Origin of the sequence: Paenibacillus aceti (assembly GCF_003614185.1) — a bacterium.
Taxonomy (GTDB): domain Bacteria; phylum Bacillota; class Bacilli; order Paenibacillales; family Paenibacillaceae; genus Fontibacillus; species Fontibacillus aceti.
Window position 1 is genome coordinate 888,442 of sequence record NZ_KZ987724.1, and the last position, 57,671, is coordinate 946,112.

At 48.3% G+C, this 57,671-nt stretch carries 55 protein-coding genes and 2 pseudogenes (2 of these 57 only partly in view); 44 read left to right on the forward strand and 13 right to left on the reverse strand.

The window, feature by feature from the left end; genetic code table 11:
* The 3 genes from BFJ94_RS04020 to pduL form a co-directional block, all read left to right on the forward strand.
* Positions 1 to 1,014, forward strand: the 3' portion of a protein-coding gene (locus BFJ94_RS04020) for a 2-oxoacid:acceptor oxidoreductase subunit alpha (protein ID WP_120461437.1). The gene continues 762 nt to the left of window position 1, outside the view; only the last 1,014 of its 1,776 coding nucleotides appear in the window; its start codon lies off the left edge, out of view; its stop codon occupies positions 1,012 to 1,014.
* Complete coding sequence (locus tag BFJ94_RS04025; RefSeq protein ID WP_120461439.1) at positions 1,001 to 1,867, forward strand: 2-oxoacid:ferredoxin oxidoreductase subunit beta; 867 nt, start codon at positions 1,001 to 1,003, stop codon at positions 1,865 to 1,867. Before BFJ94_RS04020 ends, BFJ94_RS04025 begins: the two co-directional genes overlap by 14 nt.
* 125 nt (positions 1,868 to 1,992) lie before the next feature.
* The gene (gene pduL / locus BFJ94_RS04030; RefSeq protein WP_120461441.1) at positions 1,993 to 2,565 is read left to right on the forward strand and encodes a phosphate propanoyltransferase; all 573 of its coding nucleotides are present in this window, start codon (positions 1,993 to 1,995) and stop codon (positions 2,563 to 2,565) included.
* Positions 2,566 to 2,638: 73 nt separating this feature from the next.
* Here the strand turns inward: pduL and spoVAD are convergent, their stop codons facing one another.
* Genes spoVAD through BFJ94_RS04045 form a run of 3 tightly spaced genes read right to left on the reverse strand, consistent with a single transcriptional unit; the run spans position 2,639 to position 5,017 of the window.
* A complete protein-coding gene (spoVAD, locus tag BFJ94_RS04035) occupies positions 2,639 to 3,646 on the reverse strand; it encodes a stage V sporulation protein AD (protein ID WP_120461443.1) in 1,008 nt (335 codons plus the stop codon).
* Positions 3,647 to 3,648: 2 nt separating this feature from the next.
* Complete coding sequence (gene spoVAC / locus BFJ94_RS04040) at positions 3,649 to 4,137, reverse strand: stage V sporulation protein AC (protein WP_120461444.1); 489 nt, start codon at positions 4,135 to 4,137, stop codon at positions 3,649 to 3,651.
* 19 nt (positions 4,138 to 4,156) lie between these two features.
* Complete coding sequence (locus tag BFJ94_RS04045) at positions 4,157 to 5,017, reverse strand: DUF421 domain-containing protein (protein ID WP_120461446.1); 861 nt, start codon at positions 5,015 to 5,017, stop codon at positions 4,157 to 4,159.
* 174 nt (positions 5,018 to 5,191) lie between these two features.
* Here BFJ94_RS04045 and BFJ94_RS04050 point away from each other — a divergent pair, with 174 nt between their 5' ends.
* From BFJ94_RS04050 to BFJ94_RS04150, 21 genes are all read left to right on the forward strand, one after another.
* Positions 5,192 to 5,398: a DUF1657 domain-containing protein gene (locus BFJ94_RS04050; RefSeq protein ID WP_120461448.1), complete on the forward strand. Its 207-nt coding sequence runs from the start codon at positions 5,192 to 5,194 to the stop codon at positions 5,396 to 5,398.
* A gap of 217 nt (positions 5,399 to 5,615) precedes the next feature.
* On the forward strand, positions 5,616 to 7,169 hold the full coding sequence (miaB, locus tag BFJ94_RS04055) for a tRNA (N6-isopentenyl adenosine(37)-C2)-methylthiotransferase MiaB (RefSeq protein ID WP_120461450.1): 1,554 nt from the start codon (positions 5,616 to 5,618) through the stop codon (positions 7,167 to 7,169).
* A gap of 60 nt (positions 7,170 to 7,229) precedes the next feature.
* Positions 7,230 to 7,685, forward strand: coding sequence for a YlbF/YmcA family competence regulator (locus tag BFJ94_RS04060; protein ID WP_229716944.1), 456 nt, complete (start codon positions 7,230 to 7,232; stop codon positions 7,683 to 7,685).
* A 122-nt stretch (positions 7,686 to 7,807) separates the two neighbouring features.
* Positions 7,808 to 8,200, forward strand: a complete 393-nt coding sequence (locus tag BFJ94_RS04065; RefSeq protein WP_120461452.1) for a PaaI family thioesterase — start codon at positions 7,808 to 7,810, stop codon at positions 8,198 to 8,200.
* 86 nt (positions 8,201 to 8,286) lie between these two features.
* On the forward strand, positions 8,287 to 9,084 hold the full coding sequence (locus tag BFJ94_RS04070) for an NUDIX domain-containing protein (protein ID WP_120461454.1): 798 nt from the start codon (positions 8,287 to 8,289) through the stop codon (positions 9,082 to 9,084).
* Between the two features lie 145 nt (positions 9,085 to 9,229).
* On the forward strand, positions 9,230 to 10,693 hold the full coding sequence (locus tag BFJ94_RS04075; protein ID WP_120461456.1) for a nicotinate phosphoribosyltransferase: 1,464 nt from the start codon (positions 9,230 to 9,232) through the stop codon (positions 10,691 to 10,693).
* A 377-nt stretch (positions 10,694 to 11,070) separates the two neighbouring features.
* Positions 11,071 to 12,078: a 2-oxoacid:acceptor oxidoreductase family protein gene (locus BFJ94_RS04080; RefSeq protein ID WP_120461458.1), complete on the forward strand. Its 1,008-nt coding sequence runs from the start codon at positions 11,071 to 11,073 to the stop codon at positions 12,076 to 12,078.
* A gap of 27 nt (positions 12,079 to 12,105) precedes the next feature.
* Complete coding sequence (locus BFJ94_RS04085; protein ID WP_120461461.1) at positions 12,106 to 14,412, forward strand: thiamine pyrophosphate-dependent enzyme; 2,307 nt, start codon at positions 12,106 to 12,108, stop codon at positions 14,410 to 14,412.
* 188 nt (positions 14,413 to 14,600) lie between these two features.
* A complete protein-coding gene (locus tag BFJ94_RS04090; RefSeq protein ID WP_120461463.1) occupies positions 14,601 to 15,599 on the forward strand; it encodes an acrylyl-CoA reductase family protein in 999 nt (332 codons plus the stop codon).
* Between the two features lie 682 nt (positions 15,600 to 16,281).
* The gene (locus BFJ94_RS04095; RefSeq protein ID WP_120461465.1) at positions 16,282 to 17,283 is read left to right on the forward strand and encodes a Gfo/Idh/MocA family protein; all 1,002 of its coding nucleotides are present in this window, start codon (positions 16,282 to 16,284) and stop codon (positions 17,281 to 17,283) included.
* 18 nt (positions 17,284 to 17,301) lie between these two features.
* Positions 17,302 to 18,222: an AraC family transcriptional regulator gene (locus BFJ94_RS04100; RefSeq protein ID WP_240431892.1), complete on the forward strand. Its 921-nt coding sequence runs from the start codon at positions 17,302 to 17,304 to the stop codon at positions 18,220 to 18,222.
* A gap of 17 nt (positions 18,223 to 18,239) precedes the next feature.
* Positions 18,240 to 19,322 (forward strand): Gfo/Idh/MocA family protein, encoded by a 1,083-nt coding sequence (locus BFJ94_RS04105; RefSeq protein ID WP_120461467.1) that lies wholly within the window; start codon positions 18,240 to 18,242, stop codon positions 19,320 to 19,322.
* A gap of 946 nt (positions 19,323 to 20,268) precedes the next feature.
* Positions 20,269 to 20,823, forward strand: coding sequence for a hypothetical protein (locus tag BFJ94_RS04110; protein WP_120461468.1), 555 nt, complete (start codon positions 20,269 to 20,271; stop codon positions 20,821 to 20,823).
* A 17-nt stretch (positions 20,824 to 20,840) separates the two neighbouring features.
* Positions 20,841 to 21,575, forward strand: coding sequence for a GNAT family N-acetyltransferase (locus BFJ94_RS04115; protein WP_188831418.1), 735 nt, complete (start codon positions 20,841 to 20,843; stop codon positions 21,573 to 21,575).
* Positions 21,576 to 21,680: 105 nt separating this feature from the next.
* Positions 21,681 to 22,058, forward strand: coding sequence for a VOC family protein (locus BFJ94_RS04120; protein ID WP_120461470.1), 378 nt, complete (start codon positions 21,681 to 21,683; stop codon positions 22,056 to 22,058).
* Between the two features lie 132 nt (positions 22,059 to 22,190).
* Positions 22,191 to 22,775 carry a GNAT family N-acetyltransferase gene (locus tag BFJ94_RS04125; RefSeq protein ID WP_120465078.1) on the forward strand — a complete coding sequence of 195 codons (585 nt, stop codon included), beginning with the start codon at positions 22,191 to 22,193 and terminating at the stop codon, positions 22,773 to 22,775.
* Positions 22,776 to 22,777: 2 nt separating this feature from the next.
* On the forward strand, positions 22,778 to 23,341 hold the full coding sequence (locus BFJ94_RS04130) for a DUF4269 domain-containing protein (RefSeq protein ID WP_229716947.1): 564 nt from the start codon (positions 22,778 to 22,780) through the stop codon (positions 23,339 to 23,341).
* Positions 23,342 to 23,379: 38 nt separating this feature from the next.
* A complete protein-coding gene (locus BFJ94_RS04135; protein WP_120461472.1) occupies positions 23,380 to 23,952 on the forward strand; it encodes a histidine phosphatase family protein in 573 nt (190 codons plus the stop codon).
* Between the two features lie 175 nt (positions 23,953 to 24,127).
* Positions 24,128 to 24,445 (forward strand): LA_3659 family protein, encoded by a 318-nt coding sequence (locus tag BFJ94_RS04140; protein WP_120461474.1) that lies wholly within the window; start codon positions 24,128 to 24,130, stop codon positions 24,443 to 24,445.
* An 11-nt stretch (positions 24,446 to 24,456) separates the two neighbouring features.
* Positions 24,457 to 25,320 (forward strand): IS3 family transposase, encoded by an 864-nt coding sequence (locus BFJ94_RS04145; protein WP_240431932.1) that lies wholly within the window; start codon positions 24,457 to 24,459, stop codon positions 25,318 to 25,320.
* Positions 25,321 to 25,473: 153 nt separating this feature from the next.
* The gene (locus BFJ94_RS04150; protein ID WP_120461478.1) at positions 25,474 to 25,992 is read left to right on the forward strand and encodes a hypothetical protein; all 519 of its coding nucleotides are present in this window, start codon (positions 25,474 to 25,476) and stop codon (positions 25,990 to 25,992) included.
* A 65-nt stretch (positions 25,993 to 26,057) separates the two neighbouring features.
* On the opposite strand, the gene BFJ94_RS04155 is transcribed toward BFJ94_RS04150, so the two are convergent.
* Positions 26,058 to 26,573: a MogA/MoaB family molybdenum cofactor biosynthesis protein gene (locus BFJ94_RS04155; RefSeq protein ID WP_120461480.1), complete on the reverse strand. Its 516-nt coding sequence runs from the start codon at positions 26,571 to 26,573 to the stop codon at positions 26,058 to 26,060.
* 160 nt (positions 26,574 to 26,733) lie between these two features.
* On the opposite strand from BFJ94_RS04155, the gene BFJ94_RS04160 reads away from it, so the two are divergent.
* Positions 26,734 to 27,759 carry a CobW family GTP-binding protein gene (locus BFJ94_RS04160; RefSeq protein WP_120461482.1) on the forward strand — a complete coding sequence of 342 codons (1,026 nt, stop codon included), beginning with the start codon at positions 26,734 to 26,736 and terminating at the stop codon, positions 27,757 to 27,759.
* Positions 27,760 to 27,861: 102 nt separating this feature from the next.
* Positions 27,862 to 28,812, forward strand: coding sequence for a serine/threonine protein kinase (locus BFJ94_RS04165; RefSeq protein ID WP_229717171.1), 951 nt, complete (start codon positions 27,862 to 27,864; stop codon positions 28,810 to 28,812).
* On the opposite strand, the pseudogene BFJ94_RS04170 reads toward BFJ94_RS04165, so the two are convergent.
* Positions 28,772 to 29,024 (reverse strand): annotated as a pseudogene (locus tag BFJ94_RS04170) (VWA domain-containing protein); the annotation flags it as partial. The gene BFJ94_RS04165 and the pseudogene BFJ94_RS04170 overlap by 41 nt on opposite strands.
* 244 nt (positions 29,025 to 29,268) lie before the next feature.
* On the opposite strand from BFJ94_RS04170, the pseudogene BFJ94_RS04180 reads away from it, so the two are divergent.
* A pseudogene (locus tag BFJ94_RS04180) lies at positions 29,269 to 29,483 on the forward strand (hypothetical protein); the annotation flags it as partial.
* Positions 29,484 to 31,266: 1,783 nt separating this feature from the next.
* Here BFJ94_RS04180 and BFJ94_RS04190 read toward each other — a convergent pair.
* Complete coding sequence (locus BFJ94_RS04190; protein WP_120461486.1) at positions 31,267 to 31,491, reverse strand: helix-turn-helix domain-containing protein; 225 nt, start codon at positions 31,489 to 31,491, stop codon at positions 31,267 to 31,269.
* 231 nt (positions 31,492 to 31,722) lie between these two features.
* Here BFJ94_RS04190 and BFJ94_RS04195 point away from each other — a divergent pair, with 231 nt between their 5' ends.
* The 4 genes from BFJ94_RS04195 (at position 31,723) to BFJ94_RS04210 (ending at position 34,280) form a co-directional block, all read left to right on the forward strand.
* Positions 31,723 to 32,061, forward strand: a complete 339-nt coding sequence (locus tag BFJ94_RS04195) for a DUF6809 family protein (protein ID WP_120461488.1) — start codon at positions 31,723 to 31,725, stop codon at positions 32,059 to 32,061.
* Positions 32,062 to 32,206: 145 nt separating this feature from the next.
* Entirely contained in the window at positions 32,207 to 32,662 is a 456-nt protein-coding gene (locus BFJ94_RS04200) for a hypothetical protein (protein WP_229717172.1), read from the forward strand.
* Positions 32,663 to 32,714: 52 nt separating this feature from the next.
* Complete coding sequence (locus tag BFJ94_RS04205) at positions 32,715 to 33,626, forward strand: S-layer homology domain-containing protein (RefSeq protein ID WP_120461490.1); 912 nt, start codon at positions 32,715 to 32,717, stop codon at positions 33,624 to 33,626.
* Positions 33,627 to 33,950: 324 nt separating this feature from the next.
* Positions 33,951 to 34,280, forward strand: coding sequence for a hypothetical protein (locus tag BFJ94_RS04210; protein WP_162944156.1), 330 nt, complete (start codon positions 33,951 to 33,953; stop codon positions 34,278 to 34,280).
* A 105-nt stretch (positions 34,281 to 34,385) separates the two neighbouring features.
* On the opposite strand, the gene BFJ94_RS04215 is transcribed toward BFJ94_RS04210, so the two are convergent.
* Positions 34,386 to 36,464, reverse strand: coding sequence for an ABC transporter ATP-binding protein (locus BFJ94_RS04215; protein ID WP_120461494.1), 2,079 nt, complete (start codon positions 36,462 to 36,464; stop codon positions 34,386 to 34,388).
* A gap of 15 nt (positions 36,465 to 36,479) precedes the next feature.
* Positions 36,480 to 38,225 carry an ABC transporter ATP-binding protein gene (locus tag BFJ94_RS04220; protein ID WP_120461496.1) on the reverse strand — a complete coding sequence of 582 codons (1,746 nt, stop codon included), beginning with the start codon at positions 38,223 to 38,225 and terminating at the stop codon, positions 36,480 to 36,482.
* Between the two features lie 498 nt (positions 38,226 to 38,723).
* On the opposite strand from BFJ94_RS04220, the gene BFJ94_RS04225 reads away from it, so the two are divergent.
* On the forward strand, positions 38,724 to 39,026 hold the full coding sequence (locus BFJ94_RS04225; RefSeq protein ID WP_120461498.1) for a HesB/YadR/YfhF family protein: 303 nt from the start codon (positions 38,724 to 38,726) through the stop codon (positions 39,024 to 39,026).
* Between the two features lie 108 nt (positions 39,027 to 39,134).
* Here BFJ94_RS04225 and BFJ94_RS04230 read toward each other — a convergent pair whose 3' ends face one another.
* Positions 39,135 to 39,653, reverse strand: coding sequence for an ADP-heptose synthase (locus tag BFJ94_RS04230; RefSeq protein ID WP_120461500.1), 519 nt, complete (start codon positions 39,651 to 39,653; stop codon positions 39,135 to 39,137).
* 140 nt (positions 39,654 to 39,793) lie between these two features.
* On the opposite strand from BFJ94_RS04230, the gene BFJ94_RS04235 reads away from it, so the two are divergent.
* Positions 39,794 to 40,732: a phosphotransferase family protein gene (locus BFJ94_RS04235; RefSeq protein WP_162944157.1), complete on the forward strand. Its 939-nt coding sequence runs from the start codon at positions 39,794 to 39,796 to the stop codon at positions 40,730 to 40,732.
* A gap of 732 nt (positions 40,733 to 41,464) precedes the next feature.
* On the forward strand, positions 41,465 to 43,213 hold the full coding sequence (locus BFJ94_RS04240) for an ABC transporter ATP-binding protein (protein ID WP_120465082.1): 1,749 nt from the start codon (positions 41,465 to 41,467) through the stop codon (positions 43,211 to 43,213).
* Between the two features lie 74 nt (positions 43,214 to 43,287).
* On the opposite strand, the gene BFJ94_RS04245 is transcribed toward BFJ94_RS04240, so the two are convergent.
* Positions 43,288 to 43,740, reverse strand: coding sequence for a DUF441 domain-containing protein (locus tag BFJ94_RS04245; protein WP_188831508.1), 453 nt, complete (start codon positions 43,738 to 43,740; stop codon positions 43,288 to 43,290).
* 46 nt (positions 43,741 to 43,786) lie between these two features.
* Positions 43,787 to 44,773 carry a YpdA family putative bacillithiol disulfide reductase gene (locus tag BFJ94_RS04250; protein WP_120461504.1) on the reverse strand — a complete coding sequence of 329 codons (987 nt, stop codon included), beginning with the start codon at positions 44,771 to 44,773 and terminating at the stop codon, positions 43,787 to 43,789.
* A gap of 245 nt (positions 44,774 to 45,018) precedes the next feature.
* On the opposite strand from BFJ94_RS04250, the gene BFJ94_RS04255 reads away from it, so the two are divergent.
* Both BFJ94_RS04255 and BFJ94_RS04260 read left to right on the forward strand, forming a co-directional pair.
* Positions 45,019 to 45,495 (forward strand): DUF3939 domain-containing protein, encoded by a 477-nt coding sequence (locus BFJ94_RS04255; RefSeq protein WP_120461506.1) that lies wholly within the window; start codon positions 45,019 to 45,021, stop codon positions 45,493 to 45,495.
* Positions 45,496 to 45,865: 370 nt separating this feature from the next.
* Positions 45,866 to 46,564 carry an HAD family hydrolase gene (locus BFJ94_RS04260; protein ID WP_120461508.1) on the forward strand — a complete coding sequence of 233 codons (699 nt, stop codon included), beginning with the start codon at positions 45,866 to 45,868 and terminating at the stop codon, positions 46,562 to 46,564.
* 72 nt (positions 46,565 to 46,636) lie between these two features.
* Here the strand turns inward: BFJ94_RS04260 and BFJ94_RS04265 are convergent, their stop codons facing one another.
* Positions 46,637 to 46,876 (reverse strand): hypothetical protein, encoded by a 240-nt coding sequence (locus BFJ94_RS04265; protein ID WP_120461510.1) that lies wholly within the window; start codon positions 46,874 to 46,876, stop codon positions 46,637 to 46,639.
* A gap of 276 nt (positions 46,877 to 47,152) precedes the next feature.
* On the opposite strand from BFJ94_RS04265, the gene BFJ94_RS04270 reads away from it, so the two are divergent.
* Positions 47,153 to 47,995, forward strand: coding sequence for a hypothetical protein (locus BFJ94_RS04270; protein WP_120461513.1), 843 nt, complete (start codon positions 47,153 to 47,155; stop codon positions 47,993 to 47,995).
* A gap of 140 nt (positions 47,996 to 48,135) precedes the next feature.
* Here the strand turns inward: BFJ94_RS04270 and BFJ94_RS04275 are convergent, their stop codons facing one another.
* Positions 48,136 to 50,370, reverse strand: coding sequence for a helix-turn-helix domain-containing protein (locus BFJ94_RS04275; protein ID WP_120461515.1), 2,235 nt, complete (start codon positions 50,368 to 50,370; stop codon positions 48,136 to 48,138).
* Between the two features lie 344 nt (positions 50,371 to 50,714).
* On the opposite strand from BFJ94_RS04275, the gene BFJ94_RS04280 reads away from it, so the two are divergent.
* The 7 genes from BFJ94_RS04280 to BFJ94_RS04310 form a co-directional block, all read left to right on the forward strand.
* On the forward strand, positions 50,715 to 51,569 hold the full coding sequence (locus BFJ94_RS04280; RefSeq protein ID WP_229717173.1) for an ABC transporter permease: 855 nt from the start codon (positions 50,715 to 50,717) through the stop codon (positions 51,567 to 51,569).
* Between the two features lie 24 nt (positions 51,570 to 51,593).
* Positions 51,594 to 52,478, forward strand: coding sequence for a carbohydrate ABC transporter permease (locus BFJ94_RS04285; RefSeq protein ID WP_120461519.1), 885 nt, complete (start codon positions 51,594 to 51,596; stop codon positions 52,476 to 52,478).
* A 49-nt stretch (positions 52,479 to 52,527) separates the two neighbouring features.
* Positions 52,528 to 54,120, forward strand: a complete 1,593-nt coding sequence (locus tag BFJ94_RS04290) for an extracellular solute-binding protein (RefSeq protein ID WP_120461521.1) — start codon at positions 52,528 to 52,530, stop codon at positions 54,118 to 54,120.
* 27 nt (positions 54,121 to 54,147) lie between these two features.
* Positions 54,148 to 56,211, forward strand: a complete 2,064-nt coding sequence (locus BFJ94_RS04295) for a discoidin domain-containing protein (RefSeq protein WP_120461523.1) — start codon at positions 54,148 to 54,150, stop codon at positions 56,209 to 56,211.
* Positions 56,212 to 56,410: 199 nt separating this feature from the next.
* Positions 56,411 to 56,791 (forward strand): GntR family transcriptional regulator, encoded by a 381-nt coding sequence (locus tag BFJ94_RS04300; protein WP_120461524.1) that lies wholly within the window; start codon positions 56,411 to 56,413, stop codon positions 56,789 to 56,791.
* Positions 56,792 to 56,793: 2 nt separating this feature from the next.
* A complete protein-coding gene (locus BFJ94_RS04305) occupies positions 56,794 to 57,660 on the forward strand; it encodes an ABC transporter ATP-binding protein (protein ID WP_120461527.1) in 867 nt (288 codons plus the stop codon).
* A protein-coding gene (locus BFJ94_RS04310; RefSeq protein ID WP_120461529.1) for an ABC-2 transporter permease crosses the window boundary here: on the forward strand, positions 57,653 to 57,671 show its start. The gene runs 620 nt beyond the window's last position; the window shows 19 of its 639 coding nt (coding positions 1–19); the start codon lies at positions 57,653 to 57,655; its stop codon lies off the right edge, out of view. The genes BFJ94_RS04305 and BFJ94_RS04310 overlap by 8 nt, the downstream gene beginning before the upstream one ends.

The window sequence follows — 57,671 nt, forward strand, 5'->3', positions numbered from 1 at the left end:
ATTACGATGGCCATCGGTTCGAATTATGCAGGCGTGCGTTCCATGACTGCCTCGGCGGGCCCAGGCTTATCGCTCATGATGGAGGCGATCGGACTTGCTGGAATGACCGAGACACCGGTAGTTATCGTCGATACGCAGCGCGGTGGACCTAGTACCGGGCTTCCGACGAAGCAGGAGCAGAGCGATATCAATGCATTGATCTACGGGACTCATGGTGAAATTCCGAAGATCGTGATCTCGCCAAGCTCGATAGAAGAATGCTTCTACGATACGGTCGAGGCGTTCAACCTGGCTGAGAAGTACCAGGTACCTGTCATTGTAGCTACGGATTTGCAATTGTCCTTGGGCAAGCAGTCCTGTGAAATGCTCGATTATAACAAGATTCAAATTGAACGCGGATATATTGTTAAGGATATTCCGGATCGTGAAGATAAGAGCATGTTCAATCGCTATGCGATTACGGAGAATGGTATTTCACCTCGGGTACTGCCTGGGGAGAAGAATGGCATTCACCATGTGACTGGCGTAGAGCATGATGAATCCGGACGGCCGTCAGAATCTACGGTCAACCGGAAGAGGATGATGGATAAGCGTCTTCGCAAGCTGGATGATCTGAAGATCACCAATCCGATTCATCTTCATGCTCCGCATACCGAACCTGATCTGTTGATCGTCGGTATGGGTTCAACGGGCGGCACAATCGATCAAGCTCGTCTGCGTCTGAATGGCGAAGGAATTACGTCAAACCATATGACCGTTCGTCAGCTTCACCCGTTCCCGACTGAGCTGATTATGGCAGAGATCAAGAAGGCTAAGAAAGTGCTTGTGTTCGAGAATAATGCGACCGGCCAATTAGCTAACTTGATGAAGCTGCACTGTGGTAACCATGATAAGATTCTGAATGCTCTTAAATATGATGGCAGTCCGTTCTTGCCTTCCGAAGTATTCGAAGAATGCGCAAAGGCCGCCGGCTATAAACCGCACGAGGAGTTGGTACAAAATGGCAACCTTTAAGGAGTTCCGTAACAATATCAAACCTAACTGGTGTCCAGGTTGTGGAGATTTTTCAGTGCAGGCCGCGATTCAGCGCGCTGCTGCGAACGTAGGGCTTGAGCCGGAGAACCTGGCCGTCATTTCCGGGATCGGCTGCTCCGGACGGATCTCGGGTTATATCAATGCTTATGGATTACACGGGATTCATGGGCGGGCGCTTCCAATCGCTCAGGGCGTGAAGCTGGCCAACCGCGACTTGACTGTAATCGCCTCCGGCGGCGACGGTGACGGCTTCGCGATCGGGATCGGTCATACGATCCATGCGATCCGTAGAAATATTAATATCACGTATGTGGTGATGGATAACCAGATTTACGGATTGACGAAGGGGCAGACTTCACCGCGCAGCGGTGAGGGCTTCAAGACGAAGAGTACGCCAGAAGGCTCGATTGAATCGACGCTCTCCCCGCTTGAGCTAGCCATTTCAGCGGGTGCGACCTTTGTAGCCCAATCGTTCTCCAGTGATTTGAAGCAACTCACTTCCCTGATTGAGCAAGGTATACAGCATGAAGGCTTCTCGTTAATCAACGTGTTCAGCCCGTGCGTAACCTTTAACAAGGTGAACACATACGATTGGTTCAAAGAACATATTACAAATCTTGATACGATGCCGGATTATGATCCAAGCAACCGCACGTTGGCAATGACGACGTTGATGGATACAGGCAGCATGATCACTGGCCTAATCTATCAGAACAAGCAGAAGAAATGCTATGAGGATCTGATCCACGGCTTTAAGCCAGAGGCGCTTGTGAATCAATCGTTGGCGCTCAGTGAGACCGAGTTTGACAATCTTGTAGCAGAATTCAGATAATTCGCCCGAAAGATATCCCTTTGTGTGAGGGATATCTTTTTCTTTTTGTACGGAAAGGTGTATAATAAGGGGCGATGTAAAAACGTCACACCCGTGATAGAGAAAAAACGAGGAGTGTTTACAAAATGAGCAAGACAGTACCTGTCGGCGTATCAGCACGTCATATTCACTTAACTCAAGAACATATTGAAGCTTTGTTTGGACAAGGCTACCAGCTTACCGAGTTCAAGCCATTGTCCCAGCCTGGACAATTTGCATCTAACGAAACGGTAGCAGTCATTGGACCAAAAGGCCAATTCGACAAAGTTCGTATTCTGGGACCTGCTCGTCCAGCATCCCAATTGGAAATTTCCCGTACCGATTCCTTCGCAATCGGCGTTAAGGCTCCGGTTCGTGAATCGGGAAAAATAGACGGAACACCTGGCATTAAAGTGAAGGGTCCGGCTGGCGAAATCGAGCTTGAAGAAGGCGTTATCGTAGCTGCCCGCCATATTCACTTCCATACCTCCGATGCTGAGAAATGGGGCATCAAGGATAAGGATCTGCTGAAGGTTCGCTTCGGTGGCGAACGCGGTATGATCATGGAGAATGTTATCGCTCGTGTATCCGATAACTTCGCACTTGATATGCATATCGATACCGACGAAGCCAATGCTGCTGGCGCTAAGAATGGCGACACTGCAGAAATCGTAGAATAATTAATCTTTATAAAATAAAAAGGGTCTCCCGCGATCTTAGAAGATCGAAGGAGACCCTTTTTAAATGCTAACATTACTCGCTCTCAATCGCTACAGCGTGAGCGATACAGGGGATGCTCTCTCCTTGCTGGTAAGATAACGGGGAGAGCAGGGCGCCGGTGGCGACGACGAGCAGGCGCTTCAATTCTCCACGCTTCATCCGGTTCAGCAGATGACCATAGGTCACGACAGCAGAGCAGGCGCAGCCGCTCGCTCCGGCCTGCACATTCTGTTTATCATAGTTGTAGATCATCATGCCGCAGTCCTGGTACGTCGTCTGATCGATCGGGAAGTTATGGCGCTTGAACAGCTCGCCAGCGATTTCATAGCCGACCTTGGACAGATCGCCGGTCACGATCAGATCATAGTAGGAAGGCTCGATCTGCAGATCGCGGAAATGTGCCTGAATCGTATCGACGGCGGCTGGCGCCATAGCCGCCCCCATGTTGAACGGATCGGTGATGCCCATATCGATAACACGTCCGATCGTTGCCGCAGTTACTCTAGGACCGCTGCCTTCCAGGGCCAGAACAGCAGAACCTGAGCCAGTCACCGTATATTGCGCGGTAGACGGCTTCTGTGAGCCGTACTCGGTTGGGTATCTGAATTGCTTCTCGGCACTGGCGTTGTGGCTGCAGGTTCCAGCCAGCGCATGCCTGGCCCCATTATAGTTCACGACATAGGCGGCGAGTGCAAGGCTCTCCATCGAGGTGGAGCAGGCTCCGAAGACGCCCAAATAAGGGATACTAAGCGTCCGGGCCGCAAAGCTGCTGCTTATGATCTGGTTCATTAAGTCGCCGCCAAAATAGAACTGAATCTGGTCCTTGGTCAGCCCGGCTTTCTCAATCGCTTTGCTCGCTGATTCTTCGAGCAAGCTTTTCTCCGCTTTTTCCCAGCTGTCCTGCCCTATATACATATCGCCATGAACGATGTCAAAATCATTGACTAACGGGCCCTGCCCCTCGAAGGGGCCGACGACCGTGGCTGTGCTGATGATCGCTGGTCTGTTCTCGAATACCCAGCTCTGATGGCCTTTAAGCATAATCAGTGACCTCCTCCAGCAAAATCAGGAATGAAGACGGCATAGAATAAACCGATGATAAAAGCGGCAAAGGTGCCGAATACGATGACAGAGCCGGCAAGCTGGAACATGCCTGCGCCCACTCCAAGCACGATGCCTTCTGCCCGGTGCTCCAGGGCAGAGGAAGCCATCGAGTTGGCGAATCCGGTCACCGGTACGGCTGTACCCGCTCCGGCCCATTGGGCGATTTTGTCATAGACGCCAAGACAGGTCAGAATGACCGAGATCAGCACCAGCACAGCAACGGTCGGATTAGCGGCCGTTTTCTCGTCAAATCCTCCGAAGGCGATGAACGCCTGGCGGATACATTCGCCGATCAGACAGATCAGTCCTCCAGCGAGAAAGGCGCGTAGGCAATTTTTAAGTACCGGGCGCTTCGGCTCTTTCGATGAAGCGAGGCGCTGGTATTGCTGCTGTGTGGGTGTCAGCTTTTTATTTTTCTGCTTAGCCATGTTTCGCACTTCCTTATTGTTATTGTATCAACAGCTGCCGGATATCATTAATCACGCGCTGTAACTGCTCAGAACAGGTTGTGTATATTTGCTTGCTCGTCTCGTTCTCAGTCGAGAGGGCGAACAGCTCCAGATCAGCCTCGCATTTCTTGAGCGTAGCCAGCAGCATAGGCTTCTCCTGTGGCTGCGGGATCTGGATTTGATCATCATACAGGTCGATATAGAGCTGGCCGTAGCCGTCTACCTGTCCGACATAGACGTTGTCGAGAGATACGCCCTGCTTCTCCAGCTCGGTATTCAGCCATTGCCGGCTGAATCCGGCAGTCGCCAGCGGCTCGTCCATAATTTTGCCATCGAGGATCACAGCCTGCGGTTCGGATTCAGCCGGTATTTTGATGCCCAACTGAGCTGGCGTAATCGGTTGATATTCATCCTTCAGCAAGACGTTAACTTCTCCATCCGGCTCAATAACGGCGAATTGCACTTGGGACAGCTTGAAGATGCTCTTCTTGCGCAGCTGCTCCAAGAGTTCTTCATTGGTCAGCTTCTCTTTTTTCAGATTATCCTCAAGAATTTTGCCGTCTTTAATTAGAACGGTCCCCTTGCTGTCGATCCAGTCTCGCGATTTCTTGCTCTTCATCTGCAGGAACTCGATTCCAAAGGAGACGAGGAACCAGGTTGCCATGGCTACGAGGCCGATGTACCAGTCCTGCTCATGGTCAATGGACAGATACGCTGCTAAGTCCCCTATGGTGATCCCTGTAATATATTCGAAGAAGGTGAGCTGGGAGAGCTGCCTTTTCCCGAGCAGACGGGTCATGATGAAGAGCACTACAGCGGCGCTTAAGGTTCTGATGATTATTTCCAGCCATATGGGCATAGCAAGAGGCTCCTTTCACCACATTGAAATGGACAGTTGTGTTAACCCAATTATGTGCAGCTGGCGTTATTTTACTAACACAATATATGGCAGGGACATGTATGCATTATGAAGCTGGAATATGGCAAAATTAATGCTTGTTCAAACTGACAATCGATTAAGGTGGTGAACAAATTGACCGTCGCATCCCAAGTTAAGACAACTTTAGCTTCCTTAAAAAGCGCTCAGGCCAGCCTGGAAACATTCGCTCTGAGTACACAAAACCAGGAAGCCAAGCAAATGTTCACTAATGCTGCTGCGCAAACTCAGCAAATCGTGGACCAGGTGCAAACCCGAGTGCAGCAATTGGAGCAGGAGGAGCCGCAATATAAAGGTTTTTAATAGTTCAAGGATGCAGAGAGAAGCTTCGTTCTTACAGGAACGAGGTTTCTTTTTTTGTGGATTTGCGCAGATTTTCTGCGGTTTAGGCGGGGCTATTTTACCAGAATCCAGGTGGATAAGCACTATAAATCATGTTATAATTTAGTGTAATGCATTTTTACAAGGTTGCTGAACCGCTTGGGTACAAACATAGATTAAAAGGGAGTGAGCCGACACCGTGGCTAAAGAAACCAAGGATTACTCCAAGTATTTTGATTTTTCGGACGCAAAAGTCATCTCGGAGGACGAACGAGGGAAGAAGATCAGAATCCGCGGACGGGAGATCCAAATCTTGTCGGAACCGAATAGCCGGATTGAGAAGCAGCGTGGCAAGGAAGAAATCAAAGTATTGTATGACAATATGGTCCCAGAGGAGCTCCGGCAGATTGGACTTGGCAAACACTATATTGTATACACATTTGGCTGCCAAATGAATGAGCATGATAGTGAGACGATCAAGGGTCTTTTGGAGCAGATGGGTTACCAGCCTACGGAGGATCGCAAGGAAGCAGATATTATTCTGTACAACACCTGTGCGATTCGTGAGAATGCTGAGGATAAAGTGTTCGGTGAACTCGGACATATGAAGGTACTAAAGATGGAAAAGCCAGATTTGCTGCTCGGCGTCTGCGGCTGTATGTCGCAGGAAGAGAGCGTTGTGAAACGGATTTTGCAGAAGCACGGTTTTGTCGATATGATCTTCGGAACGCATAATGTCCACCGTCTGCCTTACCTGATTCAGGAGGCACTGTTCAGTAAAGAGATGGTGGTTGAGGTCTGGTCCAAGGAAGGCGACATCATAGAGAACCTGCCTAAGAAACGCGAAGGCATGCGGGCCTGGGTGAATATTATGTACGGCTGCGACAAATTCTGTACATATTGCATCGTACCTTTTACGCGCGGGAAGGAAAGAAGTCGCCGGCCGGAGGATGTTATCGCTGAAGTGAGAGAACTTGCGCGTCAAGGCTTCAAGGAGATTACTCTGCTTGGTCAGAATGTGAACGCTTATGGCAAGGATTTCACGGATATCGATTACAGATTCGGCGATCTAATGGATGATATCCATAAGATCGACATTCCGCGGATTCGCTTCACCACCTCGCATCCCCGCGACTTCGATGATCATCTGATCGAGGTGCTGGCGAAGGGCGGTAACCTGGTGGAGCATATCCATCTACCGGTGCAATCCGGCAGCAGTGCCGTGCTGAAGAAGATGAGCCGTAAGTATACGCGGGAGAGCTATCTGGAGCTTGTTAAGAAAATTAAGACGGCGATCCCTAACGTGGTGCTGACCACCGATATTATCGTCGGCTTCCCAGGGGAGACGGATGAGCAGTTCGAGGAGACGCTGTCTCTCGTGCGTGAAGTGGGCTATGACTCGGCCTATACATTCATTTATTCACCGCGTGAAGGAACACCGGCGGCCGTGATGGAAGACAACATTCCGATGGAAGTGAAGAAAGAGCGGCTGCAGCGTTTGAATGATGCGGTTAACGAATACAGCCGTCAGCGCAACGATGCCATGCGTGGCGAAATCGTGGAAGTGCTGGTCGAAGGAGAGAGCAAGAAGAACACGAATATTCTGTCCGGCCGCACAAGATCGAATAAACTCGTTCATTTTGAAGGAAGCACCGATTTGGTCGGCAAGTTCGTGATGGTGGAAATCACGGAGCCGATGACTTGGTACATCAAGGGGAAGGTCATACCGGAGAGCATCTCTTCCGTGTCTTGAATGAAGGCTGACCTAGACCGACAAGTAACGACCGAAGAAGATTGATGAGGAGGGGAAACCTTGACGCAGCAACAACAGCATACAGATTGCGGAATTCCGAAATTCGATACCCGTGATCTGATCATTCGCGATGATATTATGGCTAAGGCGAAGGAATTGGCCGAATTGATCGGTACCAGCGAGGAAGTTCAGCAGTTCAGGCAAGCTGAGCAGCAGATCCAGAAGCATGAGAAGGTACAGAGCCTGATTAGCACCATCAAGAAGAAGCAGAAGGAAGTTGTGGCTTTTGAGAGCTTTCAGAACAAGGCGATGGTGGACAAAATCGAAGCTGAAATTTCGGCATTGCAGGACGAATTAGACAATATTCCACTCGTTACGGATTTTCAACAAAGCCAAAGTGATATCAATTATTTGCTGCAGCTTGTCATCTCGGTTATTAGCGATACGGTATCACAGAAAGTGAATGTGGAGACGGGAAGTAACTCGCCGGCAACGACTTCCGGCTATGGTGATTAATGAGGTAAATAAGTCGGTGCGGGAGTGCGCTTCCGCACCTTTTTATTGAGCATGGAATCGGCACCTTGATGAGGAAGTATGAATTAAAGATTTAGGATTTAGGATTTAGGAGGTAACGATTCATGGAATGGTCGGAAATTATGCTGAAGGAGCAAATGAGCTTCTCAGGCAATCTGGGAATGAAATTCAATCGGATTGAGAAGGAATGCGTAGAGATTGAACTGGAAATAAAAGATACGCATTTGAACTATGTGGGTATCGTACATGGCGGCGTTCTATCCTCGCTGATGGACCAAGCGATGGGTACGCTGGTAGGCGCGATCAAGGGACGTCTTGGAGTTACTACGCATTTGAGTGTGAATTTCTTGCATGCAGCCAAAGTGGGAGCGATCAAGACTTATGCTTATCCTGTGCATGAGACCTACCGCACGATGACCTGTCGTGCCGAGATTCGTGACAGCAATGATGAGCTCTGCTGTGTGGCCACCGGAACCTTCCGATTGCCTCGGGAATAAGCAGCGGGTTGCTTTTTATGGCATAAATGTATTTCTTTTATTGTTATTATCTTGGGGTACACTGATATATTATAACTGATGTGGTGATGGTGATCGTGATGAGTAAAGAACATGAGCAAGAGCGTGCCAATGGGGTGATGGAGGTCAAGAAATATCGGACACCGGATGGAATTCCAGCCGATATCGTGATGTTCACGTTGACTCGCCAGGAGAGAAAGGCCGCAACGAAGTCTTTGCCAAGGTTTGATCTGAAGGTCATGCTGATTCGCAGAAGAAGCTGGCCTTATGCTGGTGCATGGGCACTGCCTGGGGGGTTCTGTCAGGAGAATGAATCCCTGTATGAGACGGCGCGAAGAGAATTGAAGGAAGAGACTGGCGTGGATGGCCACCATCTGGAATATCTCGGTGTGTACAGCAGGCCAGGCCGGGACCCGCGTGGATGGATTATCTCCCATGCCTTCTTCGCCTTGGTGGAGGAAGGTGTGATCGAGAAGCGGCAGGCTGCCGATGATGCCCAGGAGGTTGGACTGTTCCCGGTGCGGGAGGCGCTTGATGATTTGCAATTGGCATTTGACCATCGTGAAATTCTTGAGGATGCTTACTTAAGGATACAACAGCAGATGCTTCATACGACGATTGCTAAGCAGTTCCTGCCTCCGCATTTCACACTGGGGGAGCTGTATCAAGTCATTCAGACGGTTGTTCCTGATTTTGCCGAGCTTAATTTTATCCGCAAAATCACTTCCACGCGCAGCCGCCAAGGTATTCTGGAAGAGGTGCGCGATGAGAACGGCAAGCCGATGCTGTCTAATCAATATTCGCAGCGTCCGGCCCAACTATATCGATTTACTGACTTTACACCGCAGTTATCGATCTATACCTAAGTTTTAATGTGATTTTGACAACATATGACATATAGATGGTGCTCGACATTGCTGAACAGAAGGTATATTCTTAAATAAATCTAAGGGCAGAAGGAACCACCTGCTGCCTTTTTTTGTCATCAGGATTGTTAGGGGGACGAGGACCATGTATTGTACAGAGATGGCGTTACATACGGATAAATATCAAATCAATATGATCTATGCTCACTGGCTAAATGGGACCCATCTTAAGCAAACCGTATTCGAGGCTTATTTCCGCAAGCTGCCGTTCGGCAATGGGTATGCGGTATTCGCCGGGCTGGAACGGATTGTGAACTATATATCCAATTTGCAATTTACCGAAGAGGATCTCGATTATTTGGCGATGCAGGAAGAGAATTATAAGCCAGAATTTCTGGATCTGCTGCGTAATTTCCGCTTCGGTGGCAATGTCTATTCCTTCGAGGAAGGCGCTCTGTGCTTCCCGAATGAGCCGCTGATTCGCGTCGAGGGTACGATTATGGAGACGCAGCTCGTGGAGACTGCACTACTTAATTTCATGAACTTCCAGACCTTGATCGCGACCAAGGCGTCCCGGATCAAGAGCGTGGCTAAGGATGATGTGCTGATGGAATTCGGTACCCGGCGGGCGCAGGAAGCGGACGCCGCGATCTGGGGAGCGAGAGCTACATATATTTCCGGCTTTGATGCGACATCGAATCTGTTAGCTGGCAAAATATTCGGCATCCCGACCAAAGGGACACATGCGCACTCCTGGGTACAGATCTTCGACTCTGAAGACGAGGCCTTCGATATCTATGCCAGGGCGCTGCCTGATCAAGTGTCGCTCCTGGTCGATACCTTCGATACACTGGAGAGCGGAGTACCGAATGCGATCAAGACGGCACGTAAGCTTGAGGCGATGGGCAAGCGGCTCGGCAGTATCCGCATCGATAGCGGCGATCTCGCCTATCTGTCGATTAAGGCTCGCCAAATGCTAGACGATGCCGGGCTCCCTTATGTGAAGATCGTGGCCTCTAATGATTTGGATGAGAATACGATCTTCAACTTGAAGGCGCAAGGAGCCAGGATCGATTCCTGGGGCGTCGGTACCCAGCTCATTACGGCGGCTGATCAACCAGCGCTTGGCGGAGTGTACAAGCTGGTCGAGCGCGAGCATAATGGCGAGATGGAGCCGACGATCAAGATTTCCGGCAATCCGGAGAAGGTAACTTCTCCTGGCAAGAAGGATGTGCTGCGCATCGTCAGCAAGGAAAGCTGTAAATGCATAGCCGATTATGTCTGCTTCCCGCATGAGAAGCAGGCGCGAACCGGCGGGAATTTACGCCTCTTCGATCCCATGCATCCTTATATTAAGAAGACGGTCAAGGATTATGAAGCGATCCCGATGCTGCAGCCGATCTTTGAGCGGGGAGAGCTCGTCTATGATTTACCGGCATTGGAGGATATCAAAGCTTATCATACGCAGCAGCTGGATATGTTCTGGCCAGAATATCTGCGCAAGCTAAATCCTGAGATCTACAAGGTCAGACTTAGTCAAGAGGCTTGGGAGCTGCGGCAGCGGATGATTGAGGAACGGCTCAGCTTGCATGAGGAAGAGGGACGATAGGGCAGGTCATTCTTTGATTTCCCTCTATATATAGAAGATACTTATTATGAAAGACTGCTAGATAAGTGTGAATTCACTTGTTTGGCAGTCTTGTTGTTGTCAGCTGAGTAATTATTTCTCGGGAAAGCGCAAAAATCGATTTTTTTAGAGGTTTGAGCGCTCATTTCTATCCACAGATTGTTACGAGATTCGACAATACTTAAATTTTGTGACAATCCGGGTAAAAAGGTCAAAATGAGATTGTCCATATGACATTTGTTACATTCGTCACACTACTTCTATGATAAATTGAAAAATTAAGTAAGGTCTATTTATTTTAAAATAATTACTGATTTACGTCGTTATGATCTCGCATTTGCGAAGAAGGGAGCTATGACGTGGTACAGTTGCCAAAAAAGAACAAGCTTGGTTTTTTTGAGATTCGCTTGGAGTCCATTGGAGGGTTAGGTGCCAATCTGGCGGGCAAAATGCTCGCAGAGGCTGGCGTGGAAGGCGCGGGCTTCAACGGAGTTAGCTTCTCTTCCTATGGTTCGGAGAAGAAGGGCTCGCCGGTCAAGGCGCATATCCGCTTCTGTGATCTGGATACTCCGATCCGGGACACTTCACCGGTAGAACGCCCACATATCGTGGGGATATTCCAGGAGGCGCTGGCCAAGACCGTAAATGTGATTAGCGGTATCTATGAAGACAGCACCGTTCTAGTAAATTCACGGAAAACTCCTGAAGAGCTGCAAGAGAAGATGAAATTGCTCGGCGGTACGATCGCGGTGGTCGATGCAACAGGAATCGCACTTGAGGAGAAGAACCGTGTTAATATGGCCATGCTAGGCGCATTATTCAGACTATGTCCCTTCCTTGATCCGGATACGATGAAGGATGTTATTCGTAAGTCGCTAGAGAAGAAATATCCGCAGACCGTTGCCCCGGCGCTGGCTACCTTTGAACGCGGCTATCAAGGGGTGGTCTTCAAGACCTTTGATTTGCCGGAAGGAGCAAGTATGCCGGAATTTGTACGGATGGACACGCCAGTGCTTGGCTATGAAACTCAGCCCATCGGCGGTATTATCTCAAATCCGGGCAATAGCATTTTGAAAGATTTGAGCATTTCCCGCTCCGGGATGATGCCGCATTTCGAGGCTGCGTCTTGTATCCACTGTGCCCAGTGCGACAATGTGTGCCCTGATAACTGCTTCGTCTGGGAGGAACTCCCGGATAAGAAGGGCAGACCGCAGATGTTCCTGAAGGGCATCGATTATCAATACTGTAAAGGCTGCCTGAAATGTGTTCATGCTTGCCCGACGGATGCGCTCTCGAAAGAGCGTGAAGAAGAAGGCTATGCGGAGGAACATCGTGTTCCCCATTTATTCGATCTGGCCATTCAATAAATCAGAAATAGAAAGGCGGTAACATTGATGGCAATCAATTTGGAGAAGGAACAGAGACTGGCCAAGGTGGAAGAGCGGATTGTATATGAATCTGGCAATGAGATGGCAGCGTATGCCGCCCATCAAATTAATTATCATATTATGGGGTATTTCCCGATCTCTCCATCGACTGAAGTGGCTCAGTTCCTGGATTTGATGAAAGCGAATGGGCAGCATGATATCAAGCTGATTCCGTCGGACGGTGAGCATAGCTCGGCCGGGATCTGTTATGGTGCATCCACAGCCGGCGGCCGCGTCTTCAATGCGACCAGCGCGAACGGTTACATGTATATGCTGGAGCAGATGAATGTGCAATCCGGTACCCGCTTCCCGATGGTCATGAATCTGGTGTGCCGCTCGATATCGGGTCCGCTCGACATTCATGGCGACCACTCGGACTTGTATTTTGCCCTGAATACAGGCTGGCCGATTCTGATGTGTCGCGATCCGCAAGCCGTCTATGATATGAATATTATGGCGCTGAAGCTCGCTGAAGATCCAGAGGTAAGATTACCTGTGCTGGTGGCTTCGGACGGCTATTTCACGTCTCATCAGAAGCGCCGTGTGCGTACGTTCGCACATAGCGAGGATGTGCTTAAATTCGTGGGTGAGCGTCCACCGGCAGGCTTCCCGGATACACTGGATCGCAATCATCCGATTACAGTCGGACCTTATATGAATGAACCGGACTATATCAATAATAAATATCAGCAATCGGAAGCGATGTATAACGCCGAGAAGGTATTTGAGAGAATCGCAGACGAGTATGCACAGCTTACGGGCCGCGAATATCAAATGCTGGATCTGTACCGGATGGAGGATGCCGAGGTTGCGGTTTTCCTGATGAATTCGGCTTCTGAGATCATTAAGGATGTCGTTGACGAACTGCGTGCGCAAGGGATCAAGGCGGGCTCGATTGCCCCGAATATGATCCGTCCATTCCCGCAGAAGCAGATTGCCGAAGCGCTCAAGAACGTCAAGGCGATTACGGTTGGCGATCGCGCTGATTCGTTCGGTGCGCATGGCGGCAATATGGTTAATGAGATTAAGGCGGCTCTGTTCACCTACGGCAATCACTCAACGAAAGTGATCAGTCGTATCTATGGCCTTGGCGGCAAGGAATTCTATGCTGAGGATGGGCATAAGCTGTTCGAATTAGCCATTGAAGCGGCTGAGAAGGACAAGGTGGAGGTACCGTTCGATTATTATGGACATACGCCTGGGGATCAGGGCAAGGAACCACAGCGTGTGCTGAAGCCGATGAAGTTCGAGGATCTCAAGACCGGGCTGATTCAGGTGAAAATGAATGAAGAGACCGGCAAGCTCGGCGTACGGATTCCTCCGTTACGTGCCTTGACGAAGAAACCGAAGCGGATCGCTCCAGGGCATGGTGCATGTCCGGGTTGCGGTATTTTCTCCGGTCTGGAATTGTTCTTCAAGGGGATTGAAGGCGACATCGTTGCGTTGTTCCATACGGGCTGTGCCATGGTCGTGACGACGGGCTATCCTTATTCTTCACATAAGGCGACCTATATCCACAATCTGTTCCAGAACGGTGCGGCAACGCTCTCCGGTGTGGTTGAAATGTTCTGGGAACGCAAGCGCAGAGGCGAGCTGGATGAGCTGGGCTTGCAGGATGACTTCACCTTCGTCATGGTTACTGGCGATGGCGGGATGGATATCGGGATGGGCCCGGCCATCGGCGCTGCATTGCGCGGTCATCGGATGATTATCGTGGAATATGATAATGAAGGGTATATGAATACAGGTGCCCAACTGTCCTACTCGACACCGATCGGTCACCGTACATCTACCTCTAATATCGGCTCGGTGCAGAAGGGTAAAGTGTTCCATCATAAGGATACGGCGCAAATTATGGCGGCGACGAATATCCCTTATGTATTTACCGGCAGCGAGGCTTATCCGCAGGATTTGGTGAAGAAGGCGGCAAAGGCGCAATGGTATGCTCAGAATGAAGGCCTGGTCTACGGTAAAATTCTGATCGCTTGCCCGCTGAACTGGATCACTCCGGATGATGAGGGCACCAATATTGTGGATGCTGCCGTTAATTCCTGCTTCTTCCCACTATATGAGGTCGAGCATGGTCAAACGACGATTACGTATAATCCGGAGGATAAGAATAAACGGGTGCCGCTCGCGGATTGGCTGAAGACGATGGGTAAGACACGGCACTTGCTCAAGCCGGAGAATGCGGAGGCATTGGCTGGTTTTGAGCAGGAAGTCGAGCGTCGCTGGCAGATCCTGAAGGCGAAGCATGAGAATCCATTGTTATAAGTGATGGGTACGGAAAATGAAAATGGATGTTAATCCTATGAAGTAATACATGGAGCTGGAGACTGAAATATGCCACAATAAGAGGGCTGTATTTCAGACTCCAGCTTTATTTGTTGTAAGATAAGGATAGTAGAGGATAAAGCTGATGAATTCATTTGTTAATAAGCTTGAGTTGAGGAGGAGACTTGATGGAGCAAGGGTATAGAGCGTATCGGGTTCATCATGATGAGCAGGGCTTTCGCACGGGGATCGAGGAAATCCATCTGGCTGACCTGCCTGAAGGGGATGTAACGATTCGCGTTCACTATTCCAGCGTCAATTATAAGGATGGGCTAGCTAGTATCGCGGATGGAAAGATTGTGCGCAGTTATCCTATCACACCGGGGATTGATCTGGCCGGAGAGGTGATGGAATCCAGGGATAGCCGTTATCAGCCCGGCGATTTGGTGCTGTGTACAGGCTATGGATTGGGAGTGAGTCAGGACGGCGGGCTGGCGGATGTCGCCCGTGTGCCTGGGGACTGGCTGGTGCGCGTGCCGCAAGGGCTGAGTCTGTTAGAGACGATGGCGATCGGCACAGCCGGGTTCACGGCTGCCCTGTCGGTAGAGCGGCTGATTGGTAATGGGATCACACCGGACTCAGGCTCTGTGCTGGTGCTTGGGTCCTCCGGCGGTGTTGGCAGTTTGGCGGTAGCGATTCTGGGCAAGCTCGGCTATCATGTAATTGCCGTAACCGGGAAACCGCAGGCCCATGACAAACTGCGCGCTCTCGGTGCAGCTGAGGTGATAGGGCGTGGGGAAGCGATGAGTGGCGGCAAAGGGGTGCTGGCCAAGGAGCGCTGGGCAGCTGTTGTTGATCCCGTCGGCGGGGCAATCACGGCTGAAGTGCTGAAGCAGGTCAAATACGGCGGCTCGGTGGCGATTTCCGGCCTAACCGGCGGCAGCAAGATAGACACGACGGTATTCCCGTTCATTCTGCGCGGGGTCAATCTGCTAGGGATCGATTCGGTGTTCTGTCCGATGCCGCTGCGGCAGAAACTGTGGCAGCAGCTTGCCGGAGCGTGGAAGCCGGAGACGGCCCTGGCCGAGGGAGTTACCGAGCTTCCGCTGGAGCGGGTGCCCGAGGCGTTGTCGACGGTACTAGCTGGGCAAGCGGTGGGTAGACAGGTCATTAAGCTGATTAAGTAATAAGCAGAAGAAGATAGAGGGTAGACGGTAGACTTAGGCTAGGCGCAGGCGTTATATTTCGCGGCTGCGGTATAGTTTGCTGGATGATGTGCTGAACTGAACAGGCCAATGGGGCGTTTTGGTGACCCTGTTGGTCTGTTTTTCTATGTAAATAAGTGTGACTAGCTCGTAATGTGTTGGGTGATCGGCAAGGGGAGAGGCGGATGAGAGGCAGACGAGGGGAAAACTAGTGATAATCAGGTTGTTGTAATAGCGTTGGCAAGTCTTCTAGCGATATCCTGGAGCTCTAACGAAACACTATATCGTTATTTTGGAGAAATCCACATCAATTTAAATCTAACGAAACACCATATCGTTATTCGGGCGAAAATCCGCCATCTAGCCCCTTATTTGCCACAATAGCGATATCCAGTTTCGTTAGATTTTGAAGGGGCTCCTTTTGACGCAAATAGCGATACCCAGTATCGTTACAATTCAGGGCAGGCGTTTTGTAACCTGGAGGACGGTAGCAAGTCTCGTTACGGAGCTTGGGAATGACTGCTTTTCGTTATTTTCATGAAAGAAACATGTCGCAAAAACATATAAAATTGTCGTATACTTTGACTTAAAAACAACGATTTATTGTGATACCTTAGTAACTAGATGTCAGGAAATTATATATTAATGTAGGAGGCTGAACACAATGGCGATTCGAATAGGCAAGGCCAGTTACTGGCATGTTCATGCTTGGGATTATACCCATCAAGCCCAGGAGCATCCAGATACTGAAATTGTAGCGGTATGGGATGAGCAGGAGCAGCGCGGTCGCGAGGCGGCTGAGAAGCTTGGTGTTCCGTACTATGCCAAGCTGGATGAAATGCTGGCTCATCCTGAGCTGGATGCGGTTATCGTAGATGCCCCGACGGATCAGCATAGAGAAGTGATTACAGCTGCTGCGAAGGCAGGGAAGCATATTTTTACGGAAAAGGTACTAGCACCTAACTCGCAGGAAACTCAGGAAATCATGGAAGTGATCGAGCAGAACGGGGTCAAATTAACCGTATCACTCCCTCGCTTGAATGATGGCTACACCCTTGCGATTCAGGATATTCTGGGACAGGGGCTGCTCGGGCAGATCACTTATGTCCGGGTTCGTCTATCTCATAATGGGGCTATCGCAGGCTGGCTGCCGGAGCATTTCTACAGCTTGCAGCAATGTGGGGGCGGTGCCTTGATCGATCTGGGCTGTCATCCGATGTATTTGACGCGGTTGTTCCTGGATCAGGAGATTACCGGAGTGAGCGCCAATTTCGGCTATATTACCGGAAAAGAGGTTGAAGACAACGCCGTAGTCAGCCTGTTCACAGCATCTGGAGCGATCGGAGTGGTTGAGGCTGGATTCGTGAATAGTCATTCTCCTTTCTCCATCGAGGTTCATGGAACGGAAGGAACTCTGCTGTACGGCACGCCGGAAGAGCAGCTGCTGATTAGATCTAATCGGGGCGAGCTTGGGGAGGCTTGGCATCCATTACCGACCTTGAGCAACCGTGAGACCGCATTTGAGCAGTGGGTACGGCATATCCAGAAGGGTACCCGGGCAGATGAGAATATCGAGATCGCTCTAGAGCTGACCAGGCTGATGGAAGCGGCGAACCGCTCAGCCAAGGAAGGCCGTGTGATTCGTCCGGGATCACCGAGTCTGTAGATGATGGAGCGTAGAGCTGTGAGTTCTTTTCCCTATGAAGCCATGTTTGAGAAGCAGGATATGCTTGAGCGATTGGAGATCATCGTCTCTTGGGGACATTATGACATCCGCGTGCTGCGCTTCCATTTGACGAGCTTTGAGCCGGGCAAATATATCGACTTCCATAACCATGCGGAATTCGAATTCCACTTCATCCCTAGGGGTAAGGGGCGGGTCATTCTGGAGGATAGCCCCTTCTCCTTATCGGAGGGGATGTTCTATCTGACAGGGCCGGGCGTGATGCATTATCAGGAGGCATCGGCCGATGAAGCGATGGATGAACTATGTCTGCATGTCGATATCGTCCAGAAACGCCGGGAAGATGTAGATCCATGGGAAGCTGCGGAAGCGGAGGAATGCATGGAGAAGCTGCGCCACTGGCCGCTGAAGCCGACCCTGGACACCCATCACGCGATGCATTGCTTCCTGGAGGCCTATGAGGCAGCTGATAAGAAATATCGGGGCTTCTACACTTCGATTAAGCAAGCTGTGATCAGTATTTTGCTGAAGGCGGCCAGAGCCTGGGATTCAGGGGATACCGCAGCAGAAGCGCCGGTCCGCGATATGGTGGAGCATCGCTATCAGTACGCTATTCAATACATCGAAGCGAATTATAATAATAATCTGACGCTGGAGAATGTGGCCGAGCAGTTGAATATTAGTGCAAGGCAGCTGCAGCGGGTATTTAGAAGCATGAATGAGAGTAGGCCGTTTAGCAAAATTGTCGAGGATATCCGCTTGAGTGCTGTCTGTCGTAAGCTGGAGGAGAGTAGTCTGCCGATCGAGCAGGTGGCACAGTCGGAAGGCTTCTCGAATGCGACCTATCTGCATTCTGTGTTCCGCAGGCGCTTCGGGATGACACCGGCTTCTTATCGTAAGCTGAAGCAAACTATTAATTGAGAATAGGGTGAGTATAGATGAGTAAAGTATATCGAATCGGAATCGTAGGTTGTGGCGGGATTGCCAATGGCAAGCATATGCCAAGTCTGAGCAAGCTGGACAGTGTGGAAATGGTCGCATTCTGCGACATTATTCTGGAGCGCGCTGAGAAGGCGGCGGCTCAATACGGTACGCCAGAAGCGAAGGTCTATGCGGATTACAAGGAAATGCTGGCTACTGAGCAGCTGGATATTGTGCATGTATTGACACCGAATGATGCTCATGCGGAAATTTCGATTGCGGCGCTGGAGGCGGGACATCATGTAATGTGCGAGAAGCCGATGGCGAAGACCGCTGCCGATGCCAGAAGAATGGTGGATGCGGCGCAGCGGACCGGCAAGAAGCTGACGATCGGCTATAACAATCGATTTCGTGAGGACAGCTTGTATATGAAGAGACTGTGTGAGCAAGGAGAATTGGGAGATATTTATTTCGCCAAGGCTCATGCGATCCGCAGAAGAGCGGTACCTACTTGGGGCGTCTTCCTCGATGAAGAGAAGCAAGGCGGCGGCCCGCTGATCGATATCGGCACCCATGCGCTCGATTTGACGCTATGGATGATGGATAATTATAAGCCGAAGGTCGTGCTCGGTACGAAGTATCATGAGCTGGCGAAGCGCGAGAATGCGGCGAATGCTTGGGGACCTTGGGACCCTGAGAAATTTACGGTCGAGGATTCGGCATTCGGGATGATCGTGATGGAGAACGGAGCTACAGTGATGCTCGAGTCCAGCTGGGCACTCAACACACTCGAGGTGGATGAGGCAAAATGCAGTCTCAGCGGAACAGAAGCCGGTGCGGACATGAAGGATGGCTTGCGCATTAACGGTGAGCAATTCAGCCGTCTGTATACGAAGGACATTGAGCTTGGCAGCGGCGGGGTAGCCTTCTATGATGGCAAGGCTGAGAATGCCGCTGACGTGGAAATGAGAAAGTGGATTGAAGCGATCGATCAGGATCTGGAGCCGGTCGTTACACCGGAGCAGGCCTGCGTCGTCTCGGAAATTCTGGAGGCGATTTACGAATCGGCGCGTACGGGTAAGGCTGTATATATGAATTAATACGATGAAGCTAGAGTATTGAAACTGGGAGGGGCTGTCCAATCAGCCTCTAAAATAAAAAGTTGGGCGGAAAAACGTCATGTTTTCCGTCCAACTTTTTTGTGGGCCAAAGCCACAATCTCAAACTCATTATTTAATCGCGTCGGCTTCGATCCTTGTACCATCTATTAAGCTTACGTGGCGCAAGAAACACGGACGGTCAGGACTCTCCACGGATCTAGCGGTCAAAAATGTCCGTTAGAGCATGAAAACAACAACTACGCTCCTCTAACGGACACTTTTGACCCTTAGAAGCGAAAAGCGCCATTTTTCGCGGCTATTTCCCTTGTAATGGACATCATTGTCCGTTACAAGAGTGGGGTGCCACAGAATCAACGCTAACGGACAATGATGTCCGTGTCCGAGTGATCCGGCCAGAATAGGGGGCTGTTCACATTTTTGGGCACGCAAAAGAGGCGTCCCAAGTCGGAAAATCGATTTTTGAGACAGCCCCCTTTGCAATTATCATTCTGATGAGCTGGCTGGTGACGGTAATCGTGTATAGGCGTTCGCTACGTACAAAGGTAAACCGATAGATCGAGGTGTTGAGAGGACATATCACTGAGAGGTGGTGTGTTTTTTTTGAGTGAACGTCATTGAAGAGGGCTAGTGGCTTAACGGAAAGGGCAGATGATCTCAGGGAAATATGGTACAATATTGAAAATCCGTTGGAGTACCAACCATATTTTGAAGAAAAGAGGGACATGATGTGGATACTTCTGTATCTTTTTTGGGAGGGTTCTCGCTTTTATTCTTTGTGTTTTATTTGTTGATTGCCGTGTTAGGTGTCTATTGCCTCATTCTATTCATCAAGCTGGCGCACCGTGGAATCAAGGCCCTCGACTTTTATATCGCTGAGAAGACTAGGAGAGATCTGTAGCTTAAGCATTGAGGAGTGTTGAATAAGATGGGGAAGAGCGTTCTCCGCTTGTTAATTGCGCTGATTCTTGCAGGTATGGTTCTCTCAGGGTGCAGAGGTGGGGAGAACTCGCTGGCAAGCACTGTGAAGCGCGAGAGTCCTGCGAATACTTCACATGAACAACAGGATCATCCTGATATGAACGAAGCTAGTTTTACAGTCGAAATGAATATTCCGCCAGGGATCAAAGTGAATGAACCGTTCGTGGTTGAAGGTTTGTTGTGCAATAACAGTGATAGAGCGGTAGAGATCATGCATGGAGCAGCGATGTTCACGTACAAGGTCTATCATAGCGACGGAATCGAGGTACCGATCGAGCATGGAACATATACGGTAAATGACATCGGGATTGGGACTCTCCTGGAACCGGGCAGTAGGTACAGCTATGACGGAGGCGGACATATTAGCACGAAGCTAAATGAGATAGTGGTGGAGAAGCCCGGCAATTATTCGATTGTAGCTCAAGCCGAATTCTCTATCAGAGGCAGCGAGGAAGGTAGCAAGGTCATTGAATCTGAACCTTATGAGATTGAGTTAAAGTGAGTGCGGGTGATGTTATTTTGATAGATTTGAAAACATATAATAATTTGGGTGAAGTGAAGTTATTATTGGCCGAATGTATGTGGCCCGATGATGAACGGATAGCGCGTGAGTTGGATCAGTATTTAACGAATGATAGCAGAGGGCTCTTTGGCATAATGATTGACAATGAGCTGGCGGGATTAATAGGCATAATTCCCTACTCTGAGGATGCGGTGGAGCTAAAGCATATTGCGATGAAGGCTCCATATCGGGGGCGCGGAATAGGTAAGAAATTAATAGCTGAATATATGCGAGACTATCAACCTTCTACAATCATCGCTGAGACGGATCAGGATGCTGTAGGCTTTTACCGAAAAGTCGGCTTTGAGATTCACAGCCTGGGAGAGAAGTATCCCGGTGTCGAGCGATTTCAGTGTATTCAATTCTATCAATTGGTTGACGATTCCAGACAGGAATACGGGTATACCGATGCGGACGGAATCATCTATGGTATGGATCAATTTATCGGTGAAACGGACTACTGGAATAGGGGCATCGGTAAACAGCTCATCAGCTCGATGCAAGATTATTTAATCCATCAGTGTCAGGCGGATAAAGTGGTCATGGACCCGCAAACCTGGAATGCCAGGGCTCTTGCTTGTTATGAACAATGCGGATTCGTCAAGAAGAAGCTGCTTAAGGAGCATGAGCTGCATGAGGGGCAGTTCAGAGATTGCTGGTTGATTGAATTTTCCGTGGAGGTTGCCCGCTAGCTCCCCATTCTTAAGGAGGGTGCTGTGAAGAAGCTGTTCAGGGAGAAGCATTACATATTGAGACGATCGACGAGGGAATGAGACAACATATATTGAGGAGGACATATGAAGCAAGGATTATCGCATTGTCTGCAGATATTTCCGGTTCCTGATCTGGAACGGACGACTCATTTCTATGAGCGGATCGGGTTCGGAGCGGTCAATTATCTTGAAGCGGCGGAGCCGCATGTATGCCTTTACAGAGATTCTGTTGAGATTATTCTAACGAAATCTAATTTGGAGAAGATTACGCCGAACAGAGTTAGTCATGGGTACGGTTATGATGCTTATTTTGTTGCCTATGATCAGAAGGGGCTGGAGGAAGAGCTGAAGCAATTAGGGATCAAGATCGTAAGGTCCTTGACGACGACGGATTATAACAACCGCGAGTTCGTGTTCGAGGATGTTGATGGGCGCTGGATTGCAGTCGGCAATAAACTCTAGGAACTCATACTTGCTATATATCGGCCGGAAAGTCGATCCTGCTATGCATCAGCAGTAAATATTAATTATAGGTAATTTTTCGCTTGTATTGTCTCGGAGTCATGGATACGGTCTAATCGGAGGTGCTTTATGGTGAAAGTTTCTATTAGTTTGACGGATCGAGATACGAAATTTATTATCAATAATCTGTATCCGCTATATTTGCATGATCTATCGGAGATTTGGGGCTGGAAGCCTAACATATATGGTGTTTTTGAGTCGGATGACACGTTGACGCTTCAGGAGCAGAATAAGGTGTTTGATATCTGGTGGGAGAAGCCATCCGTTCTGTTCCCTTATCTGGTGCTGGTGAATGATATTCCCGCAGGTTTTGCGCTTGTGGCAACGCCGCCTCATACATCGCCTGGAATCGAGTTCTATATGAATGAGTTCTTCATTCTGCGCTCCTTCCGTGGTCAGGGGATTGCTGAGGCAGCAGCCATACAGGTATTTAATCTTCATGCTGGCACTTGGGAGCTGCAGACGAATCCGGGGGAGGGCAACAAGAGGGCGCAGGCGTTCTGGCGGAAGACGGTAGGAAGGTATGCGCCGGATACGTATCGAGAGGAACTGATTGAGACCGAGGATAACGGCAAGATGATGGCTTTTCGATTTGAAAATAAGCTGAGCACGTCGATCACAAATAGAAATGTTCATGCTACGGAAAGGAATTCATAAATTTGATCCATAATTGGACAGATTTACGATATTTGCTAGCAGGCAACCCCGCGCAGCGCGAGGTCTATCACCTGCTGAACAAATACAAGCTTATGCAGCTGCTGGAACTCTATCAGCCAACTCTAGTCGGGACGCTTCCCATCGGGATTCATGTTGAGAATAGTGACCTGGATATCATTTGTGAGGTGCGTGATTTTGTCCGATTTGAGGCGCTGGCTGAGGTGAATTTCCAGAGGTATCCGGGTTTTGAACGGGCAAGACGTCAGGTTGCTGGCATCTGGAGAGTGAAAGTGAATTTTCAGCTGGAGGATTGGCCTGTGGAGATCTTCGGGCAGCAGAGGGCTGTGGTTGAACAGAACGGATATCGGCATATGGTGCTCGAGGATCGGTTGCTCCGCTTGTACGGAGAGGAATTCCGGCAACAAATCATCGCTTTGAAGCGCGAGGGTCTGAAGACGGAGCCGGCTTTTGCCAAGCTGATGCAGCTTGAGGGAGATCCTTACAACAGATTGCTGGAGCTTGAGACATGGGATGACGAGCAGCTTCGCACATTATGGGTGGGTTAGAAGGATAGAACAGATGATCCTGATGGAAGGAGTCAGCTATGTTAACGACGATATATATGGTGCGGCATGCGGAGTCCCCTTATAAGGCGGGTGAAGAGAGGACAAGAGGATTAAGTGCGGAGGGAGAACTGAAGTCCCGGCAGGTGACTGAGCTGCTGAAGGAGGAAGGTATCGATGTGATCGTCTCCAGCCCGTATGCGAGGGCGGTACGAACCGTGGAAGGGCTAGCCAGAAAACTGAATTTGCCGATAAAAACGTATGAAGACCTCAGGGAGAGGCAGTTTGCCGGTGACAGTTACATCATTAGAGATGAGCAATTTATGACGCAAGTGCAGAATATGTTCTCCGATCCGGAGTATGCTCTGCCTGGGGGCGAATCGAGCAGGGCCTGTCAACAACGGGCGGTTCCGATTCTTAGCGAATTACTCGAACAGTATAAAGGGAAGAAAATCGCTATCGGTACCCATGGCAATGTCATGACGCTGATGATGAGCTATTTTGATCCGGGTTATGACTGGGATTTCTTCATCGAGACAAAGAAACCGGATATTTATAAGCTGGAATTCGCAGGAACTAAGTTAATTCAGGTTACGAGGCTGTGGAAAGGATGAATGATGAGACCTTCGAACAGGAGTAGGTGGTCTGCTGCCGCAATCTAACGAAACGTGGTATCGCTATTCCCGCCAAAAACGGCCTTTGAAAATTCTAACGAAACAGGTGCTGCTAGAATAAAAAGTGGACACCAGTTAACAGACTGGAGATAATGAGACCAACGGAGGTGTCCACATGGGAGAACAGAGACAACGTTATAACGAAGAGTTCAAGAAACAAACGGTAAGGTTCATTCAAGAACAAACCAAAACGGTAGCCGATCTGGCGGAGGAATTGAATATTCCTCGAAGTACCTTACACCAATGGATGAGCCAGTATCGGGAATTAAAGAACGAACCGGCAGCCCGTGTAGATCGGGTACGAGAGTTGGAAGCCCAATTAAATGAAATGAGCCGTCAACTCCAGGAAAAAGAGCAAAAGATTGCAGATGTCGAAGAAGAACTAGCCATCGTAAAAAAAGCAGTGCACATCTTCAGCAAACCAAAGAACTAAGATTTCAATTTATTGAAGAACATCGCTCCGAGTTCTCTTTGGTGAAGATGTGCAAAGTCCTTCAGGTTTCCCGGAGCGGTTATTACAAATGGAGAATCAAGAAACCCAGCGAGCAGGCGCTTCGGAAGAAGGCTGTGATGGATCGTATTCAGTACCATTTCCATGACCATGAAAAGCGTTATGGCAGCCCTAAAATCACCCATCTTCTGCATCAGGAAGGGCACCCCATTGCGGAACGAACGGTGAGTGTGTATATGCGTGAAATGAAGTTACGCTCCGTGGTATCTAGGAAGTTTCGCGTGCGAACTACAGATTCTGACCATGACCATCCGATTGAACCTAATCATCTGAATCAGCAATTTAACGTATCCCAACCCAACACGGTTTGGGTAACCGATATCACGTATATTCCTTGCCGGGAGGGGCGATTATATCTTGCGAGTGTTATGGATCTATGCACTCGAGAGATTGTAGGATGGCGTTTAGACAACCACATGGAAACGAGTCTGGTGCTGGGAGCCTTACAGGACGCTTATAAAGCCAAACGTCCTAAGAAGGGCTTGATTCATCACTCTGACCGCGGGACTCAGTATACCTCCCATGAATACCGAAAAGAGTTGAAAAAGTACCAGATGCTATCCAGTATGAGTCGAAAAGGAAATTGCTATGACAATGCGTGCATCGAGTCCTGGCATAGTGTTTTGAAAAAAGAACTCATTTATTGCAATGCTCGCTTCAAAACGAAGAAACAAGCTTACCAGGCTTTGTTTCAATATATTGAGTTTTATTACAATCGCAAACGAATCCATGGGGCCTTAGGCTATCTTTCCCCCGTTCGCTTTGCTGCACAGTTTAACAGAAAATCTGCTTCATAACTGTCCACTTTTTTGACAGAAGTCCATTCTATAAGTAGCAGAGGGATAGAGCCTTGCCGGGCCAAGGGAAAAACTGGTATAAAGTGGACGGAGTTAAGCCATGCTAACATCATCAACAGACGACTAGCTATGAATGAGGAAGGGGTTACTCCGATGAGATGTCTAGCATTAGGCTTGAGTATAGCGTTGGCACTGCTGCTGCAAAGCGGGTGCGGCGCAGGGTCGCAGCAAATGGTGAAGCAAGAGATGAACCGTTACAATATGAAGAGCTATCAAGAGGGCAATGAGCGCCAACTAATTCATGGAACGACGCTTAACTCTTCGCTCTTGAAGACCCTGCGGGCAGAGTGTGCGGATCGCGGTATCAAGCTTACTCACGAGACTTATGCAGAGGCGTTGGACGGCGGGATCAGCTACAATTATTATATCAATGGAGATGCCAGGCACTTCCTGATTCTAAATGTGTATCCCAGTGAACAAGATCGGATAAGTGAAATCGCGGAGATCTATGGAGAGGGCGCAGCGAAGAATGAAGCGAATGTGATCGCGACTAGGGGGAAGGTAGCCCTGATCTATGCTTCAAGTGGGCAGAAGAAGAATCAGTACACCGCAGATCTTGAAGATGTATTCCAGCAGGTACTGCAGCAAATAACAGATGACTCTGTAAAATAAAACAAATCCCCTTCTCGGCCAAGGCTAACTTTGCCGAGAGGGGGATTCTTTGTATTTTGCATAGATTATCTCTTGTGAATTTCATTCAAAATATGCGGCAGCTCAGGGATAATGATCTTCTCCATCGCCAGCTTGACAGCAGCCTGGGAGCCTGGCATAGAGAAGACGGCCATGCTGCTGATTGTACCGGCGATCGCCCGGCTGAGAATCGCGGCAGACCCGATATCCTCTGTATAGCTGAGATGGCGGAAAAGCTCACCAAAGCCCGGCATTTCCTTATTGAGCAGACTGCGAACCGCCTCATAGGTCATATCCTTCGGAGCGATGCCTGTGCCGCCGCTCAGCAGAACGACATCCACCTTACGATGTGCCGCCGCTTGACGCAGCAGCTGACGGATACCGTCGTAATCGTCCTTGACGATGGTATAATCCACGATCTTATATCCTTCAGCTGTGAGCAGATTTTGAATATTCTGTCCGCTGAAATCATTGCTCTTATCTCTCGTATCCGACACAGTAATAATCATGCAATTCTTATGGATGGGTGCTTCACTTCGATGTTCATCGACTGATCTTGTCATAGCAATTTTCCTCTCTTACGTGATGTTATCTTTTTATTTTATCATATTCCGGGGTCTACTTATTAAGTATTGATCACTGAAAGTTGCACGTTTCTGGAGCATGGTGTAAACTCGCAATCATGGAAAAGAGTCGTCGTTAGAGAAAGTGAGGAATTTAAATATGGATAGAGCTACGCCCATTTACATATTGTCAGGATTTCTAGGCAGTGGGAAGACTACTTTGCTGCAGCGATTGATCACGGAGTGGAAGAGGGAAGGGCTTCGCCCGGCTGTCATTATGAATGAGATCGGTGAGGTTAATCTGGACGGGCTGATGATCGGTCCGGAAATTCCGATGGCGGAGATGCTCGGGGGCTGTATCTGCTGCACGATCCGCAGTGATTTGAGCACACAGCTCTATGAGCTGATTCAGGAGGAGAAGCCCGATGTCGTTGTGATTGAAGCGACCGGAGCGGCGAATCCGATGGAAATCTTCGATGCGGTCTCGGAATCCTCGCTGCTGCTTAAGCTGGACATTCGTCCGATGATTACGGTGGTAGATGCAGCGCATTTGGCAGCCTTATATGAGGCTCAGCAGGGGAAGACCTATCGATTGATGATCGAACAGATCCGCTGTGGCTCGTGGTTGATTCTGAACAAGATCGATCTTGTGACGGCGGAGCAGTTAAGCGGGCTACTGGACTTATTGCAGCGGTTGAATCCCTATGCGAAGATTGTTACGGCAGAGAGATGTCAGGTGGATATTGAGCCTTTGCTGAGCAAAAACAGTACAGATAGCGGAAGCAACGAGGAGTGGCTGATGTCGGAGCATGATCATCACCACGATCACGACCAACCCCATCATCAACATAAGCATCATGCAGAGCATTCAGATGGACATGCCGCTCATCACTCTCATGAGCATGTTACGGTCTATACGCATTATTTTGCAGGTCCCGTGAATAGTGTTGATTTCGAGAAGTTCATTAAAGAGCTGCCCAGGGAAGTGTATCGCGGAAAAGGGGTTTTGCATTTCTCCGATACGGCGAGCCGATTTATGTTTCAATACGCCTACCGGGAAGCAGATTATCTGAAGATAACTCCGCAAGGAAATATCCCGGATGTGGCTGTCTTCATCGGAGAGCATTTCGATAAGACGGCGCTTGCCGCCGAGCTTGAAAGATTGGAGCGCCAAGCGGGAGAATAGAAGGTATAAACTCATGATTATGCATGGTCAACTTGCTGGGAAATTGGTAAGATGAGGATATCCTACATAGGTTATTCTTGAAAATGTTCGTGGAGGTTGACAGTGAGTAAAGCATTCATGGGGAACGAGGGGAGTGGACTGCGCCGCAATTCGAAATTGTATAGCAGGGAATCTGGAGCGACCCTGACTTACCGGGTTCGCAGTAAGATTTCCGCAAGTGAGCTGGCGATGGTATACGCAGTCAGATGCGAAGAGAAGGATATGAAGTGCGTGATCAAGGAATTCTTCCCTAAATCATTAGTGCGTAGAGGGAAGGATGGCAGCACCGTACACCGTTTATCGGGAGTGCCCGATGAGAAGTATGATGCGTTAAGGAAGGCATTTATGAATGAAGGGGAGCTTCTGAAGGCCTGTGAGCATCCCGGCGTTGTTCGCTTTATAGATCAATTTGAACAAAATGACACCGTCTATCTTGTGATGGAGTTTGTTGAAGGGGTTACGCTGGCTGAAATGATTGGAGGACGTCCGGACATAGTTGAGCCCGACTTCCTGTACAAGACGATGCTTCCTTTGATTGAGACGCTAGAGCATCTGCATAAGCAAGGAATCATTCATCGTGATTTGAAGCCGGGCAATATTATTATTGATCAGCAGGGACACGCGAAGCTGCTCGATTTCGGCTCAGCCATTCGCTTTGGCGGCAGCGGAGATCAACCGATTCTGACAACTGCCGGGTATTCGCCACTCGAGCTCTACTCCGAGCAATCCCGCCAAGGGCCAGTTAGCGATATCTACAGCTTGGCTGCATTGCTGTACTATTGCTGCCGCGGGACAGCACCTACGGATGTCCGCAAGCGATTGTTCGATGATCGGTTGGAGCCGATGGGCATGGGTTTGAAGCGCAGCTGGCCTTTTCTGTCCCGGGCCATCCAGCGCGGCTTGATCGTTGCGCCGGACAAGCGCTGCGCCTCTCTTAAATGGTTCAAGGCTGCGATTACGATGGAATATATGCTCAGCCCGTCTGTCCGCTGGAGGAGTCGCCGCTCCGGATAAAAATATTAGTAGCCGGCTTAATAGCCTTATAACGCAGCTCGATTTCGGTGATCCCGTCCTCGAATGTAATGTACAGCTTGTCATTATATTCGAGGATTTCTTTTTTATTCTTCGGCAGCGGCGTGCGGTTGCAAAACAAGGGAACAGCGTGATGTATTCTTAACGATCAGCTTGCCATCCTTGCCTGGCGTGAAGATAATCTGTTCGGCTTCTTGAGTGAAGTGAAAGAAAGTACAGCTATAAGCCATGTGAGAGAACTTGCTCAAAAATATTCATCGGGTTCTAAAGTACAAATAGCCCTTTTAATCCGAATGCTCTAAAAGGTGGGCGACTTAAAGGTGAATTGATACTGGAAATACCAGTTCAAAACAAACCAATTCCGCAGTTAGTTCTTGATGAGGCAACGAAAAACAAAATTACTATTAGGGATATTAACGGGAAGGAGTATAATTGATTATGCAAATGTATTATTGTGACGAATGGTCAGATATCAAAAAGAAGCGATGGAATATTTTGGATGAACATACTGCTTACCTGCATCATCAAGAAAAACAACCATATACGGCAATATTAGCCGAGGATGAAAAGCCTGGGTCTCTGTGGGTTTTTATGATGAACTGACTCGTAAGTATCTAAATTATGATTTTGAAGAAATAAATAAATCGCATCTTTTAGGATAGATACCGCCACTATTAAGAGTAGGGCGGCTAAAACGAAGGTTTTTTTCATATCGTCCGCAACTTAATTGAACCTTTCAGTGATTGTTACAGCGCAAGGGAGAAATCTGCTGACGAGCAGTTGACATGGAACAGATAAGGATACGTGCTAGGCTAGCCACCTCCCCTACTCCATAGTCGCCCAGCGTTGGCATAACAGCACAAGAAGGAAGGTATAGCATATGAAAACGAAGTACAACGACTTCTGGTTAACTAAGAAGCAAGCCTTAATATGTGTCATGAGCAGGCTTGTAAACATCATCTAAAGTATGATGAAGGACAAGACAGAATATCGGGCGCAACCCTAAAGGAGCGTCAGGCAAGATGATATACAAGTTGATATAAGGGCAGTAATTTAATCCCATTTAGGAAAATATTGTATTATCACTTACTGACAGATGGAATATATATAATATAATATAATTCCTCTAGTCCCGTTATCATCTTTACCTTATGATCCAGATTGGTGCTATCAAGATCCAAGGTTGGTTGATTTATCTTAAATTATTCTGCTACTAGTGAAGATTCAACTCATCATTCAACCAGCAACACAAATTTCCTTATTGAACCAATAACTATATGTGAGTTACACAACTCCATGTGGTTATTTTTTAAAATTGAAGGCAAACCTTTACAGGGTCTCGAGAGCGTTTCAAATATATCATAGGGGTAACCGTCTGAGGGTTTTATTTGGGCTTCACTGTAGTAGTTTCCCAAATTGCGGAGCTAATCTATACATGTATGTTCTCTTGAAATGGATTTAACGTCTGCAGGGTGCTTTAGCAAAATCATCGACGGTATTCTTTTATGACTTTCAATATAAGTACATATATAAAGAGAGCTACGAATACTGAAAATGATAAATACAGGGGTTGCATTAGGTTCCCAATAGGCATTTTGGTGAGAATAAAAATCAAATAATTAATAGCATAAATCCCCAAAAAGAGGCCTGCGTTCACCAATAAAAAGGTAAATAACATGTTTATATTTTTCCTGGAAAGTATATGAACCAAAAGAAAAGCTGTTAAAAACATTCCGAAAAATATTAACTCAGCTGCATTTGCATATGATCCAAGTTTAAGAATTGAATTAATTTCTTCCAATGTTAATTTACCTTTTGATAACATCGAATCACCTTTAGATAGATGATATCGCTCTATAAAAACGTAAGCATAGTACACAACAGTCATTAAAGTAATATAAACAGTTATTAGATGGTTGTTTTTTTCAATATTTAAAGGAATAGGTTTTATGACGCTTCACTCCTTAAACCAAAATATACTATATATTCTAGCATGCGGAAGATTAATTTTGCATTAGGAAGGATATGCACTAAATAAATCAGTGTAATTACAATAATCCAGAGTCTCGGTTAGCCAACCAATAGAATGTGTTATTTCCATTTTGTAACTTGCACTGAAAGTAGCTTTGAAACCAGAGTAAGGACTGGATGTAGATGTATTACGGGGGATGTTTCTGAATCACTGAGATGAAATAGTCTCAATTAACAATATCCATTGGAGGAATGAACATGGCCAAATGCATAAGTTGCAATCAAAATACCTACGGTATCTCCACAAAATATTTTATTTAAGACCTATCCTAATTAAAAAATAGAGGTAAAGAGCATTACATTCAGTTAAATAGCTTATGGTTGAGATTCGTAGTTGCTGGCAACAAACGAGAGAATTACCTGAATATGCGGCGAGTTGCAACAGTAGAGCGCAGCTAAACTCCTCTAATAAGTAGAATCACTCGACCGTCCTACAAGGTAATCTAGGCTTACGTCAAAATAATCGGCCAAGGCGTAAGCAATATCTAGACTAGGAATCCGCGTCCCTCTTTCCCAATGACTTACGATAGATCTGTCAACTCCTAAAGAAGAAGCAATGTCTTGTTGTGAGATTGACCTTTCAAGGCGTAAGTTTTTAAAACGCTCCGCAAAAATTTCTCGATTAAACATAAATAGCTCCTTGACTGTGACTATAGGTCACGATATAATCAAAGCATGGAATGTGACTTTTAGTCACGAATGAAATAATGAACTTAATCATGAAAAACGAAGCGGCGCATTCCTGGTAAAGAACTCGCCCCTTTCTCCTTGGATCTGCCTGTAGAGCAGACTGCACATTAAATCTATCATTTGTGAGTCTTTCTTTCAAGGAGCCGCAATTCAATTGAAGGGAAGAGGAGAATGAGAAGTATTTTAGAAGCGCTATATTATGGTGATATCCATCCGGAAGAGAAGATCGTTCCTAGAGATCCTGAATACCGTAGAATAAACAGAAGGGTATCTGAGGGGATGGGATTATGGAAAGAGAAATTGTCTTCCGAAGATTTCAACCAGCTTGAGGCGTTGCTCGATTTACGCAGTCAGTCGGAGTCAATCTATGCTACAACTACTTTCATAAACGGGTTTAAGCTTGGGGCATTAATGATGGTGGAGATAAATGCGGCTAAGGAGGATCTTTTGCCTGATTCAAAGTACATACCAGTGCCGGAATATATTGTTCCAATCGCGTTGCTGTGTTAACGTATACGTGTGAGACATTTCTTGATTTCCTTGCGTAGAGTGGTCGTGATACTTCTATTTTACACAGAGGCAAAGATGTCTTTTTCTACATTTCACTACAGTGAATTTTGGCAGTTAATAACGGGAAATGTATGGGGGACGGGCGATGATGATGGATAAATTTGAGCCTGGTGATGAGAATTCCAAGGAATTATTCACTTTTTACGGACTGGCCGTATACTATTCGCAGGCTTTGGAGCAGCAGTTGGCCAATTTGATAATGGTGATGAAGCTGTCGCAGGGCGATTTGCAAAGCGAAGAGCAGTTTAATGAGAATTTTCGCAAGAAGCTGGGCAGCTCGCTCGGTCAATTGGTGAATGAGATACAGCATCATTTTTCTTTTACAGATGAGGAATCAGCGCAGCTGAAGGCGATTTGGAAACAGCGTAATTACATTGTGCACGATTATTTTAAGCTGAGAATTCATGAGGCCTTTATCAAGGAAGGCAGAGAGAAGATGATCGCAGAGCTGCGTACATTCTGTGATGAGGCGCGGGCGATGGAAATGAGATTGCAGCAATACACGGAGCGCATGCTTAAACAGCTCGATATGGAAAAATAGTGCAACCTTTGGCGGGCATTCACGTCTATTTCAGCAGAGGTGATCGATTGTGATGAGAAGAAAGTTGAACTTAATCGCGGCGCTGCTGCTTACGTCTTCAATCTTGTTGGTTCCGGTGGCGTCGGCTTTTCGCGATGTGCAAGGAGAAGATGCGCAGATCGTGGAGTCGCTGCAGGACAGAGGGATTATTCAGGGGGTGACACAGGATCGATTCGCTCCGCTTGGCAAGGTGACCGGCGCTCAAGGTGTCCACATGATTGTACAGGCACTAGGTTTGAAGGCTAATGACGGCACTCCAGACAGTCCGAAGTTGCCTGGGAAGCAAGGCCATTGGTATGATGACTCGCTAGCGATAGCCGCTGAACATGGGATCAAGCTGCCGAAGGGCTTCGCGGTCAACAAAGAGCTGACCCGGGAGCAATTCGCCTATTTGCTGGAGCAAGGTATTCAGGCGACCGGGACTTATCCGCTGATTGCTATGCTGATTGAGGTTGCGGATGCGGACGAGGTGACGCAGGATTATTTTAACAGTATTCAAGCTTTGCTGCTGATGAAGATCACGGATCTGGACAAGGCTGGGAAGTTCCACCCCGCTCAGACTCTCACACGCATGGAAGCGGCCAGATGGATCTACAATGCGCGGGAATACATCGATAATTATGGAAATGTGGAGGCTCCGATGGAGGACGAAGTAGTCTATAGTGTGGAAAAAGTAAATGACCAGATCAACAAGGTGATTCTGCAGCGTGAGAATCAGCCTAATCCTGGATTCGGCATTACCGTGACCAAGGTGGAATTCGGCAAGGATCAGGTTGCAACCGTCTATTATGAGCTGCTCTCGCCGAAGCCGGGACAAATGTATCCGCAGGTCATCACGACGACGAAGACGGAGACTTATGTGGCTGCTAACTATAAGGTTAAGATCGTTCAGGAGAAAACGGTGGGGATCAAGAGGCTGAAATAAGACTTGGTACGGGATCGCTGCATAGCTGGAGGGGAAAAAGCCTGCGATTATGCAGGAATTTTGCCGATCTCCCACCCGGTTAACGTAAATTCCTGCAAAAGTGCAGGTTTATCGGAGCGAAAAGCCCGGTTTGGGCCCAAAATAAGAAAATACCTGCATTATTGCAGGTATTTTCTTGAAATCGCGGTTTACGCCACTGAAAGCCTGCATTATTGCAGGCTTTTTGTAATTTTCACCAAATATAGCCCGTTCGATGCCCCGATCCGCCGATGATCCCTATTTATATAAATAACCCGTAAGCATGTTCGCCAGCTCGGTTTTCAGTTGATCGGCATAAGCAGTGTTGGATCAGCAGGCGGGATCGAAGAGGAAGCGTTGACTGCGCAGATTATAAAAGGGTTAGAGGCGGCGGCAGCCCAGCTTGATCTCCAGCAGCAACGAGCATTTACAGCAGTGCGAGAGGGGCAGGTGGAGGAAGTGAAGCTGCTGCTTGCTAAGGCGGGGGACGAGTTGAAGCGAGCTTCTGAGTATAGCTTCAATCAGACATTTAATTATGCCAGTCTGATGGTACTGCCTGGAATTCTCTTTGGTTTGATGAGCGATAAGCGCCGAGGGAGGAAGAAGGTGAACACTTCAGCGGAATATTCAGCTTGAGATGATGTACACGCAAAAAGAGCAAGTATCGAAGGTGCTCTAATTGAACTAGTTCAATTAGACACTCGATACTTGCTCTTCATATTACAGGCCTGCGCTCTCTGCTTATGCAGGCGAAGGCGTCGATGAGGCAGCGCTGGCAGGAATAGCTGACGCTGGTGTCTTCGCGTCGGAGGTTCCGTGCTGCAGCTGGTACATCTGATAGTAACGTCCGCCTCTGGCCAGCAGCTCATCATGCGAGCCGTGTTCAACGATTTCACCGCGATGCAGCACCAGGATCTGATCGGCGCTGCGAATGGTCGACAGGCGATGCGCGATGATAAAGGTGGTACGTCCGCGCTTGAGCACTTCCAGCGCGGATTGAATGAGCGCTTCGGTCTCGGTATCGATGTTGGCCGTCGCCTCATCGAGAATCAGGATCGCCGGATCGTAGGCGAGCGCCCGCGCGAACGAGATCAATTGCCGCTCGCCAGCGGACAAGGTGCTGCCCCTCTCTACGACAGGCTCATCCAGCCCTTTCGGGAGATGGGCGAGGATGCGCGTTGCCCCGACATCCTCCAGCGCCTTCTCGATCCGCTCGCGGGAGATGCGCTCATCGCCCAGGCTGACATTGGAGGCGATCGTACCAGTGAACAGGTACGGGTCCTGCAGCACGATACCCATATGCTGGCGTATCCATTGCTTCGGCAGATCCTTGATCGGTTGTCCGTCGATCGTGATCACGCCTTTCTGCGGATCATAGAAGCGGAACAGCAGATTGATGATCGAGCTCTTGCCAGAGCCGGTATGGCCAACGAGAGCGATCGTCTGTCCTTGCTTGGCCTCGAAGGAAATATGCTTCAGCACGTATTCTTGCTTGTAAGCGAAGGATACATCCTTAAATTCCACATTCCCCTTATAGCGCGGCATAGATCCGTCGGTGACCGCTTCGCCGGGTTCATCCATAAGCGTGAATACTCTGCCTGCAGATACCATAGAGGAATCGAGCGCTGCCAGCTGGTTGACCATGCCGGTAATCGGCTGGAACAGCCGACCGAGAACGTCCACGAAAGCGTAGAGGACGCCGAGCGAGATAATACCGACTCCACTCAGCTGCTCCGAGCCGAAGAACCACAGCACCACGGCGAAGGCCAAACTACGGATGACATTCACCAGGTTATGGGAAGTTAATGCGTTGAGATTGAGCATTTTATTCTGATGCTTCATATAATCATCGTTCAGATCCTCGAATTCCTTCCTCGTCTGCTCTTCACGGCGGAAGATCCGGATGATCGACATGCCCTGGATCGACTCATTAATGATCGCGTTGATCTCACTCAGTCGAGAACGGATGATCGTATTATATTTAGTCGCAAATTTCCGGTACAGCACCACCCAGGCCCAGATGATCGGCACCACGAACAGACAGACTAGCCCGAGGCGGAAATCAAGCAGGAACAGGGCGACATAGACGCCGAGCATATTGATGATTCCGGAGAAAAAATTGGACAGTACAGCGATGAATAAGTCCTTGACCGCTTCGGTATCATTCGTCACTCTGGATACTACTTTACCGGCCGGGAGATTATCGAAGAAATGCACTGGCAGGGGCTGAATATGGGCGTATACATCCATGCGGAGTTTCTGGATAACCTTGTTCGCTGAGGACTGTAGCCAGTAGGTTTTACCGAACTCCATGATGATGGAGATGACCAGAAATACAAGGTATAAGCCGAACAGCTTCATAATTCCCGGAATTTCCGGTTTGTAAAAGGAAAACAGCTCGGAAGAGCTTAACTTCTTACCAGGATACTGTGTGATCTGGCCATTCTGGTCCAGAGTGAGAATCCCGTCTTGGAAGCTGCGAGTCCCGGATATATCGGCAACGGGTTGTTCGATCAAGATGAAGGAGGTGCCTGCCTGCAGCAGGCGAACCTCGTCACCTTTGGCCTCGCCTTCCGCGAAGCGATCCCCGCGTTTGAAATACCGTCCATTGAAGTCTACGGTCTCAGAGCCGCCGGGGCTCTTGGTTTCGAAGAAAGGCTGTTCGATCGCCAGCATATGATCATCGATCATCGCCCGGGCGATGAACGGACCGGCTAGCTGGGCAGCAACGCCGATCGCCAGCATGATGAGTGCTAGAATAAACGTATTTTTTGCGGTTAAAGCATATTTGAAAAGTGATTTAGCAACATTGTTATGCAAATCTTTGGATACCTCCTAGTCATCCAGGCTTGATTCTACCTGCTGACGTTCATATTGTTCAAGGTACCAGCCGCCAGCTTGCAGCAGCGTCTCATGCGTACCTTGCTCAACGATGCGTCCTTTCTCCAGTACGATGATCCAATCGGCATGTTCAATCGCTGACAGACGGTGAGTGGAGATGAGCGTCGTCTTGCCGGAGCGCTTGCTCCGTATGTTATGGATGATGCGCGCCTCAGTGCGGGCGTCTACTGCTGATAAAGCATCGTCCAGAATGAGAATTTCCGGTTCGGCGATGAAGGCCCTGGCCAAGGACACGCGCTGCTTCTGACCGCCGGAGAGGGCGACGCCCTTCTCGCCGACGAGTGTATCCAGCCCATCGGATAAGGTCTCTAAATCCTGATCGAAGGCAGCTGTCCGAATGGCCTCCATAATCTGTTCATCGGAGGCACCTGGCAGACCATACTGGATATTCTGCCGTACCGTCTTGGAGAACAGGATCTGCTCCTGTGGGACATAGCCGATCCAGCTATGCAGCTGGTTCAGGGCGATATTCTGAAGTGGAGTCCCCGAGATGGTGATCTCTCCGTCACCAAGCGGGTACTCATGCAGAATCTGCTTCAGCAGCGTCGATTTGCCGCTGCCTGTTCTGCCGACGATCCCCAGCGTCTGGCCGCGGCGAATCGTGAGTTCAATCTGCTGCAGATTATTCACCGTCGATGTCGGATAACGGAAGGTTACATTTTTAAATTGTATACTCTCCGGCGACTCTACATGCACTGGATTAGCAACATCCTGTACGTCGGGTTTGACTCTCAACGTCTCATTTACCCGGTCCAGCGAGGCGCTGCCGCGCTGCATGACATTGATCAGTTCGCCGATGGCGAACATCGGCCAGATCATCATGCCAAGGTACATATTGAAGGAGACGAGATCGCCCAGCGTCAACTGGTTCTGAAACACAAGATAGATTCCATAGGTAAGGCTGATGGCATAGCTAAGTCCGATGAACAACCGAATCGTCGGCTCAAAATAAGCATCAACCTTGGCTACGGCCAGATTTTTCTTATAGACATCATTCGTAATCTCTTCGAATCTTTTCTCGTCATTCCGTTCCTGAACATAGGCACGGATGACGCGGACCCCGGCGACAGATTCCAGTACCTGGTCATTCATATCGCCGAATGCATCCTGAGCCAGAGTATAGCGCTCATGGATAATGCGGCCGTATATTTTCATCGCCAGGGCGATGAAGGGAAGCGGAAGAATAGCTGCAAATGTCAGCTTCCAGCTGATCAGCGTCCCCATTGCGACGAAGACGACGGTCAAATAAGCCGTAGAGTCGGTCAAGGTCAGCATGCCGAAGCCAGCGGTCTGCGCCACTGAACGCAGGTCATTGGTGGCCCGCGCCATCAGGTCGCCGGTCCGGTTGCGTTCGAAGAACGGCGGCGTCATACGCAGCAGATGGTCCATGAAGCGGGAGCGCAGCAGGCGCTCGACCAGATTGGAGCCACCGAATAATTTATGCATCCATACGTAGGTCATTAAGTAGATGACGACTAGAATGCCAAGAATCAGCAATATATATTGAGTCAATGAATTCCACGATATCGTACCGGTAACGATTTCATCAATAGCGTGGCCAAGCAAGCGCGGTGGGGCGAGTTCAATAATCCCCAGCACAATCAGGAAGCTTACCCCGATCAGATAGCGCTTTTTCTCCAGACGGAAGAACCAGCCCAGATTTTTAAGTACAGAGAACATTCAGGTTCCCTCCTTAATCTTCAATTCTCGTAGTTTACACACATTGAAACCTCTGCAGTTCAAGGGGAAATCCATGCAAAAAGGCATACCGTCGTTAGACGATATGCCTCATAGATTCCGCACATATATCGCTAGCGTTGCTTAATGAACAAAGCAACCGCCGCGGTATATTCGAATTTGATAAATATCCGTATATCCGTTGTTGAAGACACTGGACCAGTTAATCGATTCGAGTCTGCAGGGCTACTTCGGTATTCAATTGATGATGTTCCGTATTTAGAAATACGGGAGTCGCAAAAATCATTAGCACCGAGATTCACCCTTTCTGATTTGGTAATAAATGCTACTGTAAATCATTTACTCTGACGATTTTATCATTGTAGTTACAAAAATGCAATTACTTTTTTGTTTGTGCGAAATATAGGGGGTGGAGCCGTTTTTTGTTTGGCTTTCTTTGCATATTCATCTACAATAAACTTGATAGGAGGGAAAAAAGATATGATAAATATTACGAATGAAGCCGCAGATTGGTTTAAACAGGAACTTGACTTGCAGGAGGGGCAAGCGATTCGATTTTTCCCCCGTTATAGTTCAGGCGGAGGGGTACACCCAGGCTTCTCCTTGGGGATTGAAGTTAACGCTCCAACGGACGCAGGATTATTGACCGAGGCCGGGGGAATTCGCTTCTACATGGAAGAGCGGGATTTATGGTATTTGGAAGGGTATCATTTCAATGTAACGTATAACGCCAATGCTGGCGATATCGAGTATGAATATGAGGCGATCACTCCCGAGCAATAAAGTTGCTGCTGCTGATAAGTTCCAGGCTGATGTAGTTACCAGAAATAAGAAAGGCCCGCTACGGCGGGCCTTGTTTAGCTGGATGAAGCTAGTGGCTGAACTCTCTTCTTATAGATGTTTGTTAGAAAATATATCTTCCTCCATCGCATACTCGAAATCTCCGATATCAAACACCTGTACCGGAATCTCTGCTTCTATGATACGGCGGATTAATTCTAGCTGATCAGACAGGATCGGTGCCTGTTCCCGTTCGGCGGTCAGGATGATCTCGGTTTCGATCGGATCGAGGAATTCGCCATAGCGTTCGTTATCGACGGCATTAACGATAGTCCAGGCAATATTGTCGTTGAACAGGATGAATGGGCTTTTGGACCAGGGAATGCTCAGAGCACGCTCGATTTTTTTGCGATTAAGGGGCATTTCAAGGTAAGCGATAAGCTCATTAATTTTATGTTTGACATGCATATCGTCAACAGGATCATGCATTAAGGCTTCGGGACTGTTCTGAAATTCATAGAGCTCCATAACGGTACTATAGGGTACGATAAACTCTACAGGTGCGGATGGTACTAATAATTCACCGTAAATCGCCACCATCACGGCTTCAATGACAAATCTACGTGACATGATTCTCCTCCTAGTGCGGCACTCTTGCCTTCGTATGCTGCAAGCATGAAGACAATATCTTGATAATAATTAGGAGTATAACACTATTGCCCAGGCAAATACAGTCTTCCCCTAAAAAACACATGAGCGGAGGGATAGAGTTGGTTTTGAATGAAAACGGAAGTGGACAGCCTCTGTCACAGGCAACGCTGGACTGGCTGAAGCGGCAAGCAGGAACAGGTTCCAGAATCAAGCGGGTAATTCCTCTGAAGGGGGGAGTATCTTCGGCGGTATATCTGATCCAGGGAGCGAGGAACGGAGAATTATGCGAGTATGTGCTAAGGCAATTTACCGATCGAGAATGGCTCGATCAGGAGCCGGATCTGGCCGAGCATGAGGCTGCGGCCCTATCAAACGCTTATCATGCCGGACTTCCTGCGCCAAAATGGATTGCGGCGGATTATACCGGCGAGGTGTGCGGCCACCCTTCCGTGTTGATGACGCGTTTGAGTGGCGAGGTGATCCTGAAGCCGCGGGAAATGAGCATTTGGCTAGAGGGGCTAGCCGGTGTGTTGGCGGAACTGCATCATGCCGATACGGCTGCAATGAAATGGAATTATTTTGCATATAACGATATAGTGGGCTTGGAGGTGCCGGACTGGACGGAGTCACCTCAGGCCTGGAAAAAAATCATAGAGCGTGTCCAGGAGGGGCCACCTACTTACACACCACGCTTGATCCACCGTGACTATCATCCGGCCAATTTGCTATGGGAGAACGGGAAGGTAAGTGGCATTGTAGATTGGGTGAATTCCTGCTATGGCCCAGCTGGCGTGGATACAGGGCATTGCCGGGTGAACCTAGTGCAGCTTTATGGTGTTGAGGTGGCCGATGCTTTTCTCGCGGCTTATTTGCGGACTCCGGGAAGTGCGGTAGAGGTTGAGGATGGCTATTGGGATATGCTCAGCTTGACCGATTTCCTATGTGGACCGCCAGAGGTGTATCAGGGCTGGATTGACCTCGGCTTTACCGGGTTGACCCCGCAGATCATCAAGGAACGGATCGATGCCTACGCAGTGAGTCTGGTTGCGAGATTGTAGCAGGGCTAGCGCCGGGAGGTAGGTTAGTTAGTTTTAGTGTGCCTAGGTACCTAAGTATCTAAGTGCCTAAGTCTGTGTAGCACGGCAGTCCAAAAGCCTGCAAAAATGCAGGATTTATCACCCAAAACTAACTTTTATTAGGGAATTCCTGCAAATATGCAGGCTTTTCCACCTTTTTCTCTGGAATCGAGCCAAAGTGGAGAAAATTCCTGCATTATCGCAGGAATTTACGATTTCAGGGCGGAAGTGGGAGAAATTCCTGCATTTTTGCAGGAATTTTCTATCACGGATGGTGCGTATTGAGTATGGGCGGTGTGCGGATCGGGATAAGTTGATAAATTTACTATACAGAGTCGAGCGACGGCCGAACGTAGGGCAGATTAGTTGGGATGCGCGGGAATTCGTACGTACAAAATTCTAACGAAACGTGGTAACGCTATTTACGCCAAAATAGGCCTCAGAAAATTCTAACGAAACTGAGGATCGCTATTCCGCCCAAATAGCCGCTTAAAGCCTCGATTTCACTCAAATAAGGATATGGTGTTTCGTTAGATTCACAACACCCCTGTTTTGGGGTAAATAGCGCTCTGCAGTTTCATTAGGGTACCGACCCGTCCGATTTACGCAGGTTCGTCTCATAGATTAGCCTTAACATTTAAACCCTGACGTTCAAGCCCTAACGTTGCAGCAAAGTTACACTATTAGAAAGACCAGATGAGGGATGTGCAAAATTTGAAGTATTGGAAGGCCTATTATAAGTTTGTAAAGCCGTATACGAAATGGATTATACTGACGCTCGTGATCGGGATGCTGAAATTCGGGATACCGGCGCTGCTGCCGCTCGTGCAGAAGTATGTGGTGGATGATATTCTGATGAACGGTGCGATCGATATCGAGCAGAAGGTATCGCAGCTGATGATCGTGTTAGTGATTACATTCGTGCTGTTCGTCATCGTTCGCGGTCCGGTGGAGTATATGCGGCAGTATTTTGCCCAGTTCATTACAGCCAAAATACTATTCGATCTCAGAAATAAACTGTACAGTCATATGCAGCGCCTGTCGCTCAAATATTATCAGAATACGAAGGTCGGGGAGATCATCTCCCGCTTCATTAACGATACAGAACAGACGAGGAATATCGTCGAAATCGGGATGATGAATGTCTGGCTCGATACCTTCACACTGGTGTTCGTGCTCGGCTTCATGTTCTATTTGAGCCCGCTGCTTACGATTGTATCGATCTCTATTTTTCCGTTATATGCGATTGCGGTTAAAGTGTTGTACAAGCGTCTGAAGAAGCTGACGAAGGAGCGTTCGGCGGCTCTGGCCGGGATTCAGGCCTATCTTCATGAGCGGCTGCAAGGGATCTCGGTGATTCGTAGCTTCGCCCTGGAGAAGCATGAGCGCAAGCAATTCGAGGGGATTAACGGGAAGTATCTAAGCAAAGCGATGGCTCATAGTCGCTGGAATGCCTGGACTTTTGCCGTGATCAATACGCTGACCGATATCGCTCCTCTACTCGTGATCGGATACGGGGGATACCAGGTTATTCAGGGTCGTTTGACCCTGGGTACCTTCATTGCCTTTTTCGGCTATTTGGATCGTCTGTATGCTCCGTTGAAGCGGTTGATTAATTCCTCAACGATTCTCACCCAGGCCTCGGCATCCTGGGAGCGTGTACTGGAGCTGCTGGACGAGCCTTATGATATGGTGGATGATGAACATGCCCTGGAATTGCCGGCAGGGAGCCATTCGGTAGCATTCCGCAATGTGTGGTTTAAATATCATGATCAGGGGAACTGGGTGCTACGCAATATTTCGTTGCAAGTAAACCCAGGACAGACCGTCGCCTTCGTCGGCATGAGCGGGGGAGGCAAGTCATCATTAGTCGGTCTGATCCCGCGCTTCTATGATATTCAGAAGGGTTCGGTGATCGTCGGAGGCAGAGACGTGCGACAGTGGACGATGGAGAGCCTGAGGAGCAAGGTGGGGATGGTGCTGCAGGATAACTTCCTGTTCAGCGGCACGGTAAGAGACAATATCATGCTAGGAAATCCACAGGCCGATGAGGAAGCTGTTGTGGCTGCGGCGGAGGCGGCTAATGCGCATGAGTTCATTATGAATCTACCCCAGGGCTATGACACAGAGGTGGGGGAACGTGGGGTTAAGCTGTCAGGCGGTCAGAAGCAGCGGATTGCGATAGCCCGCGTATTCCTCAAAGACCCGCCGATCCTTATTCTGGACGAAGCCACTTCGGCGCTCGATCTGGAGTCTGAGCATCTGATTCAGCAGGCGCTGCAGCAATTGTCCCGGAGCAGAACGACCCTGATCGTAGCGCATCGCTTATCGACCATAACCCATGCTGATCAGATTATCGTGATGAAGAACGGTACGGTCGCCGAGCGCGGCACCCATGAAGAGCTTATGGACAAGGATGGCGTCTACTCGCAATTGTACAATATCCAGAATTTGAACTCTTAAAGGAATGGTCGGGAGAGGTGTAAGCAAAGAACCGGCCCCTGCGTCAACACTAACGCAGGGGCCGGTTCACTAAATTACATCTTGCCGATCATGAGCGAGAGGATTCCGGCCGCGATGAGCGGGCCGACAGGCACGCCGCGGAAGAAGGCGACACCGAGCACGGTGCCGATCAACAGACCGGCGACAATGGTCGGCTGGTTCCCCATCAAGGCAGCACCGCGCCCGCCAAGCCAGGCTACGAGCATGCCGACGCCGATTGCCAGGATCGACTTCCAATTGAAGAAGGAGGACCAGAGCGTTTGCAGCGAGATTTTGCCGCTGGCCACCGGGGTCATGACGCCGATGGTCAGGACGATGATCCCTATTGTCAGACCATATTTCTCCAGCCACGGGAACATAAACTGCATATGCAGTACCCGAAGCAGCAGTAATACGATCATGGCGACCGTTATGGGCATATTGTTGCTGAAGATGCCGAGCGCTGCCATCAATAGCAGTAGCAGTGAAGTGAAATCAATCTGATTCATAGCAAGCTCTCCTTAATAAAATTACATGTTCCACAAACCGTTGACGCTATTCTCGGCCAAGGGCGGATATAATATGTTCAGCAATGATCCGTCCATGTCCGCGTCCGGTCTCGATGAACACCTCATTGGCATTCCGTCCTGAAGCGATAACCCCGGCGACATAGAGTCCGGGCACATTGCTCTGCATCGTCTCGGGATCAAATCGCGGTTTCTCCATCTCGTCAGTCAACTCGACTCCGGCTTCATGAAGCAGATTGCGATCAGGGCGGAAGCCGGTCAGAGCAAGCACGAAATCATTAGGAATATGGACATGATTACCGTCCGCCAACCGCACCACGACTTCGTCCGATTTGATCTCGGTCACCTGTGAGGACAGCATCAGGCTGATTTTTCCTTTATTGACCAGGCTCTCGAACAGCGGCTTCACCCATGGCTTAATCGAAGTGGACAGCTCATCCCCGCGATAGACCATCGTAAGCTCTGCCCCGACGCGGGACAGTTCCATAGCTGCATCGACCGCAGAATTGCTGCCGCCTATAATAGTAACTTTCATGCCGGTATAAGGATGGGCCTCCTGGAAATAATGGGTCACTTTATCCATCTCTTCTCCCGGAATACCCAGTAGATTCGGATGATCAAAATATCCAGTAGCGATAATGACATAGCGAGCCGGGTACTCCCATGTCTGCCCGCTTCGGCTGAGGGAATGGACGATGAACGTTCCGTCCGGCTGACGCTGAATCTTCGTGGCCTCCTCATAAGAAGCGATCGGTACAGCATATTGATCACTGACTCTGCGATAGTAGGCAAGGGCCTCGTGCCGGAATGGCTTCTCATTCGGGGTCGTGAAGGGGACCTCACCGATCTCCAGCAGCTCAGGCGTACTGAAAAACTGCATATGCGTCGGATAAGAATAGATCGAATGGACAAGGCAGTGCTTCTCCAGAACTAGCGTATGTAATCCGCGGCGCTGGCATTCAATCGCGGCAGAAAGGCCGCACGGACCAGCCCCGATAATGATGACATCCTGCATGGAATACCTCCTATTAACAATACAAAATTTAAGGTGAACGATTAATTTATAGACCATATCCATCCTACAGCAAAAATTATTTAATATCCAGATGCGCAAAAATGAATACGTTTTCGAGAAAATATTTGACAAATATGTGAATCTTATTATATAATGCGCTCAAATTTATAAAATAAGGATACACTAGAAGTGTAAACGCTTTCCTGATTCAAGATTTATCATAAAGCGTAAGGGAGGAAAGGACCATGCCTCTATTTTGGAGAAGGAAAAAGAGCCGCAAGCCCCTCCTTGCCGAACCAAAGCCTGCCATCCATGTTACGCTGGAGCAGGTCAAGAAAGCCGTATTACAATATGAAGCAGATATGCCAAAGGGAATTATGCGGACATCGCTTCTGCTGCCGGATGGTAGCCTTGAATTATCACGTTTATCAAGATATTTAGGCGGAGAGAGCGACCAGAAATTCTATCTATCGAGGGAAACCTACGAGATATTCGAAGAAGAAGACCGCGAGATCCCTTACTATCTGGATTTGGTTCAGGTTGCTGTGGATGATTATGTAGAGGAGCGGGGCAAACTTCCAGTCATGGGTAACTCGCAACACAATCAAGTCGATGTGCGCCTGCTGAAGGATCAGCATTATTTAAAGGAATTACCGCCTTTTCCATTGTACATTACCGATCAGGAGATGCTGCTGACCCATCGGCGCAAAGAAATGATGTAATATTTTAGAAGTGAGCGTAAGCCTGCCCAAGTAGGCTTGCGCTTTTTTAATAGTTTAAGTGCCAATATGCAACTATATAGAGGATTTATCCTTCAGCCAGGAATATAAGTGCTATTATACATTTATTTAGACGCATCCCCCTCAAATAGGCGATTTAACCAGTGGATAGTTGTATTTACACAGTTATTTTCTGGAATTATGATCCTTTTACAAGAAATAAGTGTATTTTAGCAGCTATCAGCTACTGATATCATTCAAATACAGCAATATGGAAGATATAGGTGAGTAGGGTTGACAGCCTTATTAGAATAGTAGTTAGGAGCAGAAGTGAACCAAGACAAAGACATAAAGGTTCGTATAGGGGGAAATAATGAGGATTAAGGCTATACTATTTGATTTGGATAATACATTAATGGATAGGGATTGGACATTTCAGCAATTTGCACGGCAGCTTATCGATGAATGCCTGATTGACATGAGCGGGGAGGAGCAGGCACGACTGCTCGCTTATATGATTAAGAGTGATGCGGACGGCTATCGGTCGAAGCAGGGATATTTCCTGGAGCTGATCGAAAAGCTGCCGTGGATCGAGAAGCCGAGCCTGGAGGAGCTTACTAGCTACTATGGGCTGAACTATATGACCCATGCCAGAGCGATGGCGTATGCACTCGATACACTGCTACAATGCAGAGCAAGCGGTCTTAAGCTCGGTATCATTACGAATGGCGCCAGCAGTCATCAGCATAACAAGATCGACTCACTCCAGCTGCGCCCTTATGTCGATACGATTGTTGTATCCGGGGATATCGGCATCCATAAGCCCGATCCAAGGATCTATCATTTAGCATTAGAAAAGCTAGGGACATCCGCTGAAGAGACAGTGATCGTCGGAGATCATCCGCGCAATGATATATGGGGGGCCGCGCAACTTGGCATTAGAGGGGTATGGCTGCAGCGAGCTCACGCCTGGGATCAGACACTGACAGGCGGGAAGCCTTGGCATACGATTCAGCAGCTAAATGAGCTGATTCCGTTGCTCCGTATTGAAATCGCATCCTGTCAGAAATAACGAAAAGACCCGTAAGCCTTACAGCTGCTTAACGGGTCTTTCTATTTCTAGTAAGGATCATCATGTCTGGTTTTAGTAGAGTGACAGGGCCAAGGTATCGAATTCGCTCTTGCTGTGCAGGATAGCTTCGGAACCTTCGATTTCAATACTGATTAACGAATTCAAGCATTTCTTCAAGGCATTCTTGCCATTACGCAATTTGTTATCGAGAGCGCTAGTCAGCAGCTTGAGCGTGCGTTGAATAGGTTGTTTCGTCTCAGCATTAAAATATACAGGAACTTGAACGTTTTGGAAGTTAATTAGGATTCTCATTACTAAATCACCTCTATACAGTGGTTTCATATTACTTATTTTAGGTTAGAATGCTTAAAAAAAGATTAAGATATCATTATATTTCAATTAATGTTCTGTGACGCTTATAAGACAAACATACCTATATTTGCTTCTATAATACTAGAAAAAAATACTAGGCACAACATATTCAAGCAAGTTGCGTAAAATAAGTTGAATAGATCATACTTACATGGTAGATTGCTATATGGTAAATTTTTAATAGACATGTTGTAATGTTTCTAAGGAGGTGTGAGGATGACAACAATGGACTCGGAGGGACCGGGTGAAATAATACTAAGTGCTAAGGAATTATACTATGTGGTCAGCTTGCTGGGAGAGAAAAGCTTGCCGAATGGAGATATGGAAGCGTTCATTCTCAAATCCAGCGGTTCGGATGTGGATGCTAGGATCTGGCAGGAAGGAAGAGAACAGCTCATCTCCAGAGGATGTATCTTGCCTGGACCGGACGGAGAGTTCCACATTTCGGTCTCTTTGCTGTCGGTAATCAGCCATATGTTGTTGGCGAACAAAGCCTATATGCTGCAATATACGGTGGATGGTCGGGAGTATGAGGAACTGCAATATATTAGCGAGACCAGGATCATAAGGATGGAGTGTCTGGGCAAGGAGGAAGGACAATATCGGGTAACCGATTTGAACATAGATGAAGGCGAGCGTATATATTCCTTCGAGGGTACAGAGCAGAAGTTGAAAAATCCGGGGGAGCTTCCGGCGCTGCTGCTATCCAGAAGCCAGTTTGCTGAGATCGTGTCCCAGGCCCAGCAATTGGAGATTGAGGAATTGATGCTGCAGCTGTCGAATACGACGGATGATCAGGAATCGGTGATTGCTCTGGCGAGATGTATCAAATCTAATACGTCCAGCGGATCGCTCCGTTTCTATTCCTGGGATGAACATGACTGGGAAGTTCAAAGTGTTAAATTTATTAATAATTATCACATGAATTGGCTGCTGCGCACGAGCGTGAAAGAGGATGAAGACTGGATGATCGCGACGCCAACTTCCATGGAGAATATTCAGGAGATGATAAGAGACTGGTGCGGCCTGACAAGCCATGATATCCAGGAGCAAGTATAGGACATGATCAGATTCTAAGGGGGAAAATGATGATGGGGTAATACCATTTATGGACATCATGCCATAATTTATGCTAGTAGAGCAAATAAGCCATCACCCCAGGTGATGGTTTATTTGTCGATCCTGTAAGCTTAACGGATTCAGATATAGTTCTGACTTTGACTGGCATGTCTGCGATATTCACTTGGAGTCACTCCGGTGAATTTCTTGAACATGCGATTGAAGGAGCTAAGCGAGTAATACCCTGTTTTGTTAGCGATTTCATGAATGGCCAGCTCGCTGCTCCGAAGTTGTTCCTTCGCCTTCTCGATGCGAACCTCATTTAATTTGTCGATAAAATTAATCCCGGTCTTCTCTTTGAAGTGGGTTGATAAATAGCGACCGGTAATATTCAGCTTCTCCGCCACTCCGTCAAGGGTAATATCCTCCGCGAAATGCTCCTCAATGTAAGTAATGACAAATCCGACAATCGAGCCTTGCTCGATCTTCTGCGATTTCGTAGCCATGGTCGCCTCTTGAATAATTCCTTCTAAATATTGAGTCAGCTGCTCTACCGTATGGATTTGTTCGACAGGCATCGGAGGCACGGTACTTCCCTTCGTATCATGAAGAATCCGGTTCACCTTACTTCTGATTTCTTCCCCCATATTATAGAAGAGATAGGTCCCCGCCTGGTTTTTCTCCATTTGCTGGAGGATTCGGCTTACCGCTTGGACGACGAGCTCATAGTTCCCATTCTTCAGATGAAAATTAATTTCTTCTATTAAAGAGGTAGCAGGGATGAATCCGTCAAGCGTCTTCCGCTGCTCGTCCAGAATCTGAGGTTGATCATGGAATGGACGGTATTTCAGTAGATCCAATACTTGATCATAAGCCTTGGTCATGTCTGCGGATTCCTCGTAACGGGAGCTTACAGCAATGGTCAGGAAGCAATATTCCTTATCTTCGCCAAGTACATTCAGAATTTGAGTCAGACTATCCAGCAGATCAGGATGATTTGCTTCTTCATAGACGATCGATAGAATTTGATTATTCTCGATCTGGAAGGTATATGTGTTCGTGGCGGCATTCCGCATCGTCAAGTTGATGTACTCACGAATATAATACGCCGTCTTGTCTTCTTTCCCGATGGAGGCCTCGAAGAACTGAGCTGTATAGTTCAACTGAAATAGAATGAAGCGATACGGGCGCTGTTCACTATTGAACTCTAAAGATTCGCTGGAATTGCCGCGGATGTTCTTGAGCCGATTGACATAGTCGTAGTAGCGCAATAACGCCTTTTTTTCCTCTAAATCCTGATACTCTTGATTCGCCTTGACCATGGAATGAATGCTATTACGAATCAGCTCGAATTCATTGACGTGCTTTGTCCCTGGGCTCGTATTCAACTGGCGGATCGAGGCGACAATCTCTTTGACCGGATTATTGAACCGCATGCTGAAGAAGATGGACGAGACGATGCTGATGATTAGGGCAATGATGAACAGAACCGTCAGAGTTACATTGAAGCTGGCCCGTGAGGAAATCTGCTCATCCGGCACAATATTGATATAGGTATAGCCCGTGTTCCCTCCAGTACGGTAGAAGTAATAGTTATGCCCGTCCTTAATCCAGCTCTCTCCAGGCTGAACGCTGGGCAGCGTGATGCCCTCCGCATTGATGTTCGTAAGCAAAGGCCCCCCCTGAGGATCAAGGATATAGAAATTATTATTAATCGACTGGTGAAAATTCTCGAATAATTCATCGGTCCGAATTAGAACGAGAATGGCAAAGTCAGGATAAACCTTGCTCTTCACCATATAAGGCAGCGCATGAACGGAATCCGATAAGGCTGAGTATGTAGATTGTTGCTTAAATGAAGCGGCGGGATACATCTTCAGATAGGAGGTGCTGGCAAACTCCTGCTTCCAGAAGTCAGCGGTATACTCTGGATTTCGGAAATATTCATTAAATACCTGCTCCGGGCTTCCTCCTCTTGTCTTGTCAAATACAGTATTAAATCTCATGTCGTATACGAGGATGTTATTTATGTACAAATGCTGATTCGTGATCAGGCGCTGCAGGTCGGTGATCAGCCCCGAGGCCTGAGCGTAATTCAAATTCTGCGATTGCGTGTTGTTGATGTAATCATTGCTAAGGTAGAAGTTGACCATGACACTGTCCAGAAGCTGGAAATACTGTTCAAAGTTACGGGTCGTATTCGCCATATTCGTCTCATTATAGGTGATGATTTCGTCATGGATATTCTTCTGAAAAAAATAATAAGAGAACATGCTGAACGAGGAAAACAGAACGATAATGATACAGAAACTGGATAGAAGCTTCACGAGAACAGGTCGAGACTTAAGCTTAAGCCGTAGTAATTGTCGCATCATGAGGACCCCTTTATAACGTGATGTAATTTAGCAAATGAGCGAATTTACCGAACCTGTGCAATTATTCGGATTATTCTGCAATTACGCTCAGAACGCAGAAATAAGCCGATATACGAGCCCGGTTTTATCGGTTAATTTTAATAATATAAGATCACGGCTTGAAATCAACTTGAAAATTGAAATGATCCAGGAATCACAAAATGAGAGGCACCAGAGAGAGGAGAACAGCCATGTTGAAAACGGAGAATACTTTGACGCCAGGTGAACTCGGATTACCGAAGCCGGGTCGATACAGAAAGACAGCTTTTAAAAGAATCTGGAAAGAGCGATATTTATTTTTATTGATGCTTCCGGGGTTGATCTATTTCATTGTGTACCGCTATGTACCGATGCTCGGGAATATTATCGCTTTTCAGGATTTCAACGTATTTAAAGGTTTCCTACATAGTGATTGGGTAGGGTTTAAGCATTTCCAGAAGATATTCGAGGATCCAGAGGTTCTGCAAGTGCTGTGGAACACGATTCTATTATCCTTCTTACAAATTGTATTCGCTTTCCCGATCTCGATCATCCTTGCGCTCATGTTAAATGAGGTGCGCAATGAAGGCTTCAAGCGCGTCGTTCAGTCTATCGTCTACCTGCCGCACTTCCTGTCCTGGGTTGTCGTCGTCGGTCTGGTGACCGTATTACTGAAATCAGACGGGATCGTGAACCAATTTCTGCAACAGGCGTTCGGGATGGAATCCATTCCATTCATGCAGTCTCCAGGCTGGTTCATGCCGCTGATTGTACTTGAGGTCATCTGGAAGGAATCCGGCTGGGGGACGATCATCTTCCTGGCGGCTCTCTCCGGTGTTAACCCGGACCTGTATGAGGCAGCCGTCGTCGATGGTGCTAACCGCTGGCGACAGATCTGGCATATCACGCTCCCGGCGATCCGCAGCACGATTGTTATCCTGCTGATCCTTCGTCTTGGCAGTGTGCTTGATGTAGGCTTCGAACAAATCTTCCTGATGTTGAATCCGTTTAACAAAGAGGTCGGTGAAGTGTTGGATACCTTCGTCTACTTCAAAGGTGTGCAGCAATCTGACTTTAGCTTCGCCACGGCGGTAGGATTATTCAAGTCGCTTGTCGGTCTGATCCTCGTTGTCGGGGCGAATAGATTGGCCAAAAGATTCGGCGAGCAAGGCATCTATTAATTCACACAGCAGGAGGGGAAGAGGATGTATAAATATATGAGTCGGGGAGAGAAGCTAGGCAGCCTAATCAACATGATATTACTGATCATTATAGCGCTCCTCATGTTGTTTCCTTTTTATTACATGATTATCATTTCATTTACTTCTTTTAGCGAATTCGTGCAAAGTGATATTATATTGTGGCCGAAAAAATGGGTCCTGGATTCCTATGAGTTCATTCTCGGTTCGAAGTCGTTCATAAGATCGATTGGAGTTACGGTATTTATTACGGTGGTCAGTACGATATTCAGTCTGATCCTCACCGCGATGATGGCGTATGCATTATCCCGTGACATCTATGGTCAACGCTTCTGGATGTTTATGGTGCTGTTCACTTTCATCTTCGGAGCAGGCATTATTCCAACATACCTGGTCATCAAAGAGACACATTTGCTGGATACTTATTGGGCGCTCATCATCCCGACAGCGATTAATTCTTATAATTTGATCGTCTTCCGGGAATTTATGATGTCGATTCCGAAAGAACTGACCGAGGCAGCGCTGATCGATGGCGGCAATGATCTGAATATTTTTACACGGATTATCCTACCGCTCTCCAAGCCGGCACTGGCCGCCTTCGGACTATTCTATGCAGTCAGCGGCTGGAACACCTATTTCAATGCGCTATTATATATCAATGATCCGAGTAAATGGACCGTACAGGTTGTTCTGCGGCAAATTGTCATTCTGGACCAGGCTACGACGGCGCTGTCTGAGGGCCGTTTGAACGGTCTGACACAGAATCCTCCGCCACCGGAGACCATCGGAATGGCAGCGATTCTGATCGCAACGATCCCGATCCTGATCGTCTACCCGTTCCTGCAAAAGCATTTCGCGAAAGGGGTGATGCTGGGTTCTGTAAAAGGCTAGAAGCTATCGATGGACTGGAACAAATTTACGAGGAGGGTTCATATTTATCATGGGAAAATACATCAAAGTGTTACTCAGTCTTACCCTTGTGCTAACGATGGTTGCTTGCGGCTCTAACAACTCCGGATCTAACGGGAACGCAGCGGGGAATAATTCGCAGCAGGGCGCCAATAATGCAGCGGATGGCGGCAAGAAATATACCGTGACCTGGATGTCCGGCACCTGGAAGGACCCGGTTCCACCGGTGACAGGCGATGGGGTTACCGCTATCAACGAGAAGTTCAATATCGATTTCAAGCCGCAAATGCTTCCTTGGGACGTGTATACGGAGAAGCTGGCCGTGAAGATTGCTTCTGGCGATATTCCAGATGTGATCAGTATAGAAGATGCGGACTCGAACTTCGTGAAATGGGCCAAGCAGGGCGCATTCCTGCCCCTCGATGAATTTATCGGCGACTACGAGACCTTCAAGCCGGTAGATGATTTTATATGGGACGCTATGAAGGTGGAAGGGAAGATTTACGCTATTCCGACCTTCTTCGAAACCAAGGGCGGTAAGAAGCCGATGATCCGCAAAGACTGGCTGGACAAGCTGGGACTGCAAATGCCAACCAGCTATGAGGAGTTGAAGGAAGTAGCCGTCGCATTTGCCAAGCAGGACCCGGATGGGGATGGAATGAATAATACGACGGGGCTCGGATTGTCCAAGGAAATCTTCTATGACCCTTCCTTCAGCGCTTATTATGACGCGGAAACCTGGTATCATAAGAATGATAGTGGACAATATATCCCAGGTTATATATCCCAGGGGAATAAGGATAAAATTCAATTTCTGGCTGATTTGTACAAGGAAGGAGGCTTGAATAAAGACTGGCCGATCATTACGTATAATGATGTATTCAAAGGTTTCAATGCCGGTAAAGTCGGAATTTGGTACCAGCAGCCGGGAGGAGTAGGGATCGACCTGGAGATCCTGAAGGAGCTTGAGCCTAATGCCGAGGTAGTGCCGATTCCCGCATTCAAGGCGCCGGACGGTTCCCAGGGCTTCACACATGGATCTGGCTTCTACGGGATGTATCTGCTAAACGCGAAATTGAAGGGTGAGCCTGAGAAAGTGAAGAGAATCCTGGAAATGATCGATTATTCCAGACAATATGTGCCGCTTGAGGAAAGGAACCCGCAGAATGAGTATTTCGACTGGATCAAGGGACATGAAGGTAAAGGCTATAACATGGTAGACGGAGTTGTTGTTGACGATCCGCAGAACTTCGCGCTGGTCGCTCCGGCAGCTTATATTCCAGACGTAGCCTGGACAAGCAATGAGCAGACGCTGAAGGATTATATCGCCTTGGCTAAGCCTGCCTATAAAGAACAGGATCAGGCGTTCTATGACATGCTCTCGGCAGCTGAATTCTATGTTAATCCGATCCACCGGGTGCATCCGCCGAAATTCATGGAGAAGAAGACGGAGCTGTTCAAATACATCACGGATGAGACAACGAAGATGATCGTCGGCCAAAGACCGATCTCCGAATGGGAGGCTATGGTGCAGGAATATATGGATAAGGGTGGCAAGGAAGTCATCGACGAGGTGAATCAGGAGCTGCAAGCAGGCAATATCCAGGGAGAATGGTCTAAATAATCTAAATTTATCATTTGGAGGTATAGTATGAATCGAGTTATACGGAGCAAACCGATGGTTCTCGTTCTCATCAGCATGCTATTAACCAGCTTGTTTACGGTTATCGGTCCAAATGAAATATCCGCTAATGGCACAACGTATTATATTGATTCGGTAGATGGAGATGACAATAACAGCGGTACCAGTCCTGATTCGGCATGGAAATCGTTGGATAAAGTGAATAACGCCACGTTTCAGCCGGGGGACAGCATTCTATTCAAGGCTGGCGGTGTGTGGACCGGAACTCTGCATCCGCTTGGCTCAGGTACTCCTGAACAGATGATTACGATTGGAATGTATGATACCGGAGCCTTGCCGCGGATTCAAGGGGCTGGTGCTGCGCGTGCCGTATACCTGTACAATCAGGAATACTGGGATATCGGCTTCCTGGAAGTCACGAATTATGGGTCATCCTCCGCTACCGCACCGCGGGTGGGTGTGCAGGTAGTAGGAGAGGACTATCAGGCAGGCGCGGCGACAGATATTGAGAATGTTGCTGTTCTGCACAATATTCGGATTCATGATCTCTATGTGCATGATGTAAATGGTCAGGATACGGGCGAGAGCGCGGGCATACGTGTTCATGTCGAGATCGGTTCGGGGCCAGTCATTCAGGCGACCAAATTTGATGGCGTTTACATTGAGAACAATGTGGTCGAGAATGTCCAGCGGACGGGGATTACCACATCCTCGACTTGGCGCAATCGTGAGCTGCTGCAAGGCAGCGGGTTCGATGCCAGCAAGCCATGGATTCCGCTAACCAATGTGGTGATTCGCGGCAATCAGCTCAGGAATATTGGCGGTGACGGGATTACCCCGCATACGTCGGATGGCGCGCTAGTGGAACGCAACAGGCTTGATGGATATAATAAGACATCAGCTGGTTACAATGCGGGCTTGTGGACCTATAACGGCGATAACACGATCTACCAATATAATGAAGTTAGCGGCGGATATTCAACCCGTGACGGAATGCCTTTTGACTTCGATCATGGAAGTCGCGGTATCATCTATCAATACAATTACAGCCATGATAATGATGGTGGAACGCTGCTCATCTGCGGTGATGCTGATTTGCCTGGTGGCGGTACATTTGACGGGATATTCCGCTATAACATCAGTCAGAATGACAAATATCAGACCTTCTCGATCTGCCGTGGCAACAATGTGAAGAATATCCAGATTTATAATAACGTCTTTTATATTCGTTCGGGTCTGAATACGAAGCCACTAGTCTCGCAAGGTGGGTCTACTGAAGTGAAGCTTAGTAACAATATATTTTATAACCTGGGCTCGGGCGGATATACAGCTAAATCCGGCTGGACGTATGATCACAATCTGTTCTATGGCAATAAAGTCCCTTCGGTAAGCACGATTCCCGATGCGGCGATGATCACAGCGAATCCGTTATTTGTGAATCCGGGGCAAGCTACAGGGATTGGAGATCTGGACGGCTACAGGCTGCAAAGCCAGTCACCTGCTATTAATTCGGGAGCAACGATTGCGAATGACGGCGGGATGGATTTTGCCGGGGACGCCGTACCTTATAACGGCAGCCCAACTGATCGGGGGGCCTTCGAATACCAGGGCGAGGTCCCTTGGAATCTGGCGCTGGGCAAAAGCTTGACTTCGAGCACGACGATATCGAATCCAGGCTATGCTACGGATGGAAGCAGTCAGGATACCAACCAGTTCGCCGGCCTGAATGAACCGGGTCTGCATTGGGTACAGCTGGATCTCGGACAGAGCTATCAAATCGAGCGCCTGAAGACATGGCATTACTTCGGGAACAATCGGAAATATCATGATGTCGTGATTCAGCTATCGGACACGGCTGATTTCTCATCCGGCGTGACGACTGTTTTCAATAATGATACGGATAATTCGGCAGGGCAAGGAGCAGGTACGGATCAGGAGTATACCGAGACCTCGGCTGGGTTGGAATTGAGTTTGCCGACACCCGTCCAAGCTCGATATGTAAGATACTGGTCAAGTGGAAGCACAGCGAATGCGTATACTCATTATGTCGAGCTTGAAGTATATGGAATGTAGCAGTCTAGTAGGCATTAACAAGTTAATGAGGAAGCTTTTCGACAATATTGGAGGGTCTATCCTGAGCCGTTGTGGCTTGGGGTAGCCTCTTTTTTTATGGGAGAGAGTGAATGATAGGGTTGCAAAATAGCGCTAAAGTGTATATATTGTATATATACACTAAAAACAAATATAACATAGCAGATGAAGAAGGTGAAGCATGAATATTCTATTGTCCCACTCTTCAGGAGAGCCGATATATTGGCAAATTGCCGGGCAGATCCGCAGCGCCATATTGCAGGGCGAACTCGCGCCGGGGGCTGCTCTTCCTTCGATTCGCCAGCTGGCCAAGGATTTACAGATCAGCGTCATTACCACGAAGCGGGCCTATGACGAGCTGGAGAAGGAGGGATTGATCGATTCCGTGGTGGGCAAGGGCTCGTTCGTATCGGGCGGCAATCAGGAATTTATTCGGGAGCAGCAGATGAAGCAGCTGGAGAAGCAGATCAGAGAGCTGCTGGATGGATGCCATAGCATCTCCGTGTCCACCGATCAATTGATAGAATGGATCAGGCTGCTGGATCAAGAGGGAGGTAAATGAGCATGAATGCCATTGAAGTTCAGGGTATATGTAAAAGCTATAAGAATTACCGTTTGTCAGATGTAACGTTTCAGGTTCCAAAGGGATATATTACCGGGCTGATCGGTCCAAATGGAGCGGGTAAGAGTACGATAATTAAGGCCATCATGGGGCTGGTAAAGCCGGATCAGGGCAGCATCCAGGTGCTGGGGCATGGCGCGGAGCAGGGAGAAGGGCGCTACAAGCAGGAGATCGGCTATATCTCTGACGAGAGTATCTACTATGATTGGCTCAGTATGGAGCAGATGAAGAAGATTATCGCCCCTTTCTATCCGGCTTGGGATGAGACGGCCTTTCAGAGATATATGGAGCTGTTCGAGCTGCCGCTGCGCAAGAAGATCAAGGATTGCTCGAAAGGGATGAAGATGAAATATGCGATTGCAATCGCGTTGTCACATAATCCTGCGTTGTTGATCATGGACGAGCCGACCGCGGGTCTTGATCCGGTGTTCCGCCGCGAGCTGCTTGAGCTGTTAGCGGAGTACATCCTGGATGATCAGAAGACGATTCTGTTCTCGACCCATGTGACGACGGATTTGGATCGGATCGCGGACTATGTCACTTTTTTGAATCGGGGTCAGCTTATATTCTCGGATACCAAGGATGGGGTGCTCGAGCGGTATGTGCTTGTCAAAGGTGGCAAGGAGCTGCTGGATAATGATGTGCGTCGGGAATTCGTCGGCGTAAGGGAGACGGGGATCGGCTTCGAGGCCCTGTCAGCGGATCGCGGCGGCACAGTATCGATGTTCGGTGATTCTGTGATGTACCAGCAGCCGTCGCTGGAGGATATTATGTATTTTACAGTGAAGGAGGCGCGGCTTCGTGTCTGAAATATTAAATC

Coding starts and splice junctions, on each gene's coding strand:
- BFJ94_RS04025 (WP_120461439.1), top strand. CDS start 1,001: ATGGCAACCTTTAAGGAGTTCCGTAACAATATCAAACCTAACTGGTGT.
- pduL (WP_120461441.1), top strand. CDS start 1,993: ATGAGCAAGACAGTACCTGTCGGCGTATCAGCACGTCATATTCACTTA.
- spoVAD (WP_120461443.1), bottom strand. CDS start 3,646: ATGCTTAAAGGCCATCAGAGCTGGGTATTCGAGAACAGACCAGCGATC.
- spoVAC (WP_120461444.1), bottom strand. CDS start 4,137: ATGGCTAAGCAGAAAAATAAAAAGCTGACACCCACACAGCAGCAATAC.
- BFJ94_RS04045 (WP_120461446.1), bottom strand. CDS start 5,017: ATGCCCATATGGCTGGAAATAATCATCAGAACCTTAAGCGCCGCTGTA.
- BFJ94_RS04065 (WP_120461452.1), top strand. CDS start 7,808: ATGGAATGGTCGGAAATTATGCTGAAGGAGCAAATGAGCTTCTCAGGC.
- BFJ94_RS04070 (WP_120461454.1), top strand. CDS start 8,287: ATGGTGATCGTGATGAGTAAAGAACATGAGCAAGAGCGTGCCAATGGG.
- BFJ94_RS04075 (WP_120461456.1), top strand. CDS start 9,230: ATGTATTGTACAGAGATGGCGTTACATACGGATAAATATCAAATCAAT.
- BFJ94_RS04085 (WP_120461461.1), top strand. CDS start 12,106: ATGGCAATCAATTTGGAGAAGGAACAGAGACTGGCCAAGGTGGAAGAG.
- BFJ94_RS04090 (WP_120461463.1), top strand. CDS start 14,601: ATGGAGCAAGGGTATAGAGCGTATCGGGTTCATCATGATGAGCAGGGC.
- BFJ94_RS04095 (WP_120461465.1), top strand. CDS start 16,282: ATGGCGATTCGAATAGGCAAGGCCAGTTACTGGCATGTTCATGCTTGG.
- BFJ94_RS04105 (WP_120461467.1), top strand. CDS start 18,240: ATGAGTAAAGTATATCGAATCGGAATCGTAGGTTGTGGCGGGATTGCC.
- BFJ94_RS04110 (WP_120461468.1), top strand. CDS start 20,269: ATGGGGAAGAGCGTTCTCCGCTTGTTAATTGCGCTGATTCTTGCAGGT.
- BFJ94_RS04120 (WP_120461470.1), top strand. CDS start 21,681: ATGAAGCAAGGATTATCGCATTGTCTGCAGATATTTCCGGTTCCTGAT.
- BFJ94_RS04135 (WP_120461472.1), top strand. CDS start 23,380: ATGTTAACGACGATATATATGGTGCGGCATGCGGAGTCCCCTTATAAG.
- BFJ94_RS04140 (WP_120461474.1), top strand. CDS start 24,128: ATGGGAGAACAGAGACAACGTTATAACGAAGAGTTCAAGAAACAAACG.
- BFJ94_RS04150 (WP_120461478.1), top strand. CDS start 25,474: ATGAGATGTCTAGCATTAGGCTTGAGTATAGCGTTGGCACTGCTGCTG.
- BFJ94_RS04155 (WP_120461480.1), bottom strand. CDS start 26,573: ATGACAAGATCAGTCGATGAACATCGAAGTGAAGCACCCATCCATAAG.
- BFJ94_RS04160 (WP_120461482.1), top strand. CDS start 26,734: ATGGATAGAGCTACGCCCATTTACATATTGTCAGGATTTCTAGGCAGT.
- BFJ94_RS04190 (WP_120461486.1), bottom strand. CDS start 31,491: ATGTTTAATCGAGAAATTTTTGCGGAGCGTTTTAAAAACTTACGCCTT.
- BFJ94_RS04195 (WP_120461488.1), top strand. CDS start 31,723: ATGAGAAGTATTTTAGAAGCGCTATATTATGGTGATATCCATCCGGAA.
- BFJ94_RS04200 (WP_229717172.1), top strand. CDS start 32,207: ATGATGATGGATAAATTTGAGCCTGGTGATGAGAATTCCAAGGAATTA.
- BFJ94_RS04205 (WP_120461490.1), top strand. CDS start 32,715: ATGAGAAGAAAGTTGAACTTAATCGCGGCGCTGCTGCTTACGTCTTCA.
- BFJ94_RS04220 (WP_120461496.1), bottom strand. CDS start 38,225: ATGTTCTCTGTACTTAAAAATCTGGGCTGGTTCTTCCGTCTGGAGAAA.
- BFJ94_RS04225 (WP_120461498.1), top strand. CDS start 38,724: ATGATAAATATTACGAATGAAGCCGCAGATTGGTTTAAACAGGAACTT.
- BFJ94_RS04230 (WP_120461500.1), bottom strand. CDS start 39,653: ATGTCACGTAGATTTGTCATTGAAGCCGTGATGGTGGCGATTTACGGT.
- BFJ94_RS04245 (WP_188831508.1), bottom strand. CDS start 43,740: ATGAATCAGATTGATTTCACTTCACTGCTACTGCTATTGATGGCAGCG.
- BFJ94_RS04250 (WP_120461504.1), bottom strand. CDS start 44,773: ATGCAGGATGTCATCATTATCGGGGCTGGTCCGTGCGGCCTTTCTGCC.
- BFJ94_RS04255 (WP_120461506.1), top strand. CDS start 45,019: ATGCCTCTATTTTGGAGAAGGAAAAAGAGCCGCAAGCCCCTCCTTGCC.
- BFJ94_RS04260 (WP_120461508.1), top strand. CDS start 45,866: ATGAGGATTAAGGCTATACTATTTGATTTGGATAATACATTAATGGAT.
- BFJ94_RS04265 (WP_120461510.1), bottom strand. CDS start 46,876: ATGAGAATCCTAATTAACTTCCAAAACGTTCAAGTTCCTGTATATTTT.
- BFJ94_RS04270 (WP_120461513.1), top strand. CDS start 47,153: ATGACAACAATGGACTCGGAGGGACCGGGTGAAATAATACTAAGTGCT.
- BFJ94_RS04275 (WP_120461515.1), bottom strand. CDS start 50,370: ATGATGCGACAATTACTACGGCTTAAGCTTAAGTCTCGACCTGTTCTC.
- BFJ94_RS04280 (WP_229717173.1), top strand. CDS start 50,715: ATGCTTCCGGGGTTGATCTATTTCATTGTGTACCGCTATGTACCGATG.
- BFJ94_RS04285 (WP_120461519.1), top strand. CDS start 51,594: ATGTATAAATATATGAGTCGGGGAGAGAAGCTAGGCAGCCTAATCAAC.
- BFJ94_RS04290 (WP_120461521.1), top strand. CDS start 52,528: ATGGGAAAATACATCAAAGTGTTACTCAGTCTTACCCTTGTGCTAACG.
- BFJ94_RS04295 (WP_120461523.1), top strand. CDS start 54,148: ATGAATCGAGTTATACGGAGCAAACCGATGGTTCTCGTTCTCATCAGC.
- BFJ94_RS04300 (WP_120461524.1), top strand. CDS start 56,411: ATGAATATTCTATTGTCCCACTCTTCAGGAGAGCCGATATATTGGCAA.
- BFJ94_RS04305 (WP_120461527.1), top strand. CDS start 56,794: ATGAATGCCATTGAAGTTCAGGGTATATGTAAAAGCTATAAGAATTAC.